The 57,671-nt window shown below is 73.0% G+C and carries 50 protein-coding genes and 1 pseudogene (2 of these 51 only partly in view); 34 read left to right on the forward strand and 17 right to left on the reverse strand.

What is annotated here, in order from left to right; genetic code table 11:
- The 19 genes from ACPXCB_RS15635 to ACPXCB_RS15725 all read left to right on the forward strand — a co-directional run.
- Positions 1-257, forward strand: partial view of a cell wall anchor protein gene (locus ACPXCB_RS15635; protein WP_425876031.1) — the 3' portion only. Its footprint begins 991 nt before the window's first position; 257 of the gene's 1,248 nt are visible here — the last part of the coding sequence; its start codon lies beyond the left edge, outside the window; its stop codon occupies positions 255-257.
- Between the two features lie 114 nt (positions 258-371).
- On the forward strand, positions 372-1,082 hold the full coding sequence (locus tag ACPXCB_RS15640) for a demethylmenaquinone methyltransferase (RefSeq protein ID WP_425876033.1): 711 nt from the start codon (positions 372-374) through the stop codon (positions 1,080-1,082).
- Positions 1,083-1,148: 66 nt separating this feature from the next.
- The gene (locus tag ACPXCB_RS15645; protein WP_425876035.1) at positions 1,149-1,379 is read left to right on the forward strand and encodes a hypothetical protein; all 231 of its coding nucleotides are present in this window, start codon (positions 1,149-1,151) and stop codon (positions 1,377-1,379) included.
- Between the two features lie 148 nt (positions 1,380-1,527).
- Complete coding sequence (locus ACPXCB_RS15650; protein WP_425876036.1) at positions 1,528-2,805, forward strand: geranylgeranyl reductase family protein; 1,278 nt, start codon at positions 1,528-1,530, stop codon at positions 2,803-2,805.
- 193 nt (positions 2,806-2,998) lie between these two features.
- Positions 2,999-3,364: an NADH-quinone oxidoreductase subunit A gene (locus ACPXCB_RS15655; protein ID WP_076469129.1), complete on the forward strand. Its 366-nt coding sequence runs from the start codon at positions 2,999-3,001 to the stop codon at positions 3,362-3,364.
- Between the two features lie 14 nt (positions 3,365-3,378).
- Positions 3,379-4,056, forward strand: a complete 678-nt coding sequence (locus ACPXCB_RS15660; protein ID WP_132232122.1) for a NuoB/complex I 20 kDa subunit family protein — start codon at positions 3,379-3,381, stop codon at positions 4,054-4,056.
- Entirely contained in the window at positions 4,053-4,790 is a 738-nt protein-coding gene (locus ACPXCB_RS15665) for an NADH-quinone oxidoreductase subunit C (RefSeq protein ID WP_425876039.1), read from the forward strand. Before ACPXCB_RS15660 ends, ACPXCB_RS15665 begins: the two co-directional genes overlap by 4 nt.
- A gap of 52 nt (positions 4,791-4,842) precedes the next feature.
- Positions 4,843-6,168, forward strand: coding sequence for an NADH-quinone oxidoreductase subunit D (locus ACPXCB_RS15670; RefSeq protein ID WP_425876040.1), 1,326 nt, complete (start codon positions 4,843-4,845; stop codon positions 6,166-6,168).
- Positions 6,165-7,322 (forward strand): NADH-quinone oxidoreductase subunit NuoE, encoded by a 1,158-nt coding sequence (gene nuoE / locus ACPXCB_RS15675; protein WP_425876042.1) that lies wholly within the window; start codon positions 6,165-6,167, stop codon positions 7,320-7,322. The genes ACPXCB_RS15670 and nuoE overlap by 4 nt, the downstream gene beginning before the upstream one ends.
- On the forward strand, positions 7,319-8,635 hold the full coding sequence (gene nuoF / locus ACPXCB_RS15680) for an NADH-quinone oxidoreductase subunit NuoF (RefSeq protein WP_425876044.1): 1,317 nt from the start codon (positions 7,319-7,321) through the stop codon (positions 8,633-8,635). The genes nuoE and nuoF overlap by 4 nt, the downstream gene beginning before the upstream one ends.
- A gap of 58 nt (positions 8,636-8,693) precedes the next feature.
- Entirely contained in the window at positions 8,694-11,204 is a 2,511-nt protein-coding gene (locus ACPXCB_RS15685; protein WP_425876046.1) for an NADH-quinone oxidoreductase subunit G, read from the forward strand.
- Positions 11,201-12,556: an NADH-quinone oxidoreductase subunit NuoH gene (gene nuoH / locus ACPXCB_RS15690; protein ID WP_425876048.1), complete on the forward strand. Its 1,356-nt coding sequence runs from the start codon at positions 11,201-11,203 to the stop codon at positions 12,554-12,556. The genes ACPXCB_RS15685 and nuoH overlap by 4 nt, the downstream gene beginning before the upstream one ends.
- Before the next feature lies 1 nt (position 12,557).
- Positions 12,558-13,199, forward strand: coding sequence for an NADH-quinone oxidoreductase subunit NuoI (gene nuoI, locus ACPXCB_RS15695; RefSeq protein WP_132232108.1), 642 nt, complete (start codon positions 12,558-12,560; stop codon positions 13,197-13,199).
- Positions 13,196-13,966, forward strand: coding sequence for an NADH-quinone oxidoreductase subunit J (locus ACPXCB_RS15700; protein WP_425876051.1), 771 nt, complete (start codon positions 13,196-13,198; stop codon positions 13,964-13,966). Before nuoI ends, ACPXCB_RS15700 begins: the two co-directional genes overlap by 4 nt.
- On the forward strand, positions 13,963-14,262 hold the full coding sequence (gene nuoK / locus ACPXCB_RS15705) for an NADH-quinone oxidoreductase subunit NuoK (RefSeq protein WP_132232104.1): 300 nt from the start codon (positions 13,963-13,965) through the stop codon (positions 14,260-14,262). Before ACPXCB_RS15700 ends, nuoK begins: the two co-directional genes overlap by 4 nt.
- An 11-nt stretch (positions 14,263-14,273) precedes the next feature.
- Complete coding sequence (gene nuoL / locus ACPXCB_RS15710; protein WP_425876052.1) at positions 14,274-16,232, forward strand: NADH-quinone oxidoreductase subunit L; 1,959 nt, start codon at positions 14,274-14,276, stop codon at positions 16,230-16,232.
- 64 nt (positions 16,233-16,296) lie between these two features.
- Complete coding sequence (locus ACPXCB_RS15715; protein ID WP_425876054.1) at positions 16,297-17,832, forward strand: NADH-quinone oxidoreductase subunit M; 1,536 nt, start codon at positions 16,297-16,299, stop codon at positions 17,830-17,832.
- A 52-nt stretch (positions 17,833-17,884) separates the two neighbouring features.
- Positions 17,885-19,438 carry an NADH-quinone oxidoreductase subunit NuoN gene (gene nuoN, locus ACPXCB_RS15720; RefSeq protein ID WP_425876056.1) on the forward strand — a complete coding sequence of 518 codons (1,554 nt, stop codon included), beginning with the start codon at positions 17,885-17,887 and terminating at the stop codon, positions 19,436-19,438.
- Between the two features lie 90 nt (positions 19,439-19,528).
- Positions 19,529-20,614: a polyprenyl synthetase family protein gene (locus ACPXCB_RS15725; protein ID WP_132232098.1), complete on the forward strand. Its 1,086-nt coding sequence runs from the start codon at positions 19,529-19,531 to the stop codon at positions 20,612-20,614.
- A gap of 11 nt (positions 20,615-20,625) precedes the next feature.
- Here ACPXCB_RS15725 and ACPXCB_RS15730 read toward each other — a convergent pair whose 3' ends face one another.
- The gene (locus ACPXCB_RS15730) at positions 20,626-21,807 is read right to left on the reverse strand and encodes an MFS transporter (protein WP_425876058.1); all 1,182 of its coding nucleotides are present in this window, start codon (positions 21,805-21,807) and stop codon (positions 20,626-20,628) included.
- Positions 21,808-21,961: 154 nt separating this feature from the next.
- Between ACPXCB_RS15730 and ACPXCB_RS15735 the strand changes: the two genes are divergently transcribed.
- Positions 21,962-22,744: an IclR family transcriptional regulator gene (locus ACPXCB_RS15735; protein WP_151454895.1), complete on the forward strand. Its 783-nt coding sequence runs from the start codon at positions 21,962-21,964 to the stop codon at positions 22,742-22,744.
- A gap of 139 nt (positions 22,745-22,883) precedes the next feature.
- Here ACPXCB_RS15735 and ACPXCB_RS15740 read toward each other — a convergent pair whose 3' ends face one another.
- On the reverse strand, positions 22,884-24,995 hold the full coding sequence (locus ACPXCB_RS15740) for a PhoX family protein (RefSeq protein ID WP_425876060.1): 2,112 nt from the start codon (positions 24,993-24,995) through the stop codon (positions 22,884-22,886).
- A 250-nt stretch (positions 24,996-25,245) separates the two neighbouring features.
- Between ACPXCB_RS15740 and ACPXCB_RS15745 the strand changes: the two genes are divergently transcribed.
- The gene (locus tag ACPXCB_RS15745; RefSeq protein WP_255474788.1) at positions 25,246-25,740 is read left to right on the forward strand and encodes a sigma-70 family RNA polymerase sigma factor; all 495 of its coding nucleotides are present in this window, start codon (positions 25,246-25,248) and stop codon (positions 25,738-25,740) included.
- On the forward strand, positions 25,737-26,429 hold the full coding sequence (locus ACPXCB_RS15750; protein ID WP_425876062.1) for an anti-sigma factor family protein: 693 nt from the start codon (positions 25,737-25,739) through the stop codon (positions 26,427-26,429). The genes ACPXCB_RS15745 and ACPXCB_RS15750 overlap by 4 nt, the downstream gene beginning before the upstream one ends.
- 10 nt (positions 26,430-26,439) lie before the next feature.
- On the opposite strand, the gene rarD is transcribed toward ACPXCB_RS15750, so the two are convergent.
- The 4 genes from rarD to eccE all read right to left on the reverse strand — a co-directional run bounded on the left by rarD (position 26,440) and on the right by eccE (position 30,198).
- Complete coding sequence (gene rarD, locus ACPXCB_RS15755; protein WP_425876064.1) at positions 26,440-27,369, reverse strand: EamA family transporter RarD; 930 nt, start codon at positions 27,367-27,369, stop codon at positions 26,440-26,442.
- Positions 27,366-27,866 carry a GNAT family N-acetyltransferase gene (locus ACPXCB_RS15760; RefSeq protein ID WP_425876066.1) on the reverse strand — a complete coding sequence of 167 codons (501 nt, stop codon included), beginning with the start codon at positions 27,864-27,866 and terminating at the stop codon, positions 27,366-27,368. The genes rarD and ACPXCB_RS15760 overlap by 4 nt, the downstream gene beginning before the upstream one ends.
- A gap of 94 nt (positions 27,867-27,960) precedes the next feature.
- The gene (locus ACPXCB_RS15765; RefSeq protein ID WP_425876068.1) at positions 27,961-28,347 is read right to left on the reverse strand and encodes a phage holin family protein; all 387 of its coding nucleotides are present in this window, start codon (positions 28,345-28,347) and stop codon (positions 27,961-27,963) included.
- A 54-nt stretch (positions 28,348-28,401) separates the two neighbouring features.
- Complete coding sequence (gene eccE, locus ACPXCB_RS15770; RefSeq protein ID WP_425876179.1) at positions 28,402-30,198, reverse strand: type VII secretion protein EccE; 1,797 nt, start codon at positions 30,196-30,198, stop codon at positions 28,402-28,404.
- 480 nt (positions 30,199-30,678) lie between these two features.
- On the opposite strand from eccE, the gene ACPXCB_RS15775 reads away from it, so the two are divergent.
- Together ACPXCB_RS15775 and ACPXCB_RS15780 are read left to right on the forward strand one after the other, a co-directional pair.
- Positions 30,679-30,999 carry a WXG100 family type VII secretion target gene (locus ACPXCB_RS15775; RefSeq protein WP_425876181.1) on the forward strand — a complete coding sequence of 107 codons (321 nt, stop codon included), beginning with the start codon at positions 30,679-30,681 and terminating at the stop codon, positions 30,997-30,999.
- A gap of 26 nt (positions 31,000-31,025) precedes the next feature.
- Positions 31,026-31,316: a WXG100 family type VII secretion target gene (locus tag ACPXCB_RS15780; RefSeq protein ID WP_132232078.1), complete on the forward strand. Its 291-nt coding sequence runs from the start codon at positions 31,026-31,028 to the stop codon at positions 31,314-31,316.
- A gap of 150 nt (positions 31,317-31,466) precedes the next feature.
- On the opposite strand, the gene mycP is transcribed toward ACPXCB_RS15780, so the two are convergent.
- Positions 31,467-32,744: a type VII secretion-associated serine protease mycosin gene (gene mycP, locus ACPXCB_RS15785; RefSeq protein WP_425876070.1), complete on the reverse strand. Its 1,278-nt coding sequence runs from the start codon at positions 32,742-32,744 to the stop codon at positions 31,467-31,469.
- A gap of 152 nt (positions 32,745-32,896) precedes the next feature.
- Here mycP and ACPXCB_RS15790 point away from each other — a divergent pair, with 152 nt between their 5' ends.
- Positions 32,897-36,142, forward strand: coding sequence for an SseB family protein (locus tag ACPXCB_RS15790; RefSeq protein ID WP_425876072.1), 3,246 nt, complete (start codon positions 32,897-32,899; stop codon positions 36,140-36,142).
- Entirely contained in the window at positions 36,139-36,504 is a 366-nt protein-coding gene (locus ACPXCB_RS15795) for a hypothetical protein (protein WP_425876074.1), read from the forward strand. Before ACPXCB_RS15790 ends, ACPXCB_RS15795 begins: the two co-directional genes overlap by 4 nt.
- 1 nt (position 36,505) lies before the next feature.
- Here ACPXCB_RS15795 and ACPXCB_RS15800 read toward each other — a convergent pair whose 3' ends face one another.
- The 4 genes from ACPXCB_RS15800 to acs all read right to left on the reverse strand — a co-directional run bounded on the left by ACPXCB_RS15800 (position 36,506) and on the right by acs (position 45,424).
- A complete protein-coding gene (locus ACPXCB_RS15800) occupies positions 36,506-37,438 on the reverse strand; it encodes an alpha/beta fold hydrolase (protein ID WP_425876076.1) in 933 nt (310 codons plus the stop codon).
- 140 nt (positions 37,439-37,578) lie between these two features.
- On the reverse strand, positions 37,579-39,975 hold the full coding sequence (locus ACPXCB_RS15805; protein WP_425876183.1) for an immune inhibitor A domain-containing protein: 2,397 nt from the start codon (positions 39,973-39,975) through the stop codon (positions 37,579-37,581).
- Between the two features lie 424 nt (positions 39,976-40,399).
- Entirely contained in the window at positions 40,400-43,192 is a 2,793-nt protein-coding gene (locus ACPXCB_RS15810; RefSeq protein WP_425876078.1) for an immune inhibitor A domain-containing protein, read from the reverse strand.
- A 267-nt stretch (positions 43,193-43,459) separates the two neighbouring features.
- A complete protein-coding gene (acs, locus tag ACPXCB_RS15815) occupies positions 43,460-45,424 on the reverse strand; it encodes an acetate--CoA ligase (protein WP_425876080.1) in 1,965 nt (654 codons plus the stop codon).
- A 246-nt stretch (positions 45,425-45,670) separates the two neighbouring features.
- On the opposite strand from acs, the gene ACPXCB_RS15820 reads away from it, so the two are divergent.
- Entirely contained in the window at positions 45,671-46,417 is a 747-nt protein-coding gene (locus ACPXCB_RS15820) for an oxidoreductase (RefSeq protein WP_311413667.1), read from the forward strand.
- A gap of 114 nt (positions 46,418-46,531) precedes the next feature.
- Here the strand turns inward: ACPXCB_RS15820 and ACPXCB_RS15825 are convergent, their stop codons facing one another.
- From ACPXCB_RS15825 to ACPXCB_RS15835, 3 genes are all read right to left on the reverse strand, one after another.
- Positions 46,532-47,338: an HAD family hydrolase gene (locus ACPXCB_RS15825; protein ID WP_425876082.1), complete on the reverse strand. Its 807-nt coding sequence runs from the start codon at positions 47,336-47,338 to the stop codon at positions 46,532-46,534.
- An 849-nt stretch (positions 47,339-48,187) separates the two neighbouring features.
- Complete coding sequence (locus ACPXCB_RS15830) at positions 48,188-48,718, reverse strand: hypothetical protein (RefSeq protein ID WP_425876084.1); 531 nt, start codon at positions 48,716-48,718, stop codon at positions 48,188-48,190.
- Positions 48,719-49,459: 741 nt separating this feature from the next.
- Positions 49,460-49,840, reverse strand: a complete 381-nt coding sequence (locus ACPXCB_RS15835) for a VOC family protein (protein WP_425876086.1) — start codon at positions 49,838-49,840, stop codon at positions 49,460-49,462.
- A 244-nt stretch (positions 49,841-50,084) separates the two neighbouring features.
- On the opposite strand from ACPXCB_RS15835, the gene ssd reads away from it, so the two are divergent.
- The 7 genes from ssd (at position 50,085) to ACPXCB_RS15870 (ending at position 55,659) form a co-directional block, all read left to right on the forward strand.
- Complete coding sequence (ssd, locus tag ACPXCB_RS15840; RefSeq protein WP_425876088.1) at positions 50,085-51,188, forward strand: septum site-determining protein Ssd; 1,104 nt, start codon at positions 50,085-50,087, stop codon at positions 51,186-51,188.
- Positions 51,185-52,396 carry a TadA family conjugal transfer-associated ATPase gene (locus ACPXCB_RS15845; protein WP_425876092.1) on the forward strand — a complete coding sequence of 404 codons (1,212 nt, stop codon included), beginning with the start codon at positions 51,185-51,187 and terminating at the stop codon, positions 52,394-52,396. The genes ssd and ACPXCB_RS15845 overlap by 4 nt, the downstream gene beginning before the upstream one ends.
- Before the next feature lie 416 nt (positions 52,397-52,812).
- Complete coding sequence (locus ACPXCB_RS15850) at positions 52,813-53,778, forward strand: hypothetical protein (protein ID WP_425876185.1); 966 nt, start codon at positions 52,813-52,815, stop codon at positions 53,776-53,778.
- A 56-nt stretch (positions 53,779-53,834) separates the two neighbouring features.
- Entirely contained in the window at positions 53,835-54,566 is a 732-nt protein-coding gene (locus ACPXCB_RS15855; RefSeq protein WP_425876187.1) for a type II secretion system F family protein, read from the forward strand.
- A 24-nt stretch (positions 54,567-54,590) separates the two neighbouring features.
- Positions 54,591-54,758, forward strand: coding sequence for a DUF4244 domain-containing protein (locus tag ACPXCB_RS15860; protein ID WP_076470820.1), 168 nt, complete (start codon positions 54,591-54,593; stop codon positions 54,756-54,758).
- On the forward strand, positions 54,755-55,183 hold the full coding sequence (locus tag ACPXCB_RS15865) for a TadE family type IV pilus minor pilin (protein ID WP_425876094.1): 429 nt from the start codon (positions 54,755-54,757) through the stop codon (positions 55,181-55,183). The genes ACPXCB_RS15860 and ACPXCB_RS15865 overlap by 4 nt, the downstream gene beginning before the upstream one ends.
- A 92-nt stretch (positions 55,184-55,275) precedes the next feature.
- Positions 55,276-55,659: an Rv3654c family TadE-like protein gene (locus ACPXCB_RS15870; protein ID WP_425876096.1), complete on the forward strand. Its 384-nt coding sequence runs from the start codon at positions 55,276-55,278 to the stop codon at positions 55,657-55,659.
- A gap of 104 nt (positions 55,660-55,763) precedes the next feature.
- Here the strand turns inward: ACPXCB_RS15870 and ACPXCB_RS15875 are convergent, their stop codons facing one another.
- From ACPXCB_RS15875 to ACPXCB_RS15885, 3 genes and pseudogenes are all read right to left on the reverse strand, one after another.
- Entirely contained in the window at positions 55,764-56,342 is a 579-nt protein-coding gene (locus ACPXCB_RS15875; RefSeq protein WP_425876098.1) for a hypothetical protein, read from the reverse strand.
- Positions 56,343-56,650: 308 nt separating this feature from the next.
- Entirely contained in the window at positions 56,651-56,857 is a 207-nt protein-coding gene (locus ACPXCB_RS15880) for a hypothetical protein (RefSeq protein ID WP_425876100.1), read from the reverse strand.
- 394 nt (positions 56,858-57,251) lie between these two features.
- Positions 57,252-57,671: pseudogene (locus ACPXCB_RS15885) on the reverse strand (DEAD/DEAH box helicase); its annotated part runs 1,935 nt beyond the window's last position; the annotation flags it as partial.

Genomic DNA, 57,671 nt, shown 5'->3' on the forward strand with positions numbered 1-57,671 from the left:
CCCCGACCCCGACGCCGACCGGTGAGCCGACGCCCACCCCGACGGCGACCCCGACCGGCGTACCCACGGCGGCCCCGACCACCACCCCCGGTGGCGGTGGCGGCGGCGACGGCGGGCTGCCGGTGACCGGCGTGCAGGCCGGGCTGATCGGGGGCATCGGCGCGGCCGTGCTGCTGGCCGGCGGCGCGCTGCTGCTGGTCTCCCGGCGGCGCAGGGTCGTCCTGGTGGCGCCCGGCGACGAGAAGTCGACCGACTGACGTACGACGACGCGGGGGCGGGGTGGGCGACCATCCCGCCCCCGTGGCGTGTCCGGGTGGTGGCGCGGCCGACCCACCGGCCGCCCGCGCCGACCGGGCTGGCAGAGTGGAGGGGTGAGCCGTACCCCGCAGGGCCAGCGCGCCAACCTGGACAAGCAGCCGCACGAGGTCGCCGCGATGTTCGACGGCGTGGCGGCTCGCTACGACCTGACCAACACCGTCCTCTCCTTCGGGCAGGACCGGTTCTGGCGCCGGGCCACCCGGACCGCGCTCGACCTGCGGCCGGGTGAGCGCGTGCTCGACGTGGGGGCCGGCACCGGCGTGTCCACCGAGGAACTGGCCCAGTCGGGCGCGTACGCGGTGGGCGCCGACCTGTCCCTCGGCATGCTGCGCGTCGGCAAGCGCACCCGTCCCCAGGTGCCGCTGCTGGCCGGGGACGCGTTGAAGCTGCCCTTCGCCGACGCCAGCTTCGACGCGGTGACCATCTCGTTCGCGCTGCGCAACGTGAACGACACCGACGCCGCCCTGCGGGAGCTGGCCCGGGTCACCAGGCCGGGCGGCCGGCTGGTGGTGTGCGAGTTCAGCACCCCGGTGAACCCGGCGTTCCGCACGGTCTACCTGTCGTACCTGATGCGTTCGCTGCCGAGCGTGGCCCGCACCGTCTCCAGCAACCCCGACGCCTACGTCTACCTGGCGGAGTCGATCCGGGCGTGGCCCGACCAGCCGGCCCTGGCCGCGCGGATCGGCGCGGCGGGCTGGGGCAGGGTGGCCTGGCGCAACCTGACCGGGGGGATCGCGGCGCTGCACCGCGCGGTCCGCGTCTAGCCCTGTTCGGCGCTCTTTCCGCAAATATCCGTTTTTGCTCCACTTTGTTCCCGTAAGCTCGCCCCCATGACGGGACGACACCAGGCGGTCGGCGCGGAGGCCGCCGACGACGACGCGACCGAACTCATCGCCCAGCTCAAGGAGCTGGCCGGCGCGGATCCCGCCGACGTCCGTCAGGTCGTGGCCGAGGTGCTGGCCGCCCTGGACCTCGCCGCCGGCGGCGCGCTGCGCGAGCACCTGCCGGAGACGATCCGGCACGACGCCGGCCTGGATCCGGCCGCCTCCGCCCGGCGCTGAGGCCCGCCCCGGCGCCCCGCCTCCGACCTCGGCCGACGTGTCTCCGGCAAGTTAGGTACCCCTGGTCCGGCGTGGTCCTGGCGTCGGTCATAGACTCCCACCGTCTGGCTTGTGAAGCATTTCACGAGCATGCGGGAGGAGGCGCGGGATGGCCGCGGTGGAACATGACGCCGACGTGATCGTCGTGGGCGCCGGTCCCGGTGGGTCGGCTACCGCGTACCACCTGGCTCGGCACGGCGTACGGGTGCTGCTGCTGGAGAAGACCGAGTTCCCCCGGGAGAAGGTCTGCGGCGACGGGCTGACCCCGCGCGCGGTGCGGCAGCTCATCCGGATGGGCGTGGACACCTCGCCCGAGGCGGGCTGGCTGCACAACCGGGGCCTGCGGGTCATCGGTGGCGGCGTCCGGCTGGAGCTGGACTGGCCCGACCTGGCGAGCTTCCCCAACTACGGCCTGGTGCGCACCCGGCTCGACTTCGACGACCTGCTCGCCCGGCGCGCCGTCGAGGCCGGCGCCGAGCTGCGTACCGGCGTGAACGTCACCGGCCCGGTGCTGGGCCCGGACGACCGGGTCACCGGCGTCGAGGCGGAGGTCGGCCCGGGCAAGGAGCCCGCCACCTTCCACGCGCCGCTGATCGTCGCGGCCGACGGGGTCTCCGGCCGCTTCCCGCTCGCCCTCGGGCTGGCCAAGCGCGAGGACCGGCCGATCGGCGTCGCCGTCCGGCGCTACTACCGCTCGCCCGCCAAGCACGACGACAACTACCTGGAGTCCTGGCTCGAGCTGCGCAGCAAGGACAGCGGCGACAACCTGCTGCCCGGGTACGGCTGGATCTTCGGGCTGGGCGACGGCCGGGTCAACGTCGGCCTCGGCGTGCTCAACTCCTCGTCGGCGTTCGGCAAGACCAACTACCGCCGGCTGCTCACCGACTGGCTGGCCAACACGCCCGCCGACTGGGGCATGACCGACGAGGCGAACGCGGAGGGGCCGATCCTCGGCGCCGCGCTCCCCATGGGCTTCAACCGGGTGCCGCACTACACCCGGGGCGTGATGCTGGTCGGCGACTCCGGCGGCATGGTCAACCCGTTCAACGGCGAGGGCATCGCGTACGCGATGGAGTCCGGCGAGCTGGCCGCGGAGGTCGCCGTGCAGGCGCTCGCGCGCCCGGCCGGCGCGGACCGGGAGCGTGCGCTGACGGCGTACTCGACGGAGCTGAAGCTCCGCTTCGGCGGCTACTACCGGCTCGGCGGCATCTTCGTGAAGCTCATCGGCCGCCCCGAGATCATGCGGATGGCCACGAAGCACGGGATGCCGCACCCGATGCTGATGCGCTTCGTGCTCAAGCTGCTGGCCAACCTGACAGACCCCCGCGACGGGGACGCGATGGACCGCGTCATCAACACGATGACGAGAGTGGCGCCGGCCGTGTAGCCCGAGGAACGAGTCTGCGAGCGCCTGCGGTCGCGAACGAAGGCAGCCCTGTGTGACGGCCCCGTCCACGGTCTGCGATGACCGCAGGTGCGGACAGGGGAGATCGACCCCCGCCGACGACCGTCGCGAGGGACGTGAATAGTGTGATTTTTGACAAGGACCAGGGGCAGGGAAGGACGAGCAGGAGAAAACGATGTCGCTCTCGCCTTATGCACCGATCATCGGGCTGTTCGCCCTCGCCGCGGCGTTCGCGCTGTTCTCCGTGGCCGCTGCCCGCTTCGCCGGTCCCCGGCGCTACAACAAGGCCAAGCTCGAGGCGTACGAGTGCGGCATCGAGCCCAGCCCGCAGCCGGTCGGCGGCGGCCGGTTCCCGATCAAGTTCTACCTGACGGCGATGCTCTTCATCGTCTTCGACATCGAGATCATCTTCCTCTACCCCTGGGCGGTCTCGTTCGACGCCCTGCCGATCTTCGGCTTCGTGGAGATGGTCCTGTTCATCGTCGCTGTCTTCGTCGCCTACGCCTACGTCTGGCGGCGTGGCGGCCTGGACTGGGACTGAGGGAGGAACCTCAGATGGGTATCGAGGAGAAGCTTCCCGCCGGTGTCCTGCTCACCTCGGTGGAGAAGCTGGTCAACTGGTCGCGGAAGACGTCGGTCTGGGGGGCCACCTTCGGTCTGGCCTGCTGCGCGATCGAGATGATGGCCGCCGGTGGTCCGCACTACGACATGGGCCGCTGGGGCATGGAGGTCTTCCGGGCCTCGCCCCGGCAGGCCGACCTGATGATCGTGGCCGGCCGGGTGAGCCAGAAGATGGCCCCCGTGCTGCGCCAGATCTACGACCAGATGGCCGAGCCCCGCTGGGTCATCTCGATGGGCGTCTGCGCCAGCAGCGGCGGCATGTTCAACAACTACGCCATCGTGCAGGGCGTCGACCACATCGTCCCGGTCGACATGTACCTGCCCGGCTGCCCGCCCCGGCCCGAGATGCTCATCGACGCGGTCCTCAAGCTGCGCGAGAAGATCGGGCACGAGCCGCTCGGCCCGAACGGCCGCAAGATGCTCGAGGCGCGCAAGGCCCGCGGCGACGTCCCGGTCGTCCCCTACGGCTCGATGCCGTCGTCGTACCGCAGCGACAAGGCCCGGCGGGCCGAGTGGACCAAGGCGGTCCGTGAGGGTCGCGAGGAGCAGCTGCGGATCGAGAACTGGATGAAGGCCCAGAACCACCTGCAGCACGGGGGTGTCCAGAAGTGACCGCGCCTCAGGACAGGAAAGACGACGGCGGCGTGCCGGTGCCGGTCACGCCGGCCGGTGCCAGCAGCACCGCACCCGCCGAGTACCCCCCGGCCAGCCCGGCCGGCCGGGGCATGTTCGGCAACCAGGGCTCCGGCGACGTGTCCGGCTTCGGCGGCCTCGTCCGCCAGCGCCGGACCATCGAGGACGCGCCCCGGCCGTACGGGGGCTACTTCGACGAGGTCCGCGACGCGCTGGAGGAGGCGTACCCGGACTTCGCCGACGCCGTCGAGAAGGTCGTGGTCGACCGGGGCGAGCTGACGCTGCACATCCGCCCCGAGCGGATCGCCGAGGTCTGCCAGGTGATGCGCGACGACATGGCGCTCCGCTTCGAGCTCTGCTCCTCGGTCTCCGGGGTCGACTACCTCGGCGCCGACGCCCGCCGCCTGCACGCCGTCTACCAGCTCACCTCGATGACCTACCGCCGCACGGTGCGGCTGGAGGCCGCGGTCTCCGCCGAGGACCCGCACCTGCCGAGCGTCACGTCGATCTACCCGACGGCGGACTGGCAGGAGCGCGAGGCGTACGACATGTTCGGCATCGTCTTCGACGGTCACCCCAACCTGACCCGGATCCTCATGCCGGACGACTGGGAGGGGCACCCGCAGCGCAAGGACTACCCGCTCGGCGGCGTACCCGTCGAGTACAAGGGCGCTGAGATCCCGCCGCCGGACCGGAGGAGGTCCTACCAGTGAGCGCGAGGAGTGAGCTTGCGAGCCCCGCAGTCGTGAACGGAGGGCCGGCACTGTGACCACGTCGAACTACGCCACCGAGCGCGACACCACCGAGGGGAAGGTCTTCACCGTCACCGGTGGCGACTGGGACAGCATCGTCTCGGGGACCGACCCGATCAACGACGAGCGGATCGTCGTCAACATGGGTCCGCAGCACCCGTCGACGCACGGCGTGCTCCGGCTGATCCTGGAGCTGGAGGGCGAGACGGTCCGCGAGGCCCGCTCGGTCGTCGGCTACCTGCACACCGGCATCGAGAAGAACCTCGAATACCGCAACTGGGTCCAGGGCAGCACCTTCGTGACCCGGATGGACTACCTCGCCCCGATCTTCAACGAGACCGGGTACGCGCTGGCGGTGGAGAAGCTGCTCGGGATCTCCGACCAGATCACCGAGCGGGCGAACACCATCCGGGTCCTGATGATGGAGCTGAACCGGATCTCCTCGCACCTGGTCTGGGTGGCCACCACCGCCATGGAGCTGGGCGCCATCAACATGATGCTCTACGGCTTCCGCGAGCGTGAGTACATCCTGGAGATCTTCGAGATCATCACCGGCCTGCGGATGAACCACGCGTACGTCCGGCCGGGCGGCGTGGCCCAGGACGTGCCGGACGAGGCGATCGTCAAGATCCGCGAGTTCCTCAAGCTGCTGCCGAAGCGGCTCAAGGAGTACGAGGACCTCCTCTCCGGGCAGCCCATCTGGCTGGAGCGGACGAAGAACGTCGCGGTGCTCGACGTGACGGGCTGCCTCGCGCTCGGCGTGACCGGCCCGGTGCTGCGTTCGGCCGGCCTCGCCTGGGACCTGCGCAAGACCATGCCGTACTGCGGCTACGAGACGTACGAGTTCGACGTGCCGACGCACACCGACGGCGACGTGTGGGGCCGCTACCTGGTCCGCCTCGCCGAGATCCGGGAGTCGCTCAAGCTCGTCGAGCAGGCGTTGGACCGGCTCAAGCCGGGCCCGGTGATGGTGGCCGACAAGAAGATCGCCTGGCCGGCGCAGCTCGCCATCGGCGTCGACGGCATGGGCAACTCGCTGGAGCACGTCGCGAAGATCATGGGTCAGTCGATGGAGTCGCTGATCCACCACTTCAAGCTCGTCACCGAGGGCTTCCGGGTGCCGCCGGGCCAGGTCTACGTCGGCATCGAGTCGCCCCGCGGCGAGCTGGGCGTGCACGCCGTCTCCGACGGTGGCACCCGGCCCTACCGGGTGCACTACCGGGAGCCGAGCTTCGTCAACCTCCAGGCGCTCCCGGCGATGGCCGAGGGCGGCCTGATCGCCGACGTGATCGCCGGTGGCGCCTCGCTGGACCCCGTGATGGGTGGTTGTGACCGATGAGTGTTTTCACTGACGAGACCAGGGAGCGGGCGCGGGAGATCATCGCCCGCTATCCGGCCGACCGGTCCCGGTCGGCGCTGCTGCCGCTGCTGCACCTGGTGCAGTCCGAGGAGGGCTACGTCTCCCCGGCCGGCGTGGCGTTCTGCGCCGAGGTGCTGGGCCTGAACAAGGCCCAGGTGGGGGCGGTCGCCACCTTCTACACCATGTACAAGCGCCGGCCGACCGGCGACTACCTGGTGAGCGTCTGCACCAACACGATGTGCAACGTGCTCGGCGGCCAGGAGGTCTACGACACCCTCACGGAGCACCTCGGCGTGGGGCACGACGAGACCACCGCCGACGGGAAGATCACCCTGGAGCACGCCGAGTGCCTGGCGGCGTGCGACTACGGCCCGGTGATGACCGTCAACTACGACTTCTTCGACGGGGTGGACCCGCAGAGCGCGCGTGGCGTCGTCGACGAGCTGCGCGCCGGTGGCCGGCCGATGCCGACCCGGGGCGCCCGGCTCTGCACCCTCAAGGAGATGGCGGTGCAGCTCGCCGGCTTCGCCGACGAGCGGGAGGGCGCGGTCGCCGACGGCGGGCCGGGAGAGCCCACCCTGCGGGGGCTGCGGCTGGCACAGGAGCACGGCATTTCGGTGCCGGGCTTCGACCCGAACACCCCGATCCGCAGCAAGGCCGAGGCCGACAAGGCCGCCGCCGAGGCGAAGGCCAGGAGCGAGGCCGCGAAGCCGGCTCCCGAGCCGGCCAAGGCCGCGTCGGCCCCGAGCGGCAACGGCACCCGACCCGCCACGGGCAACGCGGGCACCGGCGAGCCCGCCCCCGCCGCCGAGGCGGCCGGCAGCACCACCCGTGACGTCAGGGCGCCGGACGCCAAGTCGCCCGAGGTGCGTACCGCCGAGACCCGGCAGCCCGACGCGGCGACCGCCGTGCCGGACGCCCCGGGCACCAAGGTACCGGTGGACGGTGCCCCGCCGGCTCCCCGCGACGCGCAGGAGGCGGAGGCCGCCGGGGCGGCGGCCAACGCGCCGGCCGGCGACGGCAAGCCCGCCGGCGACGAGGCCGGTGCGCAGCAGCGCAACCTCAAGGAAGCCGAGGCGGGCGCCGGTGGCGCGGGCTCCGCCGTCGCGAGCGAGACGGGGGTCCAGAAGTGACCACTCCCCGGCCGGAGACCCTGGCCAAGCTGACGCCGGTACTCACCAAGCGCTGGCTGTCGCCGGACGCCTGGCGGATCGGCACCTACGAGAAGCACGACGGCTACGCGGCCCTGCGCAAGGCGCTCAAGGCGCACCCGGACGACCTGATCCAGCTGATCAAGGACTCCGGCCTGCGCGGTCGCGGCGGCGCCGGCTTCCCGACCGGTCTCAAGTGGGGGTTCATCCCGCAGGGCGACGGCAAGCCGCACTACCTCGTCGTCAACGCCGACGAGGGGGAGCCGGGCACCTGCAAGGACCTCCCGCTGATGACGCACGACCCGCACGCCCTCGTCGAGGGCGTGATCATCGCGTCGTACGCGATCCGGGCCAGCCGCGCCTACATCTACATCCGGGGCGAGGCGGTGCACGCCGCGCGCCGGCTGCGCAACGCCGTGCGGGAGGCGACCGCCAAGGGCTACCTCGGCCGGAACATCCTCGGCTCCGGGTACGACCTGGAGCTGGTGGTGCACTCGGGCGCCGGGGCGTACATCTGCGGCGAGGAGACCGCGCTGCTGGACTCGCTGGAGGGCTTCCGGGGCCAGCCCCGGCTGCGCCCGCCGTTCCCGGCCACCCACGGCCTGTACGCGAGCCCGACGGTGGTCAACAACGTCGGCACCATCGCCAGCGTCCCCTACATCGTGCTGGGCGGCGCCGACTGGTGGAAGACCATGGGCACGGAGAAGTCGTCCGGCCCGATGATCTACTCGCTCTCCGGCCGGATCGCCAACCCCGGCCAGTTCGAGTGCGGCATGGGCGTCACCCTGCGGGAGCTGATCGAGCTGGCCGGCGGCATGCAGCCCGGTCACAACCTGAGGTTCTGGACGCCGGGTGGCTCGTCGACGCCGCTGCTCACCGCCGAGCACCTGGACGTGCCGCTGGACTTCGAGGGGGTGGCGGCGGCCGGCTCGATCCTCGGCACCACGGCCACCCAGATCTTCTCCGACCAGGACTGCCCGGTCTACGCGACCTACCGGTGGCTGGAGTTCTACCACCACGAGTCGTGTGGCAAGTGCACCCCGTGCCGCGAGGGCAACTACTGGATGGTCCGGGTCTACCGGCGGATCCTCGCCGGTCAGGGCACCCACGAGGACCTGGACACCCTGCTGGACACCTGCGACAACATCCTCGGCCGCTCGTTCTGCGGCCTGGGCGACGGCGCGACCAGCTCGGTGACCTCGTCGCTGAAGTACTTCAAGCAGGACTACCTCGACTACATCGAGGGACGTACCGCGCCGAAGCTGTCGGACAAGCAGCTCGTGGGAGCCCACTGATGGGAGCGCGAGGAGTGAGCGGAGCGAGCCCCGCAGTCGCGAGCGAAAGGCAAGCACTGTGACCGACGTAGCGAAGCAGACCGAGACCGTCACGCTCACCATCGACGGCGTCGAGGTCACCGCCCCGAAGGGGGCGCTCCTGATCCGGGTCGCCGAGCAGTTGGGCACCGAGATCCCCCGGTTCTGCGACCACCCGCTGCTGGCCCCGGCCGGCGCGTGCCGGCAGTGCCTGGTCGAGGTGGAGGGGCAGCGCAAGCCCGTCGCCTCCTGCACCCAGGCCGTCGCCGACGGCATGGTCGTACGCACCCAGCTCACCTCCCCGGTCGCCAAGAAGGCGCAGGAGGGGGTCATGGAGCTGCTGCTGCTGAACCACCCGCTCGACTGCCCGATGTGCGACAAGGGCGGCGAGTGCCCGCTGCAGAACCAGGCGATGTCCACCGGACGCTCCGACTCGCGGTTCCACGAGCACAAGCGGGAGTACCCGAAGCCGCTGCCGATCAGCACGCAGGTGCTGCTCGACCGCGAGCGCTGCGTGCTCTGCCAGCGCTGCACCCGGTTCTCCGAGGAGATCGCCGGCGACAAGTTCATCGACCTGATGGGCCGGTCGTCCGCCGAGGAGATCAACATCTACCGGGACGAGGACTACGGCGTGGATACGGGCGCGGGCTGCCCCGGCGCCGCCGACGAATCCGGCGACGTGCCCTTCAACTCGTACTTCTCCGGGAACACGGTGCAGATCTGCCCGGTCGGCGCGCTGACCGGCACCCAGTACCGGTTCCGGGCCCGGCCGTTCGACCTGGTCTCCTCCCCGAGCGTCTGCGAGCACTGCTCGGCCGGGTGCGCCCAGCGCACCGACTGGCGGCGGGGCAAGGTGCTGCGCCGGCTGGCCGGCGACGACCCGGCGGTGAACGAGGAGTGGAACTGCGACAAGGGGCGGTGGGGCTTCCAGTACACCCGCGCCTTCGACCGGCTCACCACCCCGCTGGTCCGCGACCCGCAGACCGGCGAGCTGCGTGAGGCGGCGTGGAGCGAGGCGCTGGCCGTCGCCGCCGAGGGGCTGCGCGCGGCGCGGGACGGCGGGCGGGGCACGGCGGTGCTCACCGGCGGTCGGCTGACCGTCGAGGACGCCTACGCGTACGCGAAGTTCGCCCGGGTCGCGCTCAACACCAACGACGTCGACTTCCGGGCCCGGCCGGTCTCCCGCGAGGAGACCGACTTCCTGGCCAGCTCGGTCGCCGGGGTCACCGACGTCACGTACGCCGACGTGGAGAAGGCGCCGGCCGTGGTGCTGGTCGGGCTGGAGCCGGAGGAGGAGTGCCCGATCCTCTTCCTGCGGCTGCGCAAGGCGTACCTGAAGAAGAAGCTGACGGTCTACGCGATCGCGCCGTTCGCCACCCGCGGCCTGGAGAAGCTCGGGGCCAAGCTGGCCCGGGTGGTGCCGGGCGAGGAGGCGACCGTGCTCGCCGAGCACGCGACGGTGGCCGACGCGCTCAGCACCGAGGGCGCGATCCTGATCGTCGGCGAGCGGCTGGCCAGCGTGCCGGGCGGCCTCTCCGCGGCGGCCGACGTGGCCCGGCGTACCGGCGCGAAGCTGGCCTGGGTGCCGCGGCGCGCGGGTGACCGCGGCGCGGTCGACGCGGGCTGCCTGCCCAACCTGCTTCCCGGCGGTCGCCTGGTCAACGAGCCGGCCGCCCGGGCCGAGCTGGGTGAGGCGTGGGACATCCCCGCCGGTGTGATCCCGAGCCAGGCCGGCCGGGACACCGACGCGATCCTCGCCGCCGCCGCCGGCGGTCAGCTCGGCGCGCTGGTGGTGGCCGGGGTCGACCCGGCCGACCTGGCCGACCCGCGGCTGGCCGAGAAGGCCCTGGACGAGGTGCCGTTCCTGGTCAGCCTGGAGCTGCGGATGAGCGCGGTGGCCCGGCGGGCCGACGTGGTCTTCCCCGTCGCCCCGGTGGTCGAGAAGGCCGGTAGCTTCCTGGACTGGGAAGGCCGGCTGCGCACCTTCGAGGCGGTGCTGCGCACCGCCGCGATGACCGACGGCCGCGTGCTGGACGCGCTCGCCGCGCAGCTCGACGTGCAGCTCGGTACCGGTGACGTGCTCAGCATCCGCCGCGAGCTGGGCGCGCTGCCGCGGACCCGGACCGACCGTCCCGCCGCCCCGTCGGTGGAGCCGGCCGCGGTGCGGGAGCCGGGTGCCGGTGAGGCGGTGCTCGCCACCTGGCACCAGCTGGTCGACCTGGGCAGCCTCACCGACGGCGACGAGCACCTCGCCGGCACCGCCCGCCCGCCGGTGGTCCGGCTGGGCAAGGGCACCGCGGAGGCGCTCGGCGTCGCCGACGGCGACCCGGTGACGGTGGGCACCGACCGGGGGGCGCTGACCCTGCCGGCGGCGATCACCGAGATGCCGGACGGCGTCGTCTGGCTGCCGACCAACTCGCCCGGCTCGACCGTGCGACGCAGCCTCGGCGCGACGTCCGGAGCGCTCGTGCGGATCTCCGCCGCCGCGGTCGCCACCGACGCGGCGGACCGCCCGGGCCCGCTCCTCAACGCAGGGGGTGTACAGCAGTGAACGCGGTCTACCTGGCCCAGGATCCGACGCTGGCCGACTTCGGCCGGGATCCCTGGTGGCTGGTCCTCGGCAAGATCGTCTTCGCGTTCGTCGTCGCCGTGCTGGCCACGCTGCTCGGCGTCTGGTTCGAGCGCCGGGTCGTGGGCCGCATGGCCGTGCGACCGGGTCCCAACCAGGCCGGCCCGTTCGGTCTGCTGCAGACCCTCGCCGACGGCCTGAAGCTCGCCTTCAAGGAGGACCTCCTCCCGCGGACCGCCGACAAGGTCGTCTTCTTCTTCGCCCCGGTGATCTCGGTGGTCTGCGCGATCACCGCGCTGTCGGTGATCCCGTTCGGGCCGATGGTCAGCATCTTCGGGCACCGGACGCCGCTACAGGTCACCGACGTGCCGGTGGCGGTGCTGGTGGTGCTGGCCCTCTCCTCGCTGGCCGTGTACGGCATCGTGCTCGGCGGCTGGGCCAGCGGCTCCACGTACCCGCTGCTCGGCGGCCTGCGCTCCGCCGCCCAGCTGGTCTCGTACGAGGTCACGATGGGCCTGAGCGTCGTCGCGGTCTTCATGACCGCTGGCACCATGTCGACCAGCGGGATCGTCGCCGCCCAGGGCGACGGCACCCGGCTGAGCATCGGGGGCTTCGAGGTGCCGGCCCCCGGCTGGTACGCGCTCCTGCTGCTCCCCAGCTTCATCATGTTCTTCATCGCCATCGTCGGTGAGACGAACCGGGCGCCGTTCGACCTGCCCGAGGCGGAGTCGGAGCTGGTGGCGGGCTTCCAGACGGAGTACAGCTCGCTCAAGTTCGCGCTCTTCATGCTCAGCGAGTACGTCGCGATGGTGACCATGTCGGCCTTCACCGTGACGCTCTTCCTCGGCGGCTGGCACGCGCCGTGGCCGATCACCAGCATCTGGGCGGGCGCCAACTCCGGCTGGTGGCCGATGCTGTGGTTCTTCGGCAAGGTCGTCATGCTGGTGTTCGTCTTCGTCTGGCTGCGGGGCACCCTGCCCCGGCTGCGCTACGACCAGTTCATGCGCTTCGGCTGGAAGGTCCTGCTCCCGATCAACCTGGTCTGGATCCTGGTCCTGGCCGGCCTGCGCTCGATCGAGGACTGGGACTCGCGCAGCAAGCTGATCGCCGTCGGCATCCCCGCCGGCATCCTGCTGCTCGCCACGCTGCTCTGGCCGAGCCGGAAGCAGCAGCCGAAGCCGACGGTCCAGGAGCAGGTCAACGACCGGCCGCACGGCAGCTTCCCGCTGCCCCCGATGGACCTGCAGGTACCACCGAGCCCGCGCACGAGGCGCGTGGTCGCCGAGCGGGAGCCGGCCAACATCGTTGCCGGCCCGGACTCCAGGGAGGTGTGACGTGGGCGCGATCACCGGAACGTTCAAGGGATTCGGTGTCACCTTCTCGCACATGTTCAAGAAGGTCGTCACCACCGACTACCCGTTCAAGCCGCCGGTGTCGGCGCCGCGCTACCACGGGCGGCACATCCTCAACCGGCACCCGGACGGGCTGGAGAAGTGCATCGGCTGCGAGCTGTGCGCCTGGGCCTGCCCGGCGGACGCGATCTACGTCGAGGGCGGCGACAACACCGACGAGCAGCGCTTCTCGCCGGGTGAGCGGTACGCCAGCATCTACCAGATCAACTACGCCCGCTGCATCTTCTGCGGGCTCTGCATCGAGGCCTGCCCGACCCGCTCGCTCACCATGAGCAACGAGTACGAGCTGGCCCGGGACAACCGGCAGGATCTGATCTTCACGAAGGAGCAGCTGCTCGCGCCGCTGCTGCCGGGCATGGAGCAGCCGCCGCACCCGATGCGACTCGGCGACAGCGAGAAGGACTACTACGTCGGCGCGCTGACCAACCCGGGCACCTCGGCCGGCGCGGAGCACTCGGCCAACAACCCGGGCCGGTACCAGGTGGAGGAGCACCCCGGTGTGACCTTCCCGGGCGCCGAGCAGCACGCCCAGCGGGCGGCAGCCGCCAAGGGAGACGGAGCATGATCACGCAGACGGTGCTCGCCGCGGCGGGCGAGGTCTCCAGCGGGGAGCAGGTGACCTTCTACATCCTGGCTCCGCTGGCGCTGATCGGCGCGATCGGGATGGTCGCGGCGCGCAACGCCGTGCACTCGGCCCTCTGGCTGGTGCTGACGATGCTCTGCCTGGGCGTGTTCTACGTCCTCCAGGCGGGGCCGTTCATCGGCATGGTGCAGATCATCGTCTACACCGGCGCGATCATGATGCTCTTCCTGTTCGTGCTGATGCTGGTGGGTCGCGACGCCTCGGACTCGTTGATCGAGACGCTGCGCGGCCAACGGGTCGCGGCGGTGGTGCTCGGGCTCGGCTTCGCCGGCCTGGCCGGTGGCGGGCTGTGGCGCGCGCTGGAGGGCACCACGGCGGTCGGCCTGGAGCAGGCCAACGCCGAGGGCAACGTGCAGGGCATCGCCCGGCTGCTCTTCACCAAGTACGTCTTCGCGTTCGAGCTCACCTCGGCGCTGCTCATCACGGCCGCCATCGGCGCGATGGTCCTGGCCCACATCGAGCGGCGCAAGGAGGACAGGCTGGACCAGCCGAAGACGATGCGGGCGCGCTTCGCCCCGGGCAACTACCCGGGCCCGAAGCCCGGCCCGGGCGTCTACGCGACCTCCTCCTCCGTGGCCACCCCGGCCCGCCTGCCGGACGGCCGGCTGACCGAGCGGAGCACCCCGGAGATCCTGCCGGTGCGCGAGCTGGACGACCGGGAGACGACCCTGAAGGGGACGGAAAAGTGACGCCCGACTACTACCTGGTGCTGGCCGCGGTGCTCTTCACCATCGGCGCGGTCGGTGTGCTCATCCGGCGCAACGCGATCGTGCTCTTCATGTGCATCGAGCTGATGCTCAACGCGGCCAACCTGACGCTGGTCACCTTCAGCCGGATCAACGGTGACCTCAACGGCCAGATCATGGCGTTCTTCGTGATGGTGGTGGCGGCGGCCGAGGTCGTGGTCGGGCTCGCGATCATCATGGCGATCTTCCGGACCCGACGCTCCGCGAGTGTCGACGACGCCAACCTGCTGAAGTACTGAGGGGTCCTGCGGTGGGAACGATTCTGACGAACGCCCCGGCTGAGCCGGTGGGCACCGTCGCCTACGCGACGGCGGACGGGCTGCTGGGCAGCGTCTGGCTGCTGGTGGCGATTCCGCTGCTCAGCGCGGCGGTCCTGCTGCTGCTCGGCCGGCGGGCGGACCGCTGGGGGCACTGGCTCGGGGTGGCCGCCATCGGCGCCGCGTTCGTGCTGGGCCTGACCTACTTCCTCCAGCTGCGTGGCCTGGAGAACAAGTCGGTCGAGCTGAGCCTGTGGGACTTCATCACGGTCGGCGACCTGCGGGTGGACTTCGGTCTGCTCTTCGACCCGCTGGCCGCCGTCTTCGTACTGCTGATCACCGGGGTGGGCTTCCTGATCCACCTCTACGCGGTCGAGTACATGGCGCACGACGCGGGACGTCGGCGGTTCTTCGCCTACTTCAACCTGTTCGTCGCCGCCATGCTGCTGCTGGTGCTCGGCAACAACTACGTGATGCTCTACTTCGGCTGGGAGGGCGTCGGTCTGGCGTCGTACCTGCTGATCTCCTTCTGGTACGAGCGGCCCAGCGCCGCCACCGCCGGCAAGAAGGCGTTCCTGATGAACCGGGTCGGCGACGCCGGCCTGGCGATCGGCATCTTCATCATGTTCGCCAGCCTCGGCACCACCCAGTACGACGAGGTCTTCAACGGGGTCGGCTCGCTGACCGCGACCACGGTGCTGGTGCTCGGCCTGCTGCTGCTGCTCGGCGCGACCGGCAAGTCCGGCCAGTTCCCGCTCCAGGCGTGGCTGCCGGACGCGATGGAGGGCCCGACCCCCGTGTCGGCGCTCATCCACGCCGCGACCATGGTCACCGCCGGCGTCTACCTGATCGCCCGCTCGAACCCGATCTTCTCGGCCAACTCCACCCTCCAGCTGGTGGTGGTGAGCGTCGGCGCGCTGACGCTGCTGATCGGCTGCATCATCGGCGCGGCCAAGGACGACATCAAGCGGGTGCTGGCCTGGTCGACGGTCAGCCAGATCGGCTACATGTTCCTCGGCGTCGGCCTCGGCGGTGGCGCCTACGCGCTGGCGATCGTGCACCTGCTGGCGCACGGCTTCTTCAAGGCCAACATGTTCCTCGGCGCCGGTTCGGTCATGCACGGCATGAACGACCAGGTCGACATCCGCCGGTTCGGCGGGCTGTCGAAGTACATGAAGGTCACCTGGATCACCTTCATGACGGGCTGGCTCGCGATCATCGGCATCCCGCCGCTGTCCGGCTTCTTCTCCAAGGAGCCGATCATCGTGGCGGCGTTCGAGCGGGAGGACTGGACCGCCTGGCTCTTCGGCGGCGCGGCCCTGCTCGGTGCCGGGCTCACCGCGTTCTACATGACCCGGCTCTTCGTGCTCACCTTCCACGGGCCGAAGCGCTGGACCGAGGACATCGGACACCCGCACGAGTCGCCGAAGCTGATGACCATCCCGCTGATCCTGCTGGCGGTCGGCTCGGTGGGGGCGGGTTGGCTGCTCTCCACCTCGGTGCCGGACTGGCTCACCGCCACGGCCGGACTCGGTGCGGCAGAGGGGGAGCACCACCCGGTGCTCTCGCACACCGTGATCACGATCCTGTCGATCCTGGTCACCGTGCTCGGTGCCGGGCTGGCCTGGTTCCTGTTCCGCAGCGGCACGGCCACCGCGCCGCAGCCGGCCGGGGTGCTGGTCACCGCCGCCCGCCGCAACCTCTACACCGACGCGGTCAACGAGGCGATCTTCGAGAAGCCCGGCATCTTCCTCACCCGGGCACTGGTCTACCTCGACAACCGGGGCATCGACGGGCTGGTCAACGGCCTCGCGGCGGGGATCGGTGGCGGCTCGGGTCGACTCCGGCGGCTCCAGACGGGCTTCGTCCGGTCGTACGCAACCTCGATCCTGACCGGCGCGCTGCTGGTCCTGGCGGCGTTCCTGGCCGTCGAGGCGGGGTGGCTGGCGTGATCGACCTCTTCCAGGCGGCCGTCTCCGGCGGACCGCGCAGTGACGACGGAGGTAAGGCCGCATAATGTCCGACTTCCCGTTCCTCTCGGTGCTCACCGTGGCACCGCTGGTCGGCGCCCTGGTGGTGGCCTTCCTGCCGCGCAGCCGGCCGGAGCTGGCCAAGCAGGTGGCGCTCGGCTGGTCGCTGCTGGTGCTGGTGCTGTCGGTGGTCATGTGGGTGACCTTCGAGGTTGGTGGCGACCGCTTCCAGTTCCGTGAGTCCTACACCTGGATTCCGAACTGGGGCGTGAGCTTCACCTTCGCCACCGACGGCATCGCGCTGGTGATGCTGATGCTGATCGCGGTGCTCGTACCGCTGGTGATCCTGGCGTCCTGGCACGACGCCGAGTCGTCCAAGCGGTCGGTGCCGGTCTACTTCGCCCTGCTGCTCGTCCTCGAGTGCACGATGATCGGCGTCTTCGCCGCCGCCGACGTCTTCCTGTTCTACGTGTTCTTCGAGGTCATGCTGGTGCCGATGTACTTCCTCATCGGCAGCTACGGCGGCCACCAGCGGCAGTACGCGGCGGTGAAGTTCTTCCTCTACTCGCTGGTCGGCGGTCTGTTCATGCTCGCCGCGGTGATCGGCCTCTGGGTCGTCGGCGGGAAGACCTTCGACTGGCAGGCGCTGTCCCAGGTGGACATCTCCACCGGCACGGAGCGCTGGCTGTTCCTCGGCTTCTTCCTCGCGTTCGCGATCAAGGCGCCGTTCTTCCCGTTCCACACCTGGCTGCCGGACGCCGGTGGCGCGGCCCCGGCGGGTGCGGCGGCGCTGCTCGTCGGCGTGCTCGACAAGGTCGGCACCTTCGGCATCCTGCGCTACTGCCTGCCGCTGTTCCCGGACGCGGCCAAGTGGTTCGCCCCGTGGGCGCTGGCGCTCGGCGTGATCGGCATCATCTACGCCGCGCTGCTGGCGGTCGGCCAGAACGACCTGAAGCGGCTGGTGTCGTACACCTCGATCGCGCACTTCGGCTTCATCGGGGTGGGCATCTTCGCCTTCACCACCCAGGCCGGCACCGGCGCGGTGCTCTACATGCTCAACCACGGGCTCGCCACCGGCCTGCTCTTCCTGGTGGTGGGCATGCTCATCGCCCGGCGGGGCTCGGCGCTGATCAGCGACTTCGGCGGCGCCGGCAAGCTGGTGCCGATCCTGGCCGGGGTGCTCTTCTTCGCCGGTCTGGCCTCGCTCGCGCTGCCCGGCACCGCGCCGTTCGTCTCCGAGTTCCTGGTGCTGATCGGCACGTTCACGGTGAACAAGCCGGTCGCGGTGATCGCGACGCTCGGCATCATCCTGGCCGCCGCGTACGTGCTGTGGATGGTGCAGCGCACCACCCAGGGCACGCTCAACCCGGCGCTCACCCAGATCGACGGCATGAAGCGTGACCTGAACCTGCGCGAGAAGTTCGTGGTCGCGCCGCTGATCGCGCTGATCGTGCTGCTCGGCTTCTACCCGAAGCCGGTCACCGATGTGATCAACCCGGCCGTGCAGGCGACCATGCAGGACGTCGGCCGGACCGACCCCGCCCCGACCTCGGGCGGCACCGTCCAGGAGGCGGCAAAGTGAGCGCGAGGAGCGAGCTTGCGAGCCCCGCAGTCGCGAACGAAAGGTTTGCGCAGTGACTGAGCTGAAACTGCCGTCGATCGACTACGCGGCGCTCGCTCCGACCCTGATCATGCTGGGTGCCGCTCTGCTGGGCGTGCTGGTCGAGGCGTTCGTGCCCCGCCGGCTCCGGCACGTGGTCCAGCTGTCGATGGCCCTGCTGGCGGTGCTCGCCGCGCTGACCATGGTGGTGCTGGCGGCCGACGAGCGGAAGATCACGATCGGCGGGGCGATCGCGGTGGACGGGCCGACGCTCTTCCTCCAGGGCGCGATCCTGGTCCTCGCCGCGATGGCGCTGCTGCTCATCGGCGAGCGTTCGGTGGAGCGGGGCGGGGCGTTCGTCGCCCAGGCCGCCGTCACCGCCGAGTCGGCCGACGACCGGCGGCAGGCCGAGGGCAAGAACGGCCTCACCGAGGTCTACCCGCTGACCACGTTTGCGATCGGCGGCATGCTGATCTTCGTGGCGGCGAACGACCTGCTGACCATGTTCATCGCGCTCGAGGTCTTCTCGCTGCCGCTCTACCTGCTCTGCGCGCTGGCCCGCCGCCGGCGGCTGCTGAGCCAGGAGGCCGCGCTGAAGTACTTCATGCTCGGCGCGTACGCCTCGGCCTTCTTCCTGTTCGGCGTGGCCCTGATCTACGGCTTCACGGCGGGCATCCCGGGTCGGCAGGCGGGTGTCGACTTCGCCACCATCGACGCCGCGGTCGCGAACTCCCCGGCCAGCCCGGTGCTGCTCTTCGCCGGCATGGCGCTGCTCGCCATCGGACTGCTCTTCAAGGCGGCGGCGGCCCCCTTCCACGTCTGGACCCCGGACGTCTACCAGGGCGCGCCGACCCCTGTCACCGGTCTCATGGCCGCCTGCACGAAGGTCGCCGCGTTCGGCGCCCTGCTGCGGGTGTTCCACGTCGCGTTCGACGGGGCCCGGTGGGACTTCACCCCGGTCCTCGGCGTCGTGGCGGTGCTGACCATGCTGGTCGGCGCGGTGCTGGCCGTCACGCAGACCGACATCAAGCGGCTGCTGGCGTACTCCTCCATCGCCAACGCCGGTTACCTGCTGGTCGGCGTGCTGGCGCCGGGCGCCGACGGGATCTCGGGGACGATGTTCTACCTGGTCGCGTACGGCTTCTCGGTGCTCGCCGCGTTCGCCGTGGTGACCCTGGTGCGCGACGCCGACGGGGAGGCCACCCACCTGTCCCGCTGGGCCGGGCTGGGACGGCGCTCGCCGTTCTACGCCGGGATCTTCACCTTCATCCTGCTGGCCTTCGCCGGAATCCCGCTGACCAGCGGCTTCACGAGCAAGTTCGCGGTCTTCGGCCCGGCGCTCGAGGGCGGGCAGGCGTGGCTGGTGATCGCCGGCGTGCTGACCAGCATGGTGCTGGCCTTCCCGTACCTGCGGGTCGTGGTGATGATGTGGCTCTCCGAGCCCGGCGAGTCGACGCCGACCGTCGCCGTGCCCGGCGGGCTGACCTCGGCCGCGCTGATGATCGGCGTGCTCGCCACGCTGGTGCTCGGTGTGGCGCCCGCGCCACTGCTCGACCTGGCAACCGGCGCCGCCGAATTTGTCAGATGACCGACGCTCACGCCCGCGGGGGCCGGTACGCCACGGCGTGCCGGCCCCCGCGCCGTATCCCCCGTCCGGGGCAGGTCGCAGGGGTGTGGCATGGTTGATGGCGTGGTGAATCCGGCTGGCGAGCGTTCAGGTGCCTCCGGGTCCGGCGGCCGTCGGACCAGGGTGAGCACGAGTCAGTTCGGCGCGCTCGGCCTCTATCTCGCCGATCCCCGCGTCGAGGCGTCCGTGCTGGGCCTGTTGGAGGGCGTCGAGTCCGAGCTGCGGGCGAGCGTGGCCAGCGCGGACCCGTTCGTGACGGAGGCCGCCCGGCACCTCGTGGAGGCCGGCGGCAAGCGGTTCCGCCCGCTGCTGGTGGCGCTGGGCGCCCAGTTCGGCGATCCCACGGGGCCGCAGGTCGTACCGGCCGCCGTGGTGATGGAGCTCACCCACCTGGCGACGCTCTACCACGACGACGTGATGGACGAGGCCGCCGTGCGTCGGGGGGCGCCGAGCGCCAACTCCCGGTGGACCAACTCGGTCGCCATCCTCGTCGGCGACTACCTCTTCGCCCGCGCCGCCGACATCGCCGCCGACCTGGGCATCGAGGCCGTACGCCTCCAGGCGCGCACCTTCGCGCGGCTGGTGCACGGCCAGATCGCCGAGACCGTCGGCCCCCGCCCCGGCGACGACCCGGTGGCCCACTACCTCGACGTGATCGCGGGCAAGACCGGCTCGCTGATCGCCACGTCGGCCCGTTTCGGCGGCATGTTCGGCGGTGCCGCCCCCGAGCACACCGAGGCGCTGGCCGGCTACGGCGAGACCATCGGCGTGGCCTTCCAGCTCTCCGACGACCTGCTCGACATCGCCTCGGAGTCGGTGGAGTCGGGCAAGACACCCGGCACCGACCTGCGCGAGGGCGTGCCGACCCTGCCGGTGCTCTACGCGCTCGGCTCGGACGACGCCGACGCCGCCTCGGTGCGGCTGCGGGAGATCCTGGCGACCGGGCCGCTGACCGACGACGACCTGCACGCCGAGGCGCTCGGCCTGCTGCGCGAGAGCCCGGCGCTCAAGCGGGCCCGGGAGACGGTCCGCAGCTACGCCGAGGACGCCCGGGAGCAGCTCTCGCCGCTCCCGCAGGGCCCGGCCCGCCGCGCCCTCGAATCGCTCTGCGACTACATCGCCGACCGCACCAGCTGACGCCCAACCCGCTAGCGGCGGGCGAGCAGGCGGCTGCCGGCGAGCATCAGGGCGGCGGCCAGCAGCATCGACCCGGCGGCCACGAGCCACATCGTCGGGTAGCCGGCGTGCGCGGCCACGGCACCGAGGCCGAGCGGGCCGAGGCAGCCGCCCGCGTACACCCCGGTCTGGGTGACCGAGGTGGCGGCGGCCGGGGCCTGCGGGTGCAGCCGGACCACCGCGAAGGTCATCAGGCCCGGCCACGCCCAGCCCAGGCCGAAGCCGAGCAGCACGCCGGCCACCAGCGGCACCGACCCGGCCGTCGCGAGCAGGCCGAGCCCGGCCGCGCCGACCACGAGCATGCCGGCGATGAGGGCGACGTGCCCGGTGGCGCGGCGGTCCGCGAGCCAGCCGACGACGACCCGGGCCGCCACGCAGACCGCGCTGCCCAGCGTCAGGGTCAGCCCGGCCAGCCCGGGTGACAGCCCCCGGTCGGCGGAGGAGTCGACGACGAAGGTGCCGAGCGCGTTCGCGGCGGCCGCGGCGAAGGTCCCGGCGGCCCCGACCACCACCAGGGCCGCGGTGGCGCGGCCGCCGCGGGTGGGTGCGGCCGTCCGGGCGGGGCGCGGCTCCCGCGCGGGTACGGCCGGTAGCGCCGCCAGGGCCGCCACGGCGGCCGCGACGAACGCCCAGCGCCAGCCTGCCGTCAGCGCCACGGTCGGCACCGCCGCCCCGGCCAGCAGGGTGGCGACGGGGATGGCGGCCTGCTTCACCCCGAACGACAACCCCTGCCTGCGGGTCGGCACGTGCCGGGCGAGCGTGGCGTTGCTGGCGAGCTGACCGAGGGCGTTGGCGGTGCCGGCGAGCGCGAGCAGCCCGAGCAGGACCGGGTACGACCGGGCCAGCCCCGCCACGGCCAGCAGGCAGGCGGCGGAGAGCAGGATGCCGGCCCGGGCCACCACGGTCGGCCCGTGCCGCTCGGCGAGGACGCCGGAGGGCACCGAGGCCAGCGCGCCCACGCCGAAGTAGACCGACACGGCCAGGCCCAGCCCGGCCGGCGAGAAGCCGAGGTCCTCGCCCATCTGCACGGCGAGCCCGCCGAGCAGGAAGACCGGCAGGACGCAGGCGATGGTGACGGCGACGGCCCCGGTCACGGCCCGCACGGGCCGGGGCGGGGCGACGCCCGGGGCGGGCTGGAGCGCGATGTCGGTCATGGTCCGGCAAACCTACGCGAGCGGGGTTTTCGTCACGGAACGTGCCTGTCGAGCAACGCGACGTTCATGACGATCTGGCATCCTCCACCCGAACGGGCATTTCGAACCGGGCCTGTTTTTCATATGGTGTAAGTCCCCGGCGGCGGAGGTGGTTGTGCGCGACCCCTTGGCGGAACCTTCGGATCTCATCCGGAGCGTGTCCCGCGCGCTACGAGTGCTCGAGTCGGTCGGTCGCGCCCCGAAGGGGCTCACCGTCAAACAGATCGCCCGGCGCTGCGAGCTGACCGTGGCGACGACCTACCACCTGGTCCGCACCCTGGCCTACGAGGGCTACGTGATCCGCCGCGAGGACGGCACGTACATCGTGGGCCTGGAGGTGGCCGACCGCTACCGCGAGCTGGTGACGGCGTTCCGGGGGCCGCCCGCGGTCGGGGAGAGCCTGCGCCGGGCCGCCATGGACACCGGCTACAGCCACTACCTCGGCCGGTTCGTGGGCGGCCAGGTGGCGGTCACGGCCGTGGCCGAGGGCCCGCGCTCGCCGTACCTGGAGGACCTGGTGCCCGGGTTCGACGAGGGAGCGCACGCGACCGCCCTCGGCAAGGCGTTGCTCGCCACGATGACCGCCGAGCAGCGCTTCCGCTACCTGCGCGACTACGGCATGCGTCCCTTCACCACCGCCACCCTGACCACCTCCGAGGCGTTCGAGGTCGACCTGGCCGCCGGGGACCGGCGGGGCATGCAGCTGGAGCTGGGGCAGTTCCGGCAGGGCGTCGCCTGCGCCGCGGTGCTGGTCAGCCCCGACAAGGACATGGAGCGCCGGGTCGTGCTGGCCTGCGCGCTGCCGGCCGGCGAGATGATGACCTCCGCCCGCGTGGTCCGGGCGAAGCTGCTGACCGTCGCCCGGACGATCGCCGACGGCCTGGCCGCCGACAGCTGACCCGGCCCGCCCGGGCACGCCTGCGTGTCCCGCCTGCCGCCCGGGGCGCCGGCCGCGTCGGGCCGCGACGACCGTGGCCCTCTCCCCGGCTGGGAGAGGGCCACGGTGGCGGTCCGGCGGCGGACCGCCCGACGGGTGGTCAGCTGCCGATCGGCCCGCCGTCCAGGCGCCAGGCGACCACCACGCCCGGCTTGGCGTAGTCGCCGTCCGGCCAGTTCGAGGCCGGCTTCTCGACCGAGGCGCCACTGAGTTCGCCCGGGTGCTGCACCGCCACGAAGACCGAACGGTTGTCCCCGGTGATGAACGGGCCGCAGGCCTCCGCGCCCACCGGCACGGTGAGGAACTGCTTCAGGTGGCCCCGCTCCGGCCCCTCGACGGCCGTGGCGAAGAGCCCGTCGTTGCTGCCCAGCGCGTTGCCGTCCGTGGAGATCCAGAGGTTCCCGGTGGCGTCGAACGCCACGTTGTCCGGGCAGGAGATCGGGGAGACCCTCGTCTTGTCGTACCCGGCGAAGAAGGTCGACGGGTCCGCCGGGTCACCGGCGACGATCGGCAGCGACCAGGCGAAGGTCTCGCCCGCGTTGTCACCACGGTCCTCGACCAGCTCCAGCACCTGACCGTGCTTGTTCGAGTTGCGCGGGTTCGCCTCGTCGGCGGCCGGCTTGCCGACCCTGCCCCGGTCGGTGTTGTTGGTCAACGCCACGTACACCTTGCCGGTGAGCAGGCTCGGCTCGACGTCCTCCGGGCGGTCCATCTTGGTCGCGCCGACCTTGTCGCCGGCCAGCCGGGTGAAGGTGAGCACGTCGGCGGCCGTCATCCCGTCGACGTACGAGCGGTTGCCGCTGACCAGCCTGATCCACCGGCCCCGGCCGTCGAACGCCCCGTCGGCCGGGAGCCGGCCGGAACCGTCGATCTCGCCGGCGCTGGTCCCGTCGAGCCTGGCGACGTAGAGGGTGCCCGACTCCAGCAGGGTCAGGTTGTGCCGGCGGGCCACCCGGGAGTCGCCCTTCATGAACTTCTTGTCGGAGACGAACTTGTACAGGTAGTCGAACCGCTCGTCGTCGCCCATGTACGCGACCACGTGCCCGTTCCTGGCGACGATGACGTTCGCGCCCTCGTGCTTGAACCGGCCCAGCGCGGTGTGCTTGCGCGGGCGGCTCTCCGGGTCGTACGGGTCGATCTCCACGATCCAGCCGTGCCGGTTGGCCTCGTTTGGGTGCTTCGCCAGGTCGAACCGCTCGTCGGCGCGCTCCCACTTGCGGCTGCCGCTCGGGTGGCGCGTCGTGGTGGTGATGCCGTACCGGGCCAGCTTCGGCCTGACCTCCTCGGCCACCGCGTCGCCGCCGACGAAGTACTGGTTGAAGTTCTCCTCGCCGGAGAGCACGGTGCCCCACGGGGTCACCCCGCCGGCGCAGTTGTTCAGCGTGCCGACGACCGTACGGCCCTTCGGGTCGGCGGCCGTCCGCAGGTGGACCGAGCCGGCGGCCGGTCCGGTCAGCTCGAACTTCGTGGCCAGCGCCGTGACCCGCCGGTTGTACGGCCGCCGGCCCCTGGTGACCGGCCGCCACTGCCCGGTGTCGTCGACCCGCTCCAGCTCCACCACCGACATGCCGTGCGCCGCCATCGCGATCCGCAGCTGCTCGACGCTCAGCGCGTCCTGGCTCGTGAAGCCGGGGAACATCAGGTCCTCGTTGGTGTACTCGTGGTTGACCACGAGCAGCGCGCGGCGGCGCCCGTCCAGCGGCAGTACCCCGACGAAGTCGTTGTTGTAGCCGAACTGCCGGGCCTGGGCGGCGGCGCTCTGGGCGCGCACGTCGAACTCGGGGGCGCCCGGCACCACCGGATCGCCCCAGCGCAGGACGACCGCGTGGTCGTACCCGTTGGGCACGACGAGGCTGTCGAGGGTGTTCGGCGGGACGGGCTTGAAGGTCAGCGCGCCGCTGCCGACGCCGCCGGCGGGACGGTCGAAGCCGGCGGCACCGGGGACCACGGCGGTGGCGGGGGCCGCCGCGGCGGGGGCGGCGCCGGCCACCGCGCCGCCGAAGCCGAGGACCAGCGCGCCGACCGCGCCGGCCCGGACCACGCCGCGCCGGGACACCTCCGCGTTCACCACGTCCCCGAAGTACGCGTTGTCGGACGTGTTGGGCACGGGGTGGTCGCACGCGTTGCCGCACCGGTAGAGACAGGTCATGGCGTCGCGGCTGCCGTGGCGGGTGGCGCCCAGCAACGGGAGTAGCCGGGGACGGTCGCTCATGGAAGGAGCCTCCTGACGGGGTCGGTGCACGCCGGACCAACCGTTGGCGTGCGTACCCGCCGGACGCTAGGAGGGCGCGGTGAGCGACCGTCGGCGGCGGTGTGAACCGGGCGTGAACACCTCGGCCGGGGGTGCCACGGTGACCTGCGGCTGAACCGATCGGGGCGGCGGCACGTATTCCCGTGCGAACGCCACCGCCGGACTCGCGTCGACAGCGAGGAGACCCGCCATCAGCGACCACGACGCCCAACTGCTCCGCGCGCTGCACGACGAGCACGCGGAGGCGCTGTACGCGCACGCCCTGCGGCTGGTCAACGGCGACCGGCAGCGGGCCGAGGATCTGGTGCAGGAGACGCTGCTGCGGGCCTGGCGGCACCCGGAGGCGCTCGATCCGACGCGCGGCTCGATCCGGTCCTGGCTCTTCACGACCGCCCGCAACCTGGCCATCGACGCCTGGCGGCGCCGCTCCGCCCGGGTCGGCGAGGTCTACACCGACGAGCTGCCCGAGCCTCCCGAGGCCGTGGACGAGGCGGAACGGGCGGTGGAGGCGTGGACGGTCGCCGAGGCGCTGAACCGGCTCAGCCCCACCCACCGGGAGGTGCTGGTCGAGTGCTTCTACCAGGGGCGGTCGGTGGCGGAGGCGGCCTCCCGGCTGGGCGTGCCGCCCGGCACGGTCAAGTCCCGGACCCACTACGCCCTGCGCTCACTACGGTTGGTTTTGGCCGAGATGGGGGTGACGGAATGACCCGGTGCGAGTTCGCGCACGACGACGGCGCGTACGTGCTGGGTGCGCTGGCTCCCGCCGACCGGGTGGCCTACGAGCGGCACCTCGCCGGCTGCGCCGCCTGCCGACAGGCGGTCGCCGAGATCGCCGTCCTGCCCGGTCTGCTCGGCCGGCTCGACCCGGCCGGGCTGGAGCAGTTCCTGCCGCCACCGGAGAACCCCCGGGTGCCCGAACTGCTCGCCGCCGCGCGGGAGCGCCGCCGCCGCGAGCGGTCGGCCACCCACCGCCGGTACGCCCTCACCACGCTCGCGGCCGCCGTGGCGGCCCTCGTCGTCGGCGTCGGCACCGCCGCCCTGCTGCCCCGGGAGGCGGTCGGCCCGACCCCGGTCGAGGTGCGGATGGTCGCCATGCAGCCGGTCGCCGGCGCGGTGCCGGTGCACGCCGAGATCGCCCTCAACGGCACCGACTGGGGCACCGAGGTGCGGATGCGCTGCGGGTACGACGCGAAGGCCGGCTACGCCAAGGCGTACACCTTCCGGCTGGTGGCGCACGGCCCGGACGGCGCGACGGAGCAGATCGGTTCCTGGCTCGCCGCTCCCGGCGACGACCTGCGGATCACCGGCGCGACCCGGTTCACCGACGCGGAGCTGGTCCGGCTGGAGCTGCTGCGCGCCGACGGCACCCCCGTCCTCGTCTACGACGTCCGCTGACCCGCGCCGGTCAGTGGGGCGCGGCGACGGCCTCGGCCCGGCGGGCGGCGAGGGTGGCGGCTCGGGTGCGGCGGGTGTGGCGTACGGCGTCGACGGTGAAGACGATCAGCGCGGCCCAGACCAGGGCGAAGCCGGCGACCCGGGCCGGCGGCATCGGCTCGTGGAAGATCAGCACCCCGCAGCCGAGCTGGAGGATCGGGGCGAGGTACTGGATCATGCCGAGACCGGTCAGCGGGAGCCGGTTCGCCGCCCCGGCGAAGAGCAGCAGCGGGATCGCGGTCGCCGCCCCGGCCGACACCAGCAGCAGGGTGTGCCCGACCGACACCTGCCCGAACGTGCCCTCGCCGCGGGCGGTGAGCCACCCCACGTACGCCAGCGCGGGCAGCGCCAGCACCGCCGACTCGACGAAGAGCCCCTCGGCGGCGGGCAGCCCGAGCTGCTTCTTGGCCAGGCCGTAGCCGGCGAAGCTGAACGCCAGGACCAGCGCCAGGTACGGCAGCCGGCCGTAGTCGACGGCCAGCACGGCCACGGCCAGCCCGCCGATGCCGAGCGCCACCCACTGCGTGGGCCGCAGCCGCTCGCGCAGCACGGTGACGCCCAGCAGCACCACCACCAGCGGGTTGATGAAGTAGCCGAGGGCGGTCTCCACCACCCGCTCGGAGGTCACGCCGTAGATGTAGGTGCCCCAGTTCACCGCGATCAGCGCGGCGGCGACGCCGATGCCGGCCAACGCCCGGGGCCGGCGCAGCAGTGCCCGCAGGAAACCGACGTTGCGCATCGCCGCCAGCAGCAGGGCGACGAACACCACCGACCAGACGATGCGGTGGGCCAGGATCTCCAGCGGCCCCGCCGGGCGCATCAGCCGCAGGTAGAGCGGGAAGAACCCCCAGAGCAGGTACGCGACGAAGCCGTAGAGGTAGCCGAGGCGGAGTGGCGTCACGTTTCCACCGTAAGGGCCGGGAGGCCGCCCGGTTCCTTTCCGGTGACCGGACTCACCGGCTGGTTCCGCTGGTCGAGCTGCATCCAGCGGTGCGGATCGGTCATCGGGGCGAACCCGACCTTGGCGTACACCGCGTGGGCGTCGGCGGTGGCCAGCAGGATCCGGCGTACGCCCAGCTCGGCGAGGTGGTCGCGGACCGCCCCGGCCAGCCAGGTGCCCAGTCCCCGGCCGCGCTCGCCAGGGTCGACGTAGACGTCGCAGAGCCAGGCGAAGGTGGCGTGGTCGGTGACCACCCGGGCGACCGCGACCTGGCGGCCGTCACCCGGGCGGTAGACGCCGAACGGCACCGACCCGGCGAACGCCCGCGCCACCGTCTCCCGGTCCCGCCCGAGCGCCCAGTAGGCGTCGGTGCAGAGCCAGTGATGCACCAGGCCCAGGTCGATCCGGGCCGGGTCGGTGCTGAGCAGGTAGCCGTCGTCGCGGGTCAGGGTGAACATGCCCGCGACGCTAACCCGGCCACCCGGCCCGATCAGCGGCCAATTCCCGCCCTCTGGTCGGCCCGCCCGCCCGACTCTCCCTGGTCGGGGCGGGTCAGTCCCGGTCCAGGACGGCCCCGAGGATCCAGGTGACGATGCCGACGAACAGCGCGCCGAGCACCGCATCCGGCCAGAAGCCGTCGACGTGGAAGGGCAGCCCGACCTGGTGGGCGATCCAGCTCGTGAGCAGGAACAGCAGCCCGTTGACCACCAGCGCGATCAACCCGAGGGTCAGCAGGTAGAAGCCGCAGCCGACGGTCTTGATGATCGGCTGGAGCACCGCGTTGACCACGCCGAAGATCACCGCGACGAGGACCAGCGTGACGACCGTCTCGCTGGCGGACGCCGAGTCCAGCGTGATGCCCGGGATGAGCAGCGTGGCCAGCCAGAAGGCCAGCGCCGTGCTGCCCAGCCGGATCAGCAGCCCTTTGAGGAAACCCATGGCCGGATCGTGCCACGGACGGACAAGCTGCGGAAGCCGCGACCGTCGCCCCGCTCAGCGGCGGGACGGGCGGCCGATCAGCTGCGACTCGATCGGGGTGGGGGAGAGCAGCGCCCAGCGCAGCGCCCGCCGGTTGACCACCGCGACCATGTCGTCCCGGATCCGGGTCAACCACTCCGCCGACCCGCCGAGGCCCAGCGCGGCGCCCGCCACGGCGGCCTCGGCCGGGTCGAGCGGTTGCAGCACGGCCAGGTCGGCGCGGCCCAACGCGTCGGCGTCGGCGGGGGTCAGCTCGTCGCGCACCAGCAGCGTCGTCCGCCAGGGGGACGCCGGCTCCGGCTCGGCGGGCGTGGAACCGGCGTCGACCACCACCAGCAGCGGGCGCAGCGGCGACCCCGGCTCGCCCACCGGGCGGCCCGGCGGCACCACCGGGATCATCGCGCCGGGGGTGCCGACGCCCCGGACGAACGGCTCCCACCCGCGCGGGCGGGCGGTCTGCACCACCACCCGGGCCCCGAGCGCCATGGCCCGCACCGCCACCAGCTGCGCCGCGCGTATCCCGCCGACCAGCATCACCCGGGTGCTCTCCGGCCGGAACAGCCGGACGGTCACCGCGCCGCCGTGCCGGTTCGTGCCGACCATCAGCCCCGCCTCGCCGAGGGTCAGCTCCAGGCCGTCGGGCGCCGGACCCGGCCCCGCCGCGCCCGCCGCCGCGAGCGGCAGCGTGCCGGCCAACCCGTCGAGCTGCGCGCCGTCGAGCCGGTGCACCTCGCCGCCCGCCTCGGCCACCAGCCGGCGCAGCGCCTGCGCCGCGATCGAGAGCTCCGCAGGGGTGGCGGCAGCCAGCCGTACGGCCAGCTCGGTCGGCGCCGACGCGGGGTCGGCGCCGGCCCACGGCCCGACGCCGAGCGAGACGGTCGTCGCCGTCGCGGGCAGCGCGAGCAGCCGGGTCACCAGCCGCCGCCCGGCGTCGGTACGCGGGTCGGGCCAGCGGCGCAGCCGGAACGTGGTTTGGAGCAGGTCGCCCGCCCGGACCGCCTGCCAGGACTCCTGCGCGGGATGGTCGTCGTGGTGGGCCAGCTCCGCCAGCACCCGCAGTGTCGCGTGCTCGCCCAGCGGGCGGGCGGTGACGGGCCCGACCCGGCGCGCGATGCGGCGCACCGTTCCGGCGAGCGCCCGCCGCAGCTCCTCTCCCGTCCACCCATCGGCCCGCAACACCCGCACGGCGAGCACGGCCCGTTCCCGGCCGGCGAGCCGCCCGTCGGTCAGCTGCCGGTACGAGGTGGCGACGGCGCCGCCACCCGCGCCGACGGTGGGCGCCGGGGAGCCCGTCAACAGGAGCTGGAGCCGCACCGGGGGGCCGTCGGGCGCGGCGGCCGGCAGCAGGGACGCGGGGGTGGGCAGCGCGCGGGGAGCGTCGCCGAGCAGGTCGGCCGGATCGCCGACCTCCAGCACGGCCACCATGCCGGCGGCGTCGTCCAGCACGGCGGCCGGCGTGCCGGCCAGCTCGGCGGGACGTATGACCGCGCCCGGGTCGACGAGGTCCAGCAGGGCCGCCGGGCCGGCGGCCGGCGGCAGGGCGCGGCGGCGGGTGGCGTAGCCCAGGCCCGTGGTCAGCCACTCGAAGAGCCACCGCCCCCGCAGCCGCACCCAGGCCAGGGGCAGCAGCAGCGCGGCCACCCCCACGGCGGCCAACGTCACCAGCACGCCCCGGCCGGCGGCCGCGACCACGGCGGCCACCGCCACCTGCGTGGCGACGACCTGACCGGCCCGGACACCGGCGCCCTTCCGCCGGCCGGCCGGGTTCCGCGACGGCGACAGGGCGGCCGGGGGTGCCGGCGCGCCGGCCACGGTGTCGGACGGATCAGCCGGGCCGATCGGGCCAGCCAGGCCGATCGGGCCAGCCAGGCCGGACGTGCCAGCCAGGCCGATCGGGCCAGCCAGGCCGGACGTGCCAGCGAGCCCGGACGTGCCAGCCAGGCCGGGCGGCGCCGGCGCGAGGGGCGCGGCGGTCGGGCCGGGATCATGGCCCGGGGTCGGCCGGTGCGGGCCCGGGCCGGTGGTCACCGTCACCGCGCCTCCTCGACCGGTCACTCGCCGCGACATCGACGCCGCCCATCGTAAGGGGAGCGTCCGGCGGGATGGGGGCCGCAGTCGTCCACAGGGGATGGCCACGGGGTAGCAGAACCGCGACGGTACCGCTACCGTCAGCGACGAGTTTCGCTGACCCCGCGCCCGCCACGCTCGACGTCCGGGCGGCGCGAGCGGCGCGCCCGGTGGGCGGGTGCGCTCACGGCCAGCCACGACCGAGGAGACGAGGTGACGTCCCGGGTGTCCCAGACCCAGGCAGAAGCAGCGGTGATGCAGCAGACCGCCGCGAAGTTCGAGCAGGTCGACCAGTCCCTGCAGTCCATGCTGAGCAGCCTGATGGCCGAGTTGGAGGTGTTGCAGCAGGCCTGGCGCGGTGCCGGCGGGCGCTCGTTCGAGCAGGTCAAGCAGCAGTGGGCACAGGACCAGGCGGCGCTTCAGCGGGCGCTGCGGGAGACCGCCGGCGCCGTCCGCACGGCCGGCCGGCACTACGACGTCTCGGACACCGAGGCCGCCAGCCGGGTGTCCACCACCAACCGCGGCGGCATCCAGCTGCCGCTCTGACCCGGTCTCGGGGGAGGAGACATCCGATGGACGGTGTACTGGTCGTCAACTTCGCCGCCCTGCAACAGGCGAGCGCGGACATCCAGAAGGCGCTGAACGCGCTCGACTCGCAGCTCGGGCAGCTCGAACGGGACGCCGCCCCGCTCGTGGCGAGCTGGTCCGGCGAGGCCCTCCAGGCCTACGAGCAGCGGCAGCGCCGCTGGCGGTCGGCCTCGCAGGACCTCCAGGTCATGCTGCGCGACATCAAGCTCGCGGTGGACGACTCCGCCGCCGACTACCTCGACACGGAGAAGAAGAACGTCGGCCTGTTCCAGTAGGCCCCGCCCGGTGGTGGCGTCGATCGTGAGCCGGTCGGCGCCACCACCGGCCGTTCCTGGCACCTCGACCGCCGGTGGGCACCCGGACGCGACGGTCGCAGACCGCAGGCCGGGTCAGGCGGGGCGACGGCCGCAGACCGCCCGGCCGGGTCACACGGGGTCGGCCGGCCGCCAGCGGCGGCGGGCCCCGCGCGGCACGACGAGCGCCAGCAGCGCCGCCAGGGCCACCACCGCCCCGCTGGCCCCCGCCACCAGCAGCGCCCGGTCCCGGGCCGTCGCCCGGCGGGCCCGCTGCGCCAGCACCGCCGGTTCGGCCCGGTCGTCCGCGAGCGCGCTGAACTGACGCGCCCGCTCCGACGTTCCCCCGGTCTCGGTGACCGCCCGGTACGGGTTCAGCACCCCCGCGCCGTACCCGCCGCCCCGACCGTCGCCCGGGGCAGGATCGGCGGTCGCCACGATCCGCTGCGCCACCTGCACCGCGGTCAGCTCCGGCCGGTACTGGCGCAGCAGCGCGGCGGTGGCCGTCACGAAGGGCGCCGCATAGCTGGTGCCCTCGGCCCGGTGGTGGCCCGCGCCCGGGGCGGCCATCAGCACGTCGCTGCCCGGGGCGACCAGGTCGACGTACGAGCCGGTCTGAGAGAACGGTGCCCGTGCCCCGTCCGCCCCGATCGCGCCCACCCCGAGCACCCCGTCGTACGCGGCCGGGTAGGGCCGGGGATCACCGGCGTCGTGCAGGTTCCCGGCGGCGGCCACCACGACCACGTCCCGGTCGACCGCGTAGCCGATCGCGGCCCGCACCGCGGGGTCATCCGCGTACAGGACGACGGAGAGGTTGAGCACGTCGGCGTCGTGGTCGACCGCCCAGCGGACGGCGCGGGCGAAGTCCCCGGCGCTGACCGTGCGCCCCGACTCCCGCCCCTCGACCACCTGCTGCTCGCTGACCCGTACCGGCAGGATCCGGGCGCCCGGGGCCAGCCCCCGGAACGCCGTCCCGTCGCGGGGGGCGGCAGCGATGATGCTCGCCACACCGGTGCCGTGGCCGGCGCAGTCCCGGCTGCCGTCGCCGCCCGGGTCGAGCAGGTCGGTGCCGTCGAGCACCCGGCCGGTCAGCTGCGGGTGCCGCCGATCCACCCCCGAGTCGATCACCGCCACCGTCACCCCGGCGCCGGTGGCGAGCGGTGCCAGCCGCTCCGGGGCGTACCGCTGCTGGGGCCAGGGGCGCGCGGACACCGGCCGCACCGGGGCGAGGGGCGAGGCGCAGCCGGGGGCCGCCCGCGCGGCGGTCGGCGCGGACGCGGACCAGCCGGCCGGCACCGGGCCGGGGGCGGGCCCGGCCGGGCGGCCGGCGATCGTGGGGGTGGCCGGAACGGCGGTCAGCACCGCCGTCGCGAGGGCGGCGAGGAGCGGGCGTGAGGGGGACCGGGACATCGACCGCCTCCGTATCGTGTCGACTCCGGAACGGGATGTTATCGCTTGTGGCGGCCCCGGGCGCACCGCCGCCGGCCAGCGATTGTGATCTTGCTTCTACCTTGTAGGTTGTACGCGATACCTATGGCCTGTGCGCGGGAGGAGGGGTGGCCGTGACCGAGTGGGAGCCGGCCACCGACGCCGAAGCGGCGATGCGGGACGCGCTACGCGCCAACGACCAACAGCTCTACTTCCGCGTCCTGGCCCGGACCGAACTGCTGCTGCCGGTCTCCGCCGAGGCGCTCGCGGGGACGGCACCGGTGGGCTGGGGCACCTGGAGCACAGGTGGCCGTACCCACGTGCTGGCGTTCACCTCCGGAGCGGCGGTGCGCGCCTGTCTCGGCGAGCACGGTGGCGCCGTCCGGCGCATCTCGTACGCCGATCTGTCCGACAGCTGGCCCAACCACGAGTGGTGGCTGGCGGTCAATCCCGGGCTGCCCATCGAGGGCTACCTGCCGGCCTGGTTCGTCGCCCAGCTCTCCCGGGGCGACGTCCGGCTGCCCGGCCGCACCATGGGTGCGCGGGCCCGGCTGGAACGCGTGGAGACGGCCGCCCGGGCGCGGGCCCAGGCCGCAGGCCAGGACATGTCGGGCGGGCCGACCACCGGGCCGACCACCGGTGTGGCCCGGCCCGACGGCACGTTCCGGCCCGAGCCCACGGCCGCGCCGGCCACCGGCCGGATCCCCGCACCCGCCCGACCCGGCTCGGCCCACCCGCTCGTCCCGCCCACGCCCCCGGCGGACCACCCGGATTCGAGGCGTGGCGACCCGACGGCCGGCGGACCCGCCCGGTTCGACGCCGTGGCGGCCCCCGACCGGCTCCCGCCGCCGCGTCCCGCGCCGCTCACCGAGCGCCCGAGGGGCCTGCCGACGCCCGACGCCCACCCCTCGCCGTCGACAAACGGTCGCCCGGCCGGGGAGGCCCCGGAGCGGCCGAACCGGTCGTTCTTCGAGCCGGCCTCCGGTCGCGCGGCCGCCCACCGGCAGGAGGCGCTGCGCTCGGGCGAGCGGGCGGTCCCGCCGTCCCGCCTCGCACCCGGCAGCCAGCCGTTCCCCCGCCGCCGGCCGCTCGGGGAGCCGGCACCGGGGGAGGCGACCCACCCGATCCCGAGCGCCCCGACCGGAGCGGAACCGACGCACGCCTTCACGGCGCCCGCCGGCGAGCCGACCCACACCTTCACCGGGCCGACAGCGGAACCGACCCGCGCCTTCACGGCGCCCGCCGGCGAGCCGACCCACGCCTTCACCGGGCCGACCGCGGAGCCGACCCGCGCCTTCACGGCGCCGACCGCGGAACCGACCCACGCGTTCACGGCGCCTGCCGGCGAGCCGACTCACGCCTTCACGTCGCCGACCGCGGAACCGACCCATGCCTTCACGGCGGCCGGTGGGGAGCCCACCCGGGCCTTCGCGATGCCCGGAGGCGAGGCCACGCAGGTGCTGCCGCCGCACGGGCCCGGCGAGGACGCCACCCGGGACCTCCGGGCCCCCGCCCCGGAGCCCGGGCCACCACCGGGGTACGGCGCAGACCGACCGCAGCCGGCCGAGGACCTCACGCAGGCGCTGCCGCGCCGGCAGCCCACCCCCGAACCGGTCGGGCCGGAGCCGGTGGCGGACGCGGAACCGGTCTCCGGGCCCCCCGCCCCCCGACGCGGGTTCACGCCCATCGTCATCGAGGGCACCGTCATCGAGTCGCGGGACCTCACCGGGCCGCCTGCCCCCGAGCCGGCCCCGCCCGCCGAGGAGACCGTCTCGCTGTTCGAGCCGGTCCGGCGCCGCCGGGAACCGGTGACCGCCGCCAGCGCCGACCCCGCACCGCCCGCGCCCGCCGACACCATGCGGTCCGCCGGCCCGTCGTGGTCCGGCGACGCCACCGTGTCCCTGGATCCGACGGTGTCCCTGGACCGTACGCAGCCGGTTGTGTCGTCGGGGTCCGGCGACGCGACCGTGTCTCTGGATCCGACGGTGTCCCTGGACCGTACGCAGCCGGTTGTGTCGTCGGGGTCCGGCGACGCCACCGTGTCCCTGGATCCGACCGTGTCCCTCGATCGGACGCAGCCGGTTGTGTCGTCGGGGTCGGGCGACGCGACGGTGTCCCTGGACCGTACGCAGCCGGTCGTGTCGTCGGGCGACGCGACGGTGTCTCTGGACCCGACCGTGCCCCTCGGAGCCGGGCCGCCCGTCGGCGCGTGGTCCGGGGATCCGACGGTGCCGACCAGCGTCGCCGCGCCCGCACCGGAGACGGACGGGGCCACCCGGCAGGGGGTCGCGACCGACGCTGGCGTTCCCGACGTCGGGCCGGCGGAGGACCCGGGTCCGCCGGTCGCCGACGAGCCGGTCACCGCTCCTCTGACCGGGAGCGCGGACGTGTCGTCGGGTGCCGGTCCCGTGCCGGTCGACTTCGAGCCGGCCAACGAGGTCGAGGAGAACCTGCTCGACGCCGCCGGCGCCGGCAGCACCGACACCTTCCTGTCGACCCTGTTGCTGGCCCGCGTGCTGCTGCCGGTGGCGGCGGACTCCGCGCCGGGCAGCCGGCCCGGCGAGCCCGGCTTCGTCTGGCGTACGGAGGAACTGGACGGCGAGACGTTCGTGGTGGTGCACACCTCGCCGAAGCGGCTGGCCGACCACACCGACGCGACGGTCGAGACCGTCGAGGTGAAGTTCGTCCAGTTGATCCGGCGCTGGCCGGACGAGTCCTGGTCGTTCGCGGTCAACCCGGGCACCCCGGTCGGGGCGAAGCTGCCCGGTGAGCAGATCGTCGGGCTGGCCAACTGGGCGGCGGAGGTGGGACTCGGCGACGACATCGAGACCGAGCCGCCCGCCGCCGAGGAACCGGTGAGCCGCCCCCGCTACGCCCCGCCCGCGCCCGACCCGGCGCGCCCGATCGTGATGCAGAAGGCGGTCGCCCCCAGCCAGCTCGCGTACTACCTGGAGCGGGGCTACGACCGGGTCTCCGGCTTCGTGCACCGGGCCGGCGAGCTGGCCCACCTCAACACCCCGGCGCAGCTGCACGACGCGCTCGGCCTGGGCTACCCGGATTCCCCCTTCGCCCGGGACGCCGTCGAGATCTACGTGCTGCGCTGGCCCGCGCACCGGCCGAGCCTCTACCGCATCCCGTACGGCGGGCAGAACGAGGCCGCCATGCGGGCCATGGAGGGCTGGGTCATCGAGCGCCCGCCGTTCCGGGGCAACGGGTTCGCACCGGGCGAGAGCAGCGACGTGGTGGCCGAATTCAAGGTGGACAGCGCCCGGCTGCCGCACGGCGCGCAGCTGTGGCGGATCGGCGCGGACGGCACCGAACGGGTGGTCGCCATCCTCGACACGGACGCGCTGCGGTGGCGACAGGTCGGTGAGCAGTGATGCGCGACGGCTACGTGGCCCGCTGGAAGGGCCGGGAGTACCAGGCGAGCCCGGACGGCGACGACGTCCGGCTCTACCAGCCGGAGCCGGGCGAGGGCTTCGAGGAGATCCGCCCCGGCCGCTACGTCCGGGTGCTGCCGGCCACCGAGCTCGACAACCTGGCGTACGTGCGGACCACCTGCACCTGGCAGGGGCAGCCGTTCATCGTCCTCGGCGAGCACGACGGCTGGCTGCGGGTGGAGTACACGGGCGGACGCTGGCCGGTGGCCCGGGCAATGGGGCTGGAGGTCTTCGACTTCGGCGTCTACCAGGGCTGGGCGCCCGCCGCGGAGGTCGCCGACCTGCGCGAGCAGCGGGTCTGACTCAGGACTTCGCCCAGCGCAGGACCTCGCCCAGCACCAGGTCGCCGGCCTCCACGTGCGGGAAGTGCCCGATGTCGTCCAGGAGCCGCCACTCGTAGGGCGCCACCACGTACCGGCCGGAGCCCTGGGCGGTACGCGGCAGGGAGGCCTCGTCGAGCGCGCCGTGCAGTTGAAGGGTCGGCGTGATCAGCGGCTTCTGCATCAGCCGGACGAAGCGGTAGCCGTGCAGGCGGAGCACCGAGCGGAACGCCCAGCGGTAGCCCTCCAGGGCGCAGAACGCCGCCTGCGGGATGCGCATGGCCTCCCGGCACCGCTGGGCGTACGCCTCGAAGCCCGGCCCGTCGACCCAGCGCGGCCCGCCCCAGCGGCGCAGCATCTCCTCGACGGCCTCCGCGTCGTCGCGGGTCAGCACGTGCTCGTAGCGGGGCAGCTGGAACTTCAGGGTGGGCGTGGCGGCGGCGAACTGCCCGCGCGGGTCGGCGAAGATCGCGGCCCGCAACCGCAGCGGGTGGGGGGCGCCGAGCACCACCAGCCGGCGGACCAGCGACGGGTGGAACGAGGCCACCGTCCAGGCGATCATGCCGCCGACGCCGGTGCCCACCACGGTGGCGGAGCGTTCGCCGAGGGCCCGGATCAGGCCGGCGACGTCGGCCGCGAGGGTGTAGCCGTCGTACCCCCGGGGCGGCTTGTCGCTGGCGCCGTAGCCGCGCAGGTCGACCGCGACGGCCCGGAAGCCGGCGTCGGCGATCGCCGGCAGCATCTCGTGCCAGGCCCACCAGTGCTCGGGGAAGCCGTGCAGGAAGAGCACCATCGGGCCGGTGCCGGCCTCCACGACGTGGAAGCGACTGCCGTTGGCGCCGACGAACCGGTGCGTCCACGGCCCCTCGGTGAGGACGCAGGACTCGTCGACGGGCCCGCCGCGCTGCTCGGTCATGGCAGACAGCCTAGGACCCCGGTGCCGGTCACCTCCGACGCCGACCTACGGCGTGGTCGGGATCGCCCGTGGAAAGGGCGATGCCCGGGCAGGTGACCTGCCCGGGCATCGCGTGGTGCTGGTGGTGCGGGATCAGCGGATCAGGAGATGCGGATCTTGGTGTTGAGGCCGTCCTTCTCCAGGACCTTGATCTTGGTGCCGGTGGCCGGGAGCTTGACGCCGTGGTTCGGCAGCTCCGGGAACCAGTACTGCTGGGTGTCGTCGAACAGCGGCTGCGCCGCCTGGCCACGGATGTACTGCGGCTGGCTGTTGAGGTGCAGCGTGAACGAGTCGGCCTTCTTCAGGCCGAACGGCGCGTCGTAGACCTGGACGCGGGACCGCCAGGGCTGGCCGGTCAGGTTGTAGATCGGCCGCGGGTGCGCGTCGATGATCAGGTTGCGACCCTCACCCGGGTGCGCGAACGTGTCGTTGTCCGCCCAGCGGGTGTTCCAGTAGGAGATCAGCAGACCCTCCTGGTACGCGTAGTGGTCCACGTAGTCCGGGCGGGTGTTCTGGTATCCGAAGAAGTACGGGCCGGTCTTCAGGTACTTGTCGTACGAGATGTACTGCCGGGTGCCCGCGATGTAGTAGTTGTCGTACGCCTTGGTGTAGCTCTTCTCGGCGGTCTCGAAGCCACCAGCGAGCGTCCAGCCCGCGGCACCGGTCTCGGCGCCGTCGGAGAGGACGGTCTGGCCGTCGGCCGTCACGGTGATCGCGTCACCGTAGAAGCCACCCTCGGAGACGCCGCCGTCGGTCTGGTAGCGCAGCCGGAACTGCGCGACCTTGCCCGCCGCCACGTCCATGGGGATGTTGACGTCGACCCACTCGCCGCCGCTGCTGCCGTCCAGCGCGTAGCGACCGGCGGAGATCTCCTTGAGCGGCTGGCCGTTGGCCGTGCCGGGCAGGGTCACCCAGGACTGGCCGCCGTCCAGCGACGCCTCGAAGAACAGGTAGTCGTAGTCGGCCTCGATGTTGTAGCGGCCCTTCATCGACAGTGCGGCCGACGACTTCCCGGTGAAGTCCAGGGTCCGGGTCATCGTGCTGTTGAGGTCGTCCGCGTTGCCGGAGAAGAACTGCTTGCTGCCCTCGAAGGGCGCGCCGTGCTCGAACGTGTAGTCACGCTTCGGGAGCACCACGACGACGGCCTGCGCCTCGTCGCTGTTGTACTCCTGCGGGCCGAGGGTCATGGTCCGCTTCTGCCCCGCGACGACCACCTCGTAGTCGAGCCAGCCGAGCTGGAGCTTGTTCCACGCGCCGAGGTCGCCGCCACGGTCACCGATGCCGGCGTCGGTCTTGGCGCCGAGCCGGCTCTGGGCCATCAGGGTCCAGTGCTCGTTGTTGTTGTCCCCACCACTGGTGACGTTGTAGTCGTCCGGCAGGCCCAGGTCGTGGGCGTACTCGTGGTAGAAGACGCTCCGGCCACCGTTCTCCGGCTGGATGGTGTAGTCGCCGATCCAGATGCCCGTGTTGCCGATCTGGGTGCCGCCGGCCAGGTTGCCGACCGGGCCGGTCGAGTTCTGGTCGGACGCGAAGGCGTACCAGCGGTGGCTCCAGATGGCGTCCTCGCCCTGGTGCGGGTCACCGTCGGCCTCGTCGCCACCGGAGTGGACGATCTGGAAGTGGTCGATGTAGCCGTCCGGCTCGTTGAAGTTGCCGTCGCCGTCGTGGTCGTACCGGTCCCACTGGTCCATCGCCGACAGGTCGGCGGCGATCTGGGCGTCGGTGCGGCCGGCGGCCTTCTGGTCGGCGACCCACTGGTTGGCGGCGTCGCGGACCAGCGCCCAGGTGTTGGTGCAGACGTTCGAGGCGCACGGGTAGCCGCCGGAGCGGCCGTAGCGGGCCTCGTTGTACTTCACCTTCACCCAGTCGGTGACCTTGCCGTCGACGCTGTAGCGACCCGAGGACTGGGCCTCGTAGTACTGCTTCACCGACTCGTCACCGGGGTTGGTGCCGAAGTAGAGCTTGCGGTAGTAGTCGGCGTTGTAGTCCGCCTGCCACACCGTGGAGTTGTCCACCGCCCGGTTGGGCTGGGGGATCTCGTTGTGCAGCGGCCCGTCGAACCGGGTCGGACCCGCGGTGTCCGGGTCGGTGTCCTGGTCCGGGTAGCTCGGGTGCCGCTCGTTGCCGAACTCGGCGAGGATGACGAAGATCCGGTCCGTCTTCTCCCGGGAGAGCTCGACGTACTGGTCTTCCGTCTGGGTGGCGGCGTTGGCCCGGGTCGAGCGGGCGGCAGCCCCCTTGGCCTGGGTCTTGCCGACCTTGACGACCGTGCTGCCGTTGACCTTCTGCGGCTTGGCCCGGCCGGAGAGGACGTCGCTCAGGCCCTCCTGGCGCAGGGCGCGACGCTTGTCCTCCAGCGGGTTCGGCAGGTCGTGGTCGACATGGGCTGGCTCGGCGACCGACGGAGCGGCCGTCGGCAACTTCGGCTGCGGCGCGGCGGTGGCGGACGAACCGAACGCCAGTCCCGTCGCCGTCAGCGAAAGCCCGAGCAGACCCACTGCGACTTTGCGCACGTGGTACCTCCGGTTTGAGGGAACCGGCCCAACGGGGGTACGGGCCGGTGCTACCGATCCCACTAGTGGGACCAATGGTGAACATAGACACTCGTGTGACCGGTGGGAAGATGCATGCGTCGATTTGTTGCAAAGTTTTGTTGGGAATGCTTTTCACCGTCACATCCTGGCCGTTCACCAACACGGTGAGCAGGGCGAACGGCCCCACCTGCGGACAAAGAGACGGTTTTCGATAAGCGTGATCGCGTAACGGAAAAGTGGGCGGCGGCGTGCCCGTCGGCCGTCCCACGGGTGGTCCGTCGGGCCTTTACGGCCGTCGGCGACGTGTACACGCGGCGGGGCCCGTCCGGGGAGCACGGGCGCTCTCCGGACGGGCCCCGCCCGTTTTTCCGCTCGGCCGACCCTCGGGTCAGTTCCTCGCGGGGGTGACGTACACCGTGGCGTACGAGTTGTCCCGGGCGGTGCGCTTGATGGTGATGGTCACGCCGTAGGACACGCCCTGGTCGCCGGGGTTCCCGGTGCCCAGCACGATGGCGCCGCCGCCCAGGGTGACCCCGTAGTAGGACGTCGCCGGCGTACCGTCCGGGTTGGTGACCCGGGTCGTGTACGGCGCGTTGCCCTTCGACGGGATGACCACGGAGGCGTCGTTGTCCCGCGCGTACGGCGAGCCGTCACGCATCTCGATGCCCGGGTACCAGGTCTTCGCGTCGGTGAAGCCCTTCACGGGCGCCTGCGGACCGAAGCTGGTGCAGTACTCGCTGTACGGCTCGTCCGCCGCCTCCAGGCACTCCTTGAAGGGGTACGTGGGCTTCAGCGAGAAGGCCGCGTTGGCGGACTGCGGGCGGCTGGGCAGGTTGTCCAGCACCGACGGGTCCTTCACGGCCGCCTCGCCCTTGCGGCGGTACGGGTCGAAGTGCGAGTCGACGATCAGCAGACCGCCCTTGGCGCCGTAGCTGGGCAGCGCGGTCATCTGCGCCGTGGTGTGGTTGACGTCGCCCCGCTCCGTGTCCCGGTACCAGACCAGCATGCCCGGGGCGTTGTAGGAGACCCGGTCGACCTTCCACGCGTCGCGCGAGTAGATCGTGTCGTAGGTGTACTTGAGGCCCTTGTCGAAGCCGTCGAAGTTGCGCCACTCGGCCAGGTAGTAGTGCGCCTGGGTCGAGGTGCCGGTGTCGATGTGCCAGCCCTGGCCGGTGGTGTCGACGAAGCTGCCGACGGTCGCCGTCCAGCCGTTGGCCCCGCCCTCGACGTCGTCGCTCCACGTGGTGGCGCCGCCGCCGGTCACCGAGAAGTCGTCGGCGAACCAGCCGCGCTCCGCGAACGCCTCGTCCGTGGCGTAGCGGAGCCGGACCTGCACGGTCTGCCCGGCGTACGCCGACAGGTCGACGTAGTCGTGCCGCCAGCCGTGCGTGTCACCGGTGAGGCCGTACTTCTTGTTGCCGAAGTCCACCATCCGGCCGTTCGGGTCGGCGTAGCCGTCGTTCGTGGTGACGAGGTTGCCGGCCGCGTCGTAGACCTTCTGCTCGGTCCAGGTGGCGCCGCCGTCGGTGGAGAGCTCGACGAAACCGAAGTCCCAGTCGGCCTCGATGACGAAGTTGTTCCACATCCAGAACTTCGCGTCGGCCGCCGCCGGCACGGCCACCTGACGGGTGATCCTGACGTCCGCCCAGTCCTGGTCGGCGCCCGAGTACCACATGTTCGCGCCGCTGTGCGGCGTCGCCAGCGTGATCACCTTGTCCGGCAGGTCGACCTTGATGCCGTCCTCGGTGCCACGCGGGGTCCGCGAGGTCTGGCCGAGCTGCACGGCACGCGGGTTCGAGCCGGGCGCGAGGGTCAGCGGGTCGGCCCAGCCGAGCACCCACTTGTCCCACAGGCCCATGTGCGTCGGCAGCGCCTGGAAGATCTCGCCCGAGTGTGAGCCCGAGGCCATCAGGTCCCAGAAGTCGACGTCGGAGTCGGCGTTGCCGGAGGTGTCGTAGAGGTCCGGCAGACCCAGGTCGTGGCCGAACTCGTGGGCGAAGACGCCGACACCGGCATCCTCCGGCTGCACGATGTAGTTCGAGACCTGGAGGTTGGTGCCGGGGATGGTGTAGCCGCCGGTCACCGTCGACGAGTGCGCCCAGACGGCGTACGTGCCCTCGGCGCCGCCGCCGCGGGACTTGCCCTGCCCGGCGTGCACCAGCACCAGGTGGTCGATCACGCCGTCCGGCTCGAAGAGGTTGCCGTCGCCGTCGCGGTCGCCCTGGTCCTCGATGTCGTAGTCGGCCCACGGGAAGTTCGGGTCCGCCTGCGCGAGGGCGCCGATCGCGTCGGTGGCGAGCCGGCCCGCGCCCTGCGGGTTGTCCGGGTGGCCGTTCATCGACTGTTGGCGGCCGGGGACCCAGTTGCCGTTCTCGTCCTGGAAGCAGCGCGAGGCCGCGTACCAGCCCTCGGAGTGCGGAACGGTGATCCACGGGCTGGCCTGCCCGTCGACCGTGTACGCGCCCTTGGACATCTCCAGGTACATGTTGTGCATCGTGCGGCCGGTCAGGTCGACGCCCCGCTTGCCGTCGGGGCCCTTCAGGTCCTTGCGGACCCGCTCGGTGATGCCCTTCTTCGAATAGAGCATCTTGTCGTAGTGGGTGGGCGAGAAGTCCGGCACCCACATCGAGTTGTTGTCCTCGTGGGGCAGGTTCGCCGGGTTCGGGATCTTGTTGTGCCTGGGCCCGTTCTGCACGGTGCCGGGGACGCAGGTCCGGTCCTCGAAGACCGTCCTGGGGACCATGACGCCGGTGAAGTCGTCGTTGGCCTGGTCGTTGAACTCCACCAGCAGGGTCAGCAGCTTGGCGGTCTGGGTGCTCGGGGCCTTCTTGATCTGCCGCGGGCTCTTGCCCGTCATGATCGACTTGGCCTCGTGCTTCGCGAGCTGCCCGGCGGCGACCGGGTTGCCGCGGGCGTACTTGCGGTCGAAGGCGCGCGCCTCTTCGACCGCCGGGGCGTAGACGCCGCCCTTGCCCTTGACCTCGCGGCCGCTGCTGTCCGGCTGGACGGCGGGCTCGGCGTAGTTGATGTAGTGCTCGTCCGCCCCGATCGTGGCTCGGGCGGGGCCGGGCTCCGCCGCCGCCGCGCCGCCGATCACGGTCAGTGACGAGGCGGCGAGGGCGATGGCGGGCAGCGCGACGAGCAGGCGTCGACGCGACCCGGATTGCGGGTTTCTGTTCATGCCGCTCCGTTTCTCGGGCATGGGGAGGAGGGAGTCGGTCGGCCCCCATCGATGTGACGTCCATCGAACCGACACCGACGAGCGTGAACCTAGAACAGAAAACAGGGGAACGACAGGGGTCGACGTCTCCCTGTGACCGTTCAGCTTCACCCGGCTCACCCGACCGACCGATGTGACAGCGCGCATCCGGTCGGTCGCACACCCGTAAGAAACGACGATGGGTGACGGTCCGCGTGGGACCGCCACCCATCGGGGCGTACGCCTGCGTCAGTCCTCGTCGGACTTGCCGCCGCCCATGCCGGACGAGATCAGGTCCATCACGGACGAGTCCTGGAGCGTGGTGACGTCGCCGAGCGAGCGGTTCTCCGCCACGTCGCGCAGCAGCCGGCGCATGATCTTGCCCGAGCGGGTCTTCGGCAGCTCCGGCACCAGCATGATCTGCCGGGGCTTGGCGATCGGGCCGAGCGTCTTCGCCACGTGGTTGCGCAGCTCGGCGATCAGCTTCTCGCCGGCGTCGCCAGCGATGTCCGTGGTGCCGCGCGGGATGGCGAACGCGACGATGGCCTGCCCGGTGGTCGGGTCGGTCGCGCCGACCACCGCCGCCTCGGCCACCGACGGGTGGGAGACCAGCGCCGACTCCACCTCGGTGGTGGAGATGTTGTGCCCGGACACCAGCATCACGTCGTCGACGCGGCCCAGCAGCCAGATGTGCCCGTCGTCGTCCTTCTTCGCCCCGTCCCCGGCGAAGTACATGCCCTCGAACCGCGACCAGTACGTCTCGATGAACCGGTCGTCGTCGCCCCAGATGGTGCGCAGCATCGACGGCCACGGCTCGCGCAGCACCAGGTAGCCGCCGCCGCCGTTCGGCACCGACTGGCCCTGGTCGTCGACCACGTCGGCGACGATCCCGGGCAGCGGCGCCATCGCGGAGCCGGGCTTGGTCGCCGTCACGCCCGGCAGCGGCGAGATCATGATCGCCCCGGTCTCGGTCTGCCACCAGGTGTCCACGATGGGCAGCTGACCCCCGCCGACGTGCTGCCGGTACCACATCCACGCCTCGGGGTTGATCGGCTCACCCACGCTGCCCAGCAGCCGCAGCGAGGACAGGTCGTAACCGGCCGGGATGTCCTCGCCCCACTTCATCATCGTGCGGATGAGCGTCGGGGCGGTGTAGAGGATGCTGACCTTGTACTTGTCGACGATCTCCCAGAACCGGCCCTTGTGCGGGGTGTCCGGGGTGCCCTCGTACATGACCTGGGTGGCGCCGTTGGAGAGCGGGCCGTAGACGATGTAGGAGTGCCCCGTCACCCAGCCGATGTCGGCGGTGCACCAGTAGACGTCGGTCTCCGGCTTCAGGTCGAAGACCGCGTGCTGCGTGTACGACGTCTGGGTCAGGTAGCCGCCGGTGGTGTGCAGGATGCCCTTCGGGCGGGCCGTGGTGCCGCTGGTGTAGAGGATGAACAGCGGGTGCTCGGCGTCGAACGGCTGCGCGGCGTGCTCCGCCGGGGCGGTCTCCACCGTCTCGTGCCACCAGCGGTCCTTGCCCGACCAGGCCACCTCCTCGCCGGTGCGGCGCACCACCAGCACGTGCTCGACCGACGGGCACTTCGCCACCGCCTCGTCCACGGTCGGCTTCAGCGCCGACGGCTTGCCCCGGCGGTAGCCGCCGTCGGCGGTGATCACCACCTTCGCGCTGGCGTCCTGGATCCGGTTGGTCAACGCGTCGGCCGAGAAGCCGCCGAAGACCACGCTGTGCGTGGCGCCGATCCGCGCGCAGGCCAGCATCGCGACCGCCGCCTCCGGCACCATCGGCAGGTAGATCGCCACCCGGTCGCCGGCGGTGACGCCCAGGTCGGTGAGCGCGTTCGCCGCCTGACAGGTCAACCGGTGCAGGTCGGCGTACGTGATGGTCCGGGTGTCGCCCGGCTCGCCCTCCCAGTGGATGGCGACCCTGTCGCCCAGTCCCGCCTCGACGTGCCGGTCCAGGCAGTTGTACGCCACGTTGAGCTGCCCGCCGACGAACCACTTCGCGAACGGCGGCTTCGACCAGTCGAGCACCTGGTCCCACTGCTTCGCCCAGGTCAGCCGCCCGGCCTGCCGCTCCCAGAAGGCCAACCGGTCGGCGTCCGCGTCCGCGTACACGTCGGCGGTGACGTTGGCGTTCGCGGCGAGTTCGGCTGGCGGCGGGAACTGGCGCGTCTCGTTCAGCAGATTGGCCAATGCCTCGCTCATGCCGTACTCCCTCGTCGCTCGGGTGACCTGCGTCTCTCTAGGGCACGAGGTTAGTCGGGGCGGCCGGCACGGGCGACCGCCGGTCCGGCCGACACGCGCCGAGCGGCCCCCATCGCGCGCCGGACGGCGACGCGGGCCGCCGCCATTTGCCCGGGCAGCTCGCCGGCCGGACGCTCACGGGGTGGCACCGGTCGCTTCCGGGCGGCTCGTCGGCGGGTCGCGCCGGGCAGTCGATAACGTGACGGGGTGACCGCTGACCCGCTCGCCCCGCTGCTCGCGCTCGCCGACGTCGCCCCCGCCGTGGAGCGGGCCCGCGAGCGGTTCGACCAGGCCCTGGGGCACCGTGCGCTGCGCCGGCACGGCGGCCAGGTCGCGGCCGAGGTCAGCCTCCGGTCCGCGGTGGCCAGCGCCGCCCTGGAGGGGTACGCCCGCGAGCGCGAGGCGGTCCGCGCCGGGACGGTGACCGAGCCGGTGGTGCAGGGCGCGCTTCGGGTCGCCGGGGCGCTACCCGGGCTGTCCGAGCTCTGGCCGAAGGCGCCCCGGCAGGCGCTGGCCAGGCTGCACGTGCTCGCCGCCCGCGACGTCGTCGGCGAGGCCGAGCTGGGCCGCCCGGTGGCCGACCCGGTCGTCGCGGCCCGGCTGGACGGGCTGGCGGGGCTCGTCGCCGGCGGCACGAAGGTCTCGCCGCTGGTGCTGGCCGCCGTCGTGCACGGCGAGCTGCTGAACCTGCGCCCCTTCGCCGGGCCGTCCGGCGTGGTGGCCCGGGGCGCCGCCCGCCTGGTGCTGCTGTCCAGCGGGCTGGACCCGCGCGGCCTGCTCGCCGTGGACGTCGGTCACCACGAGCGCGAACCGGAGTACGTCGGCTCGGCCGGCGCCTTCGCCACCGGCACCCCGGACGGGCTGCGCTCCTGGCTGCGCCACTACATGGCGGCGGTGGAGGTGGGCGCCGACCAGCTCACCACCATCGGCGACGAGGTCCTCGCGGCGGCCTGAGCCGGCCCGTCCACGCCTTGACCGCGGTCGCCTGTCGGGGCGGGTGCCGGCCTCGCGGCTCAGGCGGACGGGCTCAGGTGGTCGTGCTCGGTGGCCGGGCCGGAAGGGCGCGGCTCAGGCGGGTGCGGGGGCGGCGCGGGTGCGGCGGTGCCGGCCGTACCAGGCGATGCCGATGGCCACGCCGACGCCAACGCCCAGCGCCGCGGCGGCGACCGGAACGGCCGGGCGCTCGCGTAGCCGCCGCCCCAGCGGGATCGGGTGCCGGAACTCCAGCACCGGCCAGGAGTTCTCGACCGCGAGTCTGCGCAGCTGCCGGTCCGGATTGACCACCGAGGGATGGCCGACGCACTCCAGCAGCGGCCGATCGCTGTACGAGTCGGAGTAGGCGTACGAGTCGGCCAGGTCGTAGCCGCGCTCGGCGGCCAGCTCACCGACCGCGTCGACCTTGCTCGAGCCGGCCGCGTAGAACTCGACCTCGCCGCTGTAGCGGCCGTCGACCACGCCCATCCGGGTGGCGATCACGTCGGTGATCCCGAGCAGCACGCCGATCGGGCGAACCATCTCCTCGCCGGAGGCGGAGACCAGGACGACGTCCCGGCCGGCGGCCTGGTGCTGCTCGATCAGGGCGGCGGCCTCGGCGTACACGTAAGGGTTGATCAGCTCGTGCAGCGTCTCCGCGACGATCTGGCGGACCTGTTCCACCTGCCAGCCCTTGCAGAGCGCGGCGAGGTAGTCCCTGGTCCTGGCCATGGTCTGCGCGTCGGTGCCGCCCAGCCGGAACATCAGCTGCGCGTACGCCGACTTGACCACGTCACGCCGGGTGATCAGGCCGTCCCGGTAGAACGGCCGACCGAACGCCAGGGCGCTCGACTTGGCGATGACGGTCTTGTCCAGATCGAAGAAAGCGGCACTTCGGCCCACGGCGCGAAAGTCTAGCCGGATGGTCTATGGTCGGCGGGTGCCCGGGGCCCGGCGACCCCTCGGACCTGCGGGCCGGCCCTCCGCCACCCTCGCTCATCGTGATGATGGTCACACTCTGCGAACATTATTTCGCACGGAGTGGAGGAGACACCACTCGACGTATACAGGTCCGCTCAGGCAGACTTGCTGATGCGACGAGTGTTCACATCTCGTACGACATGCAGACCCTCGGCGGTTGCACCCCCCGTGACCGCTGAGTGGGTTCGGCTCGACCCCCCCGGAGCCGAACCTTCGACGACCCCCGTCTCCCCCCGACGGGGGTCGTCCCTTTCCGGCGGGAGCGCTTCTGCGCAGGTCACAGATCGTCTCCATCCCCGTGGAGGCCGCTGTCCGAGGGCAAATTCCGACCAGAGGCAGCAGGGAGGCGGCAGAGCTGTCGAAGGCCGTCAGGACCCGGGCGGCGTAGTCGTCCGGGGCTGTGCGTATAACGATTCAGCGTCGTCGACGCCTGCTCGTGGCCCATGACCCGCTGCACCAGGTCGAGCGGGACGCCGTCGGTGACCAGCCAGTGGCGTAGGCGTGCCGCAGGTCGTGGAACCGCATCCCGCCGGAAGCCCTTCGTTGCCACGCAGGCGACCGCTTCCCGCTCGGCGGTGAGCTCGGCGGACCACTCGACGCCCTCCCGGTCCGGCCAGGCGGCGCGGTACCGATGCGGGCCGGTGTTGAGGAGCTGGCCGAGCAGCCCGGCACACACCAGCGAGGGCAACCAGACCCGGCGGCGGAAGTTCGACCGGCGCAGTGGGCGCGCCCGACCCGGTCGCGAGCGAGCAGGGCCGCACAAGCCCGCGGTCAGGACGCAGGCATGAGGCCGAGGGCAGCCAGCAGCAACATCGGGACGGCCAGCAGGACCACGCCCAGCATCACCGGCGCGCCGAGGACGCCGAGGATGGCGACCCCTTTCCGAAGCCTGTTGCGCCGTGAGTAGGAGATCGCCAGGACACCGTAACCAGCTGCGATCAACAGGAAGAACAGCACGTAAGCGACTCCGGCCAGGTCGATCTGGTCGGCGCTGCCAGCCAGGCCCGAGGCCATGCCGACCGCCTGCACCACGCTGCCGAGGGCGTACACGCCGAGCAACGCAAATGCTCCCCACAGCAACACGCCCAGATGCGCCGGAGAAAGAACCCTCGGGCGTTTGGCGACCGATAACAGTGCCACTGCCGCGCCGATCACCTTCAGCCCGGTGACGAGCCAGTTCATCACGGCGATCGCCGATGCGTACTCGGCATAGGGGCCGTCGGCGAAATGGGCGGTCACCTCGAAGAAGACGTTGACGGCCGCGAACCCGATGCAGCACAGGGCCACCAGCTGACCGGTCACGGTTACAGCGACGCCGGGGCGCGCAGGGGGCTGGGGGCGATCGGTCGGGAGCGCAGTGGAGTCCATGCCCCCAGTAGACGCAAATCCGGCAACGGAGTCCTCCCCATCACGGGGGAGTTTGGCGGAGCGGCACGGCCTGGTCATCTACGACCCTCAGGGTGAGGATCAGGACCTTGCGGTTGTCAGGACCCCCGTCGCCCGCCGCGAACCGCCGCCGAGCAGCGCATCCGCCGTGGTCATGATGTTGCTGACGGCTGCCGCTGGCGGCCTGTGGTGGAGTCGCCGAGATGCCGCGATAGATCCGAACGCTCAGCAGGCCGACAAGATTGGATGTCCGATCTTCGGGGCGGACGCGGACCGCAGCTCGTTCTGTGGCGACCACGCGCAAGACGGAAGCCGTCGAGCCCTCATCTCCGACGAACAACGCCAGCAGGCCGAGGACGTGGCCAGATCCGTGCGTACCGCCGCTTCTCATGCCGGCTGGTGCACCTCGTCCAATGACCTCACATGCGCGCGACGACCACCGTCCCATCCGCCAACCGAACAGGACGTCGAGGCGGCGCGGCTCTGGCTGGGGCGAACCGGGGCGTCAGCCGTTGACGCACGACTGGCCCGGGAAGCGGACGCCATCTCGAGTCGCAACGCGTGCGAACGGTAGGACAGGGCACACCGTCTTGTAGGCGAGCGGTCAGGCAGCGAGGCAGCAAGGGCCGGGGGCTCTCCGCGTGCCGGCACAGGGTGTCACGGCCAGGTCCGGGCCCCGGCGTCGAAGACCTCCGGCCGGCTCTCCACCGGCAGCACGCAGACCAGATGCCCACCGGGTACGCGCAGGACCTGGCACTCCTGCCACTGCGCGACCCGCGTGGCACCGAGGGCGACCAGGCGAGCCGTCTCGGCCTCGACGTCGTCGGTCTCGAAGTCGAGGTGGAATCGGGGCTCGTCGTCGACCTCCTGCACGGCGGTGACCAGTCCGGGCAGGGCGTCGTGCAGGCCGATGAACTGCGGATACGACGGGTCGGACTCGGTTGGGGCACCCAGGGCTCCCGACCAGAAGGCCACCGCCCGGGCCGCCTCCGCACGAGGGGTGTCGATCAGGATGGCGTACACGCGACTGCGATGCATGCAGCGCAGGCTATCGATTCGTACGGTCCGTTGGGTGCCCGTGCCGCCCTGGCGATAGGCGGGGTGTTTCGGGAGCTGGGAGGCGCTGCGATCCGCCCGGGTCCATAGCAGATCGACTCGTCCGGCGGGCGTTGTCCACAGGGCACGCGGTTGTCCACAGGCTGTGGGGACGGGGCGGCGTTCGGGGTGGCGTCGGAGCAGGGTCTCGGGTCAGGAACCCCGAGCCCGACCGCTGGAGGCCGCGATGCCACCCCGTACCTCCGTCCCGCCGCACCGGCCCCGGCCGCTGCTCGTCACCTCGGACGGCGACCTGCTCGACGACCTGCTGCGGCTCGCCGCGGCGGGCGGAGTCGAGGTGGAACTCGCCGCCGACCCCGCCGCGGCCCGCACCCGCTGGCTGCCGGCCCCGCTCGTGCTGGTCGGCGCCGACCAGGCCCAGCCCTGCCTGCGGGCGCGGCTGCCGCAGCGGCCCCGGATGGTGCTGGTCGGGCGGTCCGGGGAGCTCGATCCCGGCTGGCAGGTCGCCGAGCTGATCGGCGCGGAGCACGTGGCGACGCTGCCCGCCGCCGAGCCCTGGCTGGTCGACCGGTTCGCCGAGTGCGGGCCGGAGGGCGTCGAGCGTGGCGGCGCCCGGATCGTCGCGGTCCTGGGCGGGCGGGGCGGTGCCGGGGCGAGCATCCTGGCGGGCGGGCTCGCCGTCACCGGTGCCCGGGCCCGGCTGCGCACCCTGCTCGTCGACGCCGACCCGCTCGGCGGCGGGCTCGATCTGGTGCTCGGCTGGGAGCAGTTGAAAGGGCTGCGCTGGCCGGCGCTGACCGGCGCCGACGGCCGGGTGGACGCCCCGGCGCTGGTACGGGCCCTGCCGAGCCGGGGCGACCTGGTGGTGCTCTCCTGGGACCGCGGCGACCTGCTCGCCCTCCCCGCCCAGGCGATGGCGGCGACCGTCGACGCCGCCCGGCGGGGCAGGGACCTCGTGGTGGTCGATCTGCCCCGGCAACTGGACGACGCGGCCGTGACCGCGCTGCAGGCGGCGGACCAGGTACACGTGGTGGTCCCGGCCGAGCTGCGGGCCACCGCCGCGGCGGCCCGGGTGGTGGCCGCCGCCGCCCCGCACTGCGCCGCGTTGTCGGTGATCGTGCGCGGTCCGGCACCGGGCCGCCTGGGAGCGGCGGAGGTGGCCCGGGCGCTCGGGCTGCCGCTGGCCGGCACGCTGCGCCCGGAACCGGCGCTGGCTCGCGGGTTGGAGCGCGGCGAGGCGCCGGCCGCGCACGGCCGAGGCCCGCTGGCGGCGCTCTGCCAGCGGATCGTCGCCGAACTGACGGGCGCGCCGGCGGCGGGTGCGGCATGACCGGGCCGTCCGAGGGCGACACCCTCGCCGCCCGGGTGCGACAGCGCATGGCCGCCGCGGCGACGCCGGTCACCGCCGCCGCGATCGTGTCCGCCGTACGGGCGGAGCCCACCGCCGCCGTCCTCGGCGACACCGCCGTGCTGCGGATGGCCGACCAGGTGCACGACGACCTGGTGGGAGCCGGTCCGCTCGCCCCGTTGCTGGCCGATCCGGAGGTCACCGACGTACTCGTCAACGGCGTCCGGGTCTGGGTCGACCGGGGGCGGGGCCTGCACCAGGTCGCGGTGCCGATCGGCACGGTGGACGACGTACGCCGGCTCGCGCAGCGGCTCGCCGCCAGCGCCGGTCGGCGGCTCGACGACGGCTCCCCGTACGCGGACGCCCGGCTTCCCGACGGCACCCGGCTGCACGCCGTGCTGCCCCCGGTGGCGACCGACGGGCCCTACCTGTCCCTGCGGACCTTCCGGCAGCGGCCCTTCACCCTCGACGAGCTGGTGAGCCGGGGGACGATTCCCCGACCGGTGGCGCCGGTGCTCTCCGCCGTGGTGGCGGCCCGGCTGGCGTACCTGGTGACCGGTGGCACCGGCTCCGGCAAGACGACGCTGCTCAACACGCTGCTCGGACTGGTCCCCGCCACCGAACGGATCGTGCTGGTGGAGGACGCGGCCGAGCTGCATCCCCGGCACCCGCACGTCGTCGGGTTGCAGGCGAGGACGGCCAACGTGGAGGGCTCCGGCGCGGTCGGGCTGACCGACCTCGTGCGGCAGGCCCTGCGGATGCGGCCCGACCGACTGGTGGTCGGCGAGTGCCGGGGCGGGGAGGTGGTCGACCTGCTGGCCGCCCTGAACACCGGCCACGACGGCGGAGCCGGCACCCTGCACGCCAACGCCCCGTCGGACGTGCCGGCGCGGCTGGAGGCCCTCGGGATGCTCGGCGGGTTGCCCCGTGCCGCGCTCCATGCCCAGGTGGCCGCCGCACTCCAGGTACTGCTCCAGGTGCGCCGGAGCACCGAGGGGCGCGTACTGGAATCGGTCTGCCTGCTCCTGCCGGAGGGCCCGGACCGGCTGGTCACGGCAGTTCCCGCCTGGGTACGCGGGCGAGGGCCGGACCGCGCCGCCCGGGCGCTCGCCGACATGTTGCGGGAGCGGGCCGTACCGGTTCCGCCGGTCCTGACCGAGCCGTGGCCCGGATCGGCGGGCCCGAAGTGACCGCCCCGTACGCGCTGGTGGCGCTGCTCTCGGTCCTGGTGACGGCGGTGCTGGTGGCGGGTGTGGTGCGTGGTGGCCGGACCCGGCGGGGCGTGCTGGCCGCCGGCGTCGGTGGGAGTGCGCGTGCCGGCGGGGAGGACCCGCTCGTCGCCTGGATCACCGAGCTGCGCCAGACACCCGGTTGGGGCGTGGACGGTACGGCGGCGCGCACCGGCGAGGGCATTCCTCGCCCGCAGGCCGTCGGTCGTCGCGATCCGCGCGACGAGTCCCCGGTTCGCCTCCGGCAGTCGCCGGCAGGCCCGGCCAGCGGCCCTCCCGGCAGTGGGTGCGAGCCGGAGGCCTCGGCCACCGACCTTCACCTGCGCCTTGACCCGACCGCCGAGACGTTCGGCGGGGATCGGTGGGCGTCGCGGGACGTGGCCGACCGGTCGCCCTGGCCCTGGCCGGCCGAAGACGACCGTGGCGCTGGGCGAGGAGGGGATGGCGATCCTCGGCTGACGCGACCTGCGGGCCCGACCCGACCCGTGCGCCACCTCGACCACCGGGACACGCCGCGCGGTGGCGGAGACCCCGGTCGGGTCCGGCCGCCGGGTCGGCGGGACGCCCGGCGCCCCGGCGGCACGCCCGCCCCGGCGGCTACCCCGCCGCGCCGGCCCGGTGCGGTGACCGATCCGCCCGGCGAGGGCCGGCGACCGAGGTGGCTCCGGCCGGACGCGCTGGCGGCGTCCCCCAGGCGCACCCTGCTGCTCGCCGCGTCGGCCGGCACCGGAGCCGGGCTGCTGCTGGCCGGTCCGGTCGCGGCGGTGGCCGTCGGCGCCTACGGCACGCTGGCCGCTCGCGCGTTGCTCCGACGCAAGGACGGCCGGTACGCCGTCCGGGCCCGGCGGCACCGGCTGGACCAGCTCTGCGGGCTGGCTGCGGACCTCCGGGCCGGCCTGCCGGTACCGGTCGCCGCCGAGCGGCTCACCCCCGGCCCGGCAGGGACCGATCGCGGATCCCCGGGCGGCGACGCGGGGGCCCACGACGAGCGGGGCGGGGCACAGCGCCTGGATCGACTGGCCCGCGCGGCCGTACGCCTCGCCGACCAGACGGGCGCGCCGCTGGCGGAGTTGCTGGAGCGGATCGAGGCGGACGCCCGCTCGACCGACCGTGGACTGGCTGCGGCGGAGGCCCAGGCGGCCGGGGCACGGGCCACCGCTCTGCTGCTCGCCGCCCTGCCGCTCGGCGGTATCGGGCTCGGCTACGGCATCGGCGTCGATCCGGTGGCGGTGCTGCTGCACACCCCCGTCGGTGGTGCGTGCGCGGTCGTCGCCATCGCGCTCCAGGTCGCGGGACTGTTCTGGGCAGAGCGGCTCGGCGCGTCACCGGGCCGGGTGAGCTGATGCCCCGGATGGCGCTGGCAGTGGGCTTCGTGGCGGCGGCGGTCCTGCTCGCCGCGATGCTCGCGGCGGGGCGGCGGCCCCTGCGCCGGCTGCGCGCGCTGCGCCGGGCGCCGGTCGGCGTGCACCCGGCCGCCTCGCTCCGCCGACCGGTCGGTCCCGACGACGACCCGACCGGTGACGTCCCGCCTCGGCGACGGCCGGACGCCATCCGCGTCGCCGCCGGTCTGGCCGGCGTGGCCGTGGCCGTCATCGTCGGCGGCTGGCCCGGGGTGGTGGCGGCCCTGCCGACGACGCTGCTGCTCGACCGGCTGCTTCGTCGGATCGAGCCGCCGGCCGTACGGAACCGGCGGCTGCGCGAGGCGGCCGATCTTCCGCTCGCCGCCGACCTGCTGGCGGCGGCCATGCGGGCGGGAGCGCCCGTGGACAGGTCGATCCTGGCCGTGGCCGGGGCGCTCGACGGGCCGCTCGCCGACCGGCTCGCCCGGGTCGGCCGGTTGCTGCGACTCGGCGGTGGCCCCGAGGAGGCGTGGGCTCCGCTCGCGGCGGTGCCGGGGGCCGAGCGGCTGACCGCCGCCGTGCTTCGCAGCGCGAACAGCGGAGCCGCGCTGGCCGGCGCGCTGACCCGACTCGCCGACGACCTCCGCGCCGACCGCTCCATGGCCGCGGAGGCGGCCGCCCGCCGCGCCGGCGTGCTCATCGTCCTGCCGCTGGGGCTCTGCTTCCTGCCGGCCTTCATTCTCGCCGGCCTGGTGCCGGTGATCGTCGCCGTCCTCGGTGACGTGCTCTGACCATCGTCAAGAAAGGACAGGAACATGCGCAAACTGCTCGCCCGCCTGCGCGGGGACGCCGGAATGAACACCGCCGAGTACGCCGTCGGCACCCTGGCCGCGGTCGCCTTCGCCGGGATCCTGCTGAAGGTGCTGACCTCCGGCAACGTGCAGTCCGCGTTGACCGCCGTCATCGACCGGGCGCTCAAGTGACCGGGCGCCGGTCGGCCGGCCGTGACCGGGGTTCCTTCACCGCCGAACTGGCGGCCGGCCTGCCGGCGCTCCTGCTGCTCCTGCTCGCCGGGCTGTCGGCGGTCAACGCCGTCGGCACGAGGGCGGGTTGCCTGCACGCGGCCCGGGAGGCGGCACTCGCTGCCTCCCGGGGCGCTGACGGGGCGACCGCTGCCAGCCGGGCGGCACCGCCGGGAGCGGAGGTGACCGTCACCGTCGACGGTCAGCGGGTCGTCGCCACCGTCCGGGCGCCCGTACGCGCGCTCGGCTCCCGGCTGCCCCGGATCTCTGTGACTGCGACGGCGGTCGCGGCGATGGAACCCGGTGTCGTGGGGACGGACGCCGTGGGGCCCGGTGTCACGGAGCCCGCGCCTCCGGGCGTCGAGCCGGCGGAGGACGGACCGTGACGGGACGGATCGGAGGCCGCGACCGGCGGAACCCTGACCGGCAGGGCGATGGGAACGGCTGGCCCGCGACCCCTACCGGGGTGGAAGTCCGTATGAGCGTGGCGGGAGTGCGGGGAAGTGCGGCGGGGCGGACGGGGGAGCGTGGTGGGGCCACCGTCTGCCTGCTCGCCGTGGGGCTGGCTTTCGTCATGGTCGGGTTGTTCGGTGCCGCCGTCGGCGCGGCCCGGACGGCCCGGCAGCAGGCCCGGGTGGCGGCGGACTTCGGCGCGCTGGCCGGTGCCGGCGAGGCCCTCCTGGGCGAGCCGGCGGCCTGCGGCCGGGCTGCTGAGATCACCGTTGCCAACGGTGGCCGGCTGCTCGCCTGTCGACTCGACGGCCTCGACGTCCTGGTGACCGCCGAGGTGGCCGTCACCCCGCTGCCCGGCCTGGCGCGGGTCGCGGCGGCCAGCGCCCGCGCCGGCCCGGTCCGTGGCTGAGCGGCAGGCGGCACCGTGCCGGAGGAACTGCGGGAGACGTGACGCACTCGCGTCGGACGCGACCGGGCCGGGGCGACGGAAGTCGGCACCCCGACCCGGGTGGATCAGCGGCCCTGGAGGGCGTCGAGGGCGACGGCCATCGCGATCACGAGACGGCGGTCGACCTGCGGGTTGTGGATCTGGACGACGTACCGGTCGCGCAGGCCCCACTGCTTGATGACGGAGAAGACCGGCTGACCGCCGGCGACGAAGTCGAAGTGGTAGGGCAGCCAGGACAGCGAGTCGACGAACCGGCGCAGCAGCGCCACCGGCATGCTGCGCTCCTGGCCGGTGACCTGCGGCAGACCGGCCTGCTCGACGTGCCAGGTGGACCGCAGCAGGGACTGGGCGAAGTCCTTGCGGAACAGGCCGATCGGGTTGCCGGCGTGGTCGGTCACGTCGTACGTGGCGCCGAGGTCGAGACGCTGGCGGGCCTTGAACCCGAGCAGGGGCTGCTGCTTCGAGTCGTCGGTGTAGATCGTCACCTGCTCCTTGAAGGCGAGCCGCTTCTGCTGGGCGAACGCCAGCAGGCCACCTTCGGAGCCGTCCGGTGCCACGGCGTGGACCTCGTACTGGTTCACCATCAACCGGAGCCGTTGCCGGATGTGGAACTGCTGCTGGGCCTGCAGGTTCTCGAGTTGCATGGGTTCTCCTTCGAGGGGTCGCCGGAGTGTCGCACAGCTTCACCCGTGCCGCCGCCGACAGGTCACGCGTCCCTTCCCGCAGGCTACGCGGCCCGTCCTGCCAGCACGCGGCGGTTTCTGCCGGCCCCCGCTACCCCGCCCGGACCCTGCCGCGCTGCCCGACCCGTACCGTGCCGGCCCGGCGGTGCCGTCCGACGGGCAACCCCGTCACGACCGCAGCCCCGCCACGACCGCAGCCCCGCCACGACACCGCAGCCATGCCACGGCCGGAACATCGCCTCGGCCGTGCTGTGCGGTGCGGAGCCGGTTCACCGGCCTCCGTCGGCGGTGGCCTTGAGCGCCCACGCGTTCAGGACCTGGTGGATGCTGCGCAGCCGCTCGTTGATCTGCTCCAGGCGCTCGGCCTGTGCCAGGCTGGCGAGCGCGGTGCCCAGGGCGATCTGCTGATCGGGAGTGAGTTTCTCCTGGTCGATCGCGTAGAGCAGGTCGACGGTCTCGGCGATGGTGTCGGCCACGACTCCTCCTTCGACGGGAAGCACGGCAAGGTCCGCGAGCAGCGATGGAAGCGCTCCCACATCTTCGTTTGCCCCGAGCGAAGGGTTTCTATGCCTGCCTTCCGCCACCCGGGACGGAGGCGGCCCCCGAGCCGGTCTCCACCACCCGGGGCGGGGCGCCGCCCGGACCTCCGGGGCCGCCCGGGGCGGTGTCGTCGGGAGCGACGCGTTCCCCCGGGACCGTAGGGCCGCCCGGAAGCACGGCGTCCCGAACCGCACGGCGTCCCGGAACCGTGACATCGCCGCCGGACGAACCGCCGGGCGAGCTGAGAGACGAGCCGCCGGACGAGCCGCCGGACGAGCTGACGGGCGAGTCGCCGGACGAGCCGCCGGACGAGCTGACGGGCGAGTCGCCGGACGGGCGGGGTGCGGGTACGCCGTCGGGCAGGTTCGCGAGCACCACGTCCAGCACCTTGACGGCGTCCGGCTTGGAGAGCGGGTTGTTGCCGTTGCCGCACTTCGGGGACTGCACGCAGGACGGGCAGCCCGCCTCGCAGCCGCACTCCGCGATCGCGTCGCGGGTGGCCCGCAGCCAGGCCGCCGCCGTCCCGTACGCGCGCTCGGCGAAGCCCGCCCCACCCGGGTGCCCGTCGTAGACGAAGACCGTCGGGGCCTCGGTGTCCGGGTGCACCGCCGTCGACAGTCCGCCGATGTCCCAGCGGTCGCAGGTCGCGGTGAGCGGCAGCAGGCCGATCGCGGCGTGCTCGGCGGCGTGCAGCGCGCCCGGCACGTCGGCGGGCTCCACGCCGGCGGCCGTCAGGGACTGCGGCGACAG

Origin of the sequence: Micromonospora sp. DT62 (genome assembly GCF_049847285.1) — a bacterium.
GTDB classification, from domain to species: domain Bacteria; phylum Actinomycetota; class Actinomycetes; order Mycobacteriales; family Micromonosporaceae; genus Micromonospora; species Micromonospora reichwaldensis.

Bases quoted from the DNA above. Each gene is read 5' to 3' on its own strand.
- ACPXCB_RS15750 (WP_425876062.1), top strand. From the start codon at position 25,737: ATGACCCGGTGCGAGTTCGCGCACGACGACGGCGCGTACGTGCTGGGT.
- ssd (WP_425876088.1), top strand. From the start codon at position 50,085: ATGCCACCCCGTACCTCCGTCCCGCCGCACCGGCCCCGGCCGCTGCTC.
- ACPXCB_RS15875 (WP_425876098.1), bottom strand. From the start codon at position 56,342: ATGCAACTCGAGAACCTGCAGGCCCAGCAGCAGTTCCACATCCGGCAA.
- ACPXCB_RS15725 (WP_132232098.1), top strand. From the start codon at position 19,529: ATGGTTGATGGCGTGGTGAATCCGGCTGGCGAGCGTTCAGGTGCCTCC.
- ACPXCB_RS15780 (WP_132232078.1), top strand. From the start codon at position 31,026: ATGGACGGTGTACTGGTCGTCAACTTCGCCGCCCTGCAACAGGCGAGC.
- ACPXCB_RS15800 (WP_425876076.1), bottom strand. From the start codon at position 37,438: ATGACCGAGCAGCGCGGCGGGCCCGTCGACGAGTCCTGCGTCCTCACC.
- ACPXCB_RS15660 (WP_132232122.1), top strand. From the start codon at position 3,379: ATGGGTATCGAGGAGAAGCTTCCCGCCGGTGTCCTGCTCACCTCGGTG.
- ACPXCB_RS15715 (WP_425876054.1), top strand. From the start codon at position 16,297: ATGTCCGACTTCCCGTTCCTCTCGGTGCTCACCGTGGCACCGCTGGTC.
- mycP (WP_425876070.1), bottom strand. From the start codon at position 32,744: ATGTCCCGGTCCCCCTCACGCCCGCTCCTCGCCGCCCTCGCGACGGCG.
- ACPXCB_RS15765 (WP_425876068.1), bottom strand. From the start codon at position 28,347: ATGGGTTTCCTCAAAGGGCTGCTGATCCGGCTGGGCAGCACGGCGCTG.
- ACPXCB_RS15810 (WP_425876078.1), bottom strand. From the start codon at position 43,192: ATGAACAGAAACCCGCAATCCGGGTCGCGTCGACGCCTGCTCGTCGCG.
- ACPXCB_RS15835 (WP_425876086.1), bottom strand. From the start codon at position 49,840: ATGCATCGCAGTCGCGTGTACGCCATCCTGATCGACACCCCTCGTGCG.
- ACPXCB_RS15870 (WP_425876096.1), top strand. From the start codon at position 55,276: ATGAGCGTGGCGGGAGTGCGGGGAAGTGCGGCGGGGCGGACGGGGGAG.
- acs (WP_425876080.1), bottom strand. From the start codon at position 45,424: ATGAGCGAGGCATTGGCCAATCTGCTGAACGAGACGCGCCAGTTCCCG.
- ACPXCB_RS15845 (WP_425876092.1), top strand. From the start codon at position 51,185: ATGACCGGGCCGTCCGAGGGCGACACCCTCGCCGCCCGGGTGCGACAG.
- ACPXCB_RS15645 (WP_425876035.1), top strand. From the start codon at position 1,149: ATGACGGGACGACACCAGGCGGTCGGCGCGGAGGCCGCCGACGACGAC.
- ACPXCB_RS15650 (WP_425876036.1), top strand. From the start codon at position 1,528: ATGGCCGCGGTGGAACATGACGCCGACGTGATCGTCGTGGGCGCCGGT.
- ACPXCB_RS15730 (WP_425876058.1), bottom strand. From the start codon at position 21,807: ATGACCGACATCGCGCTCCAGCCCGCCCCGGGCGTCGCCCCGCCCCGG.
- ACPXCB_RS15700 (WP_425876051.1), top strand. From the start codon at position 13,196: ATGATCACGCAGACGGTGCTCGCCGCGGCGGGCGAGGTCTCCAGCGGG.
- nuoE (WP_425876042.1), top strand. From the start codon at position 6,165: ATGAGTGTTTTCACTGACGAGACCAGGGAGCGGGCGCGGGAGATCATC.
- ACPXCB_RS15860 (WP_076470820.1), top strand. From the start codon at position 54,591: ATGCGCAAACTGCTCGCCCGCCTGCGCGGGGACGCCGGAATGAACACC.
- ACPXCB_RS15855 (WP_425876187.1), top strand. From the start codon at position 53,835: ATGCTCGCGGCGGGGCGGCGGCCCCTGCGCCGGCTGCGCGCGCTGCGC.
- ACPXCB_RS15760 (WP_425876066.1), bottom strand. From the start codon at position 27,866: ATGTTCACCCTGACCCGCGACGACGGCTACCTGCTCAGCACCGACCCG.
- ACPXCB_RS15655 (WP_076469129.1), top strand. From the start codon at position 2,999: ATGTCGCTCTCGCCTTATGCACCGATCATCGGGCTGTTCGCCCTCGCC.
- ACPXCB_RS15740 (WP_425876060.1), bottom strand. From the start codon at position 24,995: ATGAGCGACCGTCCCCGGCTACTCCCGTTGCTGGGCGCCACCCGCCAC.